The 57,671-nt window shown below is 64.9% G+C and carries 48 protein-coding genes (1 of these 48 running past the window's edge); 35 read left to right on the forward strand and 13 right to left on the reverse strand.

What is annotated here, in order from left to right; translation table 11 throughout:
* Positions 1–25: 25 nt before the first annotated feature.
* On the reverse strand, positions 26–943 hold the full coding sequence (locus tag U5782_RS29775) for a LysR family transcriptional regulator (protein ID WP_322047451.1): 918 nt from the start codon (positions 941–943) through the stop codon (positions 26–28).
* Between the two features lie 201 nt (positions 944–1,144).
* Between U5782_RS29775 and bla the strand changes: the two genes are divergently transcribed.
* Both bla and U5782_RS29785 read left to right on the forward strand, forming a co-directional pair.
* The gene (gene bla / locus U5782_RS29780) at positions 1,145–1,999 is read left to right on the forward strand and encodes a class A beta-lactamase (RefSeq protein ID WP_322047452.1); all 855 of its coding nucleotides are present in this window, start codon (positions 1,145–1,147) and stop codon (positions 1,997–1,999) included.
* 36 nt (positions 2,000–2,035) lie between these two features.
* Positions 2,036–3,526, forward strand: a complete 1,491-nt coding sequence (locus U5782_RS29785) for a hypothetical protein (protein WP_322047453.1) — start codon at positions 2,036–2,038, stop codon at positions 3,524–3,526.
* A 265-nt stretch (positions 3,527–3,791) separates the two neighbouring features.
* On the opposite strand, the gene U5782_RS29790 is transcribed toward U5782_RS29785, so the two are convergent.
* The 3 genes from U5782_RS29790 to U5782_RS29800 form a co-directional block, all read right to left on the reverse strand.
* On the reverse strand, positions 3,792–4,196 hold the full coding sequence (locus U5782_RS29790; protein ID WP_322047454.1) for a DUF934 domain-containing protein: 405 nt from the start codon (positions 4,194–4,196) through the stop codon (positions 3,792–3,794).
* Positions 4,193–5,983, reverse strand: a complete 1,791-nt coding sequence (locus U5782_RS29795) for a nitrite/sulfite reductase (RefSeq protein ID WP_322047455.1) — start codon at positions 5,981–5,983, stop codon at positions 4,193–4,195. The genes U5782_RS29790 and U5782_RS29795 overlap by 4 nt, the downstream gene beginning before the upstream one ends.
* A 146-nt stretch (positions 5,984–6,129) precedes the next feature.
* On the reverse strand, positions 6,130–7,182 hold the full coding sequence (locus tag U5782_RS29800; protein WP_322047456.1) for a LacI family DNA-binding transcriptional regulator: 1,053 nt from the start codon (positions 7,180–7,182) through the stop codon (positions 6,130–6,132).
* Between the two features lie 88 nt (positions 7,183–7,270).
* Here U5782_RS29800 and U5782_RS29805 point away from each other — a divergent pair, with 88 nt between their 5' ends.
* From U5782_RS29805 to U5782_RS29840, 8 genes are all read left to right on the forward strand, one after another.
* The gene (locus U5782_RS29805; RefSeq protein WP_322047457.1) at positions 7,271–8,467 is read left to right on the forward strand and encodes a phytanoyl-CoA dioxygenase family protein; all 1,197 of its coding nucleotides are present in this window, start codon (positions 7,271–7,273) and stop codon (positions 8,465–8,467) included.
* Positions 8,468–8,520: 53 nt separating this feature from the next.
* Positions 8,521–8,970: a MarR family winged helix-turn-helix transcriptional regulator gene (locus tag U5782_RS29810; protein ID WP_322047458.1), complete on the forward strand. Its 450-nt coding sequence runs from the start codon at positions 8,521–8,523 to the stop codon at positions 8,968–8,970.
* A gap of 28 nt (positions 8,971–8,998) precedes the next feature.
* A complete protein-coding gene (locus U5782_RS29815) occupies positions 8,999–9,316 on the forward strand; it encodes a hypothetical protein (protein ID WP_322047459.1) in 318 nt (105 codons plus the stop codon).
* A 172-nt stretch (positions 9,317–9,488) separates the two neighbouring features.
* Positions 9,489–10,547 carry a ligase-associated DNA damage response exonuclease gene (locus tag U5782_RS29820; RefSeq protein WP_322047460.1) on the forward strand — a complete coding sequence of 353 codons (1,059 nt, stop codon included), beginning with the start codon at positions 9,489–9,491 and terminating at the stop codon, positions 10,545–10,547.
* Positions 10,544–12,211, forward strand: a complete 1,668-nt coding sequence (locus U5782_RS29825; RefSeq protein WP_322047461.1) for an ATP-dependent DNA ligase — start codon at positions 10,544–10,546, stop codon at positions 12,209–12,211. The genes U5782_RS29820 and U5782_RS29825 overlap by 4 nt, the downstream gene beginning before the upstream one ends.
* Positions 12,208–14,802 (forward strand): ligase-associated DNA damage response DEXH box helicase, encoded by a 2,595-nt coding sequence (locus U5782_RS29830; RefSeq protein ID WP_322047462.1) that lies wholly within the window; start codon positions 12,208–12,210, stop codon positions 14,800–14,802. The genes U5782_RS29825 and U5782_RS29830 overlap by 4 nt, the downstream gene beginning before the upstream one ends.
* Positions 14,792–15,454 carry a ligase-associated DNA damage response endonuclease PdeM gene (gene pdeM / locus U5782_RS29835; RefSeq protein ID WP_322047463.1) on the forward strand — a complete coding sequence of 221 codons (663 nt, stop codon included), beginning with the start codon at positions 14,792–14,794 and terminating at the stop codon, positions 15,452–15,454. The genes U5782_RS29830 and pdeM overlap by 11 nt, the downstream gene beginning before the upstream one ends.
* A gap of 312 nt (positions 15,455–15,766) precedes the next feature.
* The gene (locus U5782_RS29840) at positions 15,767–17,266 is read left to right on the forward strand and encodes a tail fiber protein (protein WP_322047464.1); all 1,500 of its coding nucleotides are present in this window, start codon (positions 15,767–15,769) and stop codon (positions 17,264–17,266) included.
* A gap of 28 nt (positions 17,267–17,294) precedes the next feature.
* Here the strand turns inward: U5782_RS29840 and U5782_RS29845 are convergent, their stop codons facing one another.
* Positions 17,295–18,362 (reverse strand): glycosyltransferase family 2 protein, encoded by a 1,068-nt coding sequence (locus U5782_RS29845; RefSeq protein ID WP_322047465.1) that lies wholly within the window; start codon positions 18,360–18,362, stop codon positions 17,295–17,297.
* A 448-nt stretch (positions 18,363–18,810) separates the two neighbouring features.
* Here U5782_RS29845 and U5782_RS29850 point away from each other — a divergent pair, with 448 nt between their 5' ends.
* Positions 18,811–19,848, forward strand: coding sequence for a PHB depolymerase family esterase (locus U5782_RS29850; RefSeq protein WP_322047466.1), 1,038 nt, complete (start codon positions 18,811–18,813; stop codon positions 19,846–19,848).
* Positions 19,849–19,878: 30 nt separating this feature from the next.
* On the opposite strand, the gene U5782_RS29855 is transcribed toward U5782_RS29850, so the two are convergent.
* Positions 19,879–21,114: an NADH:flavin oxidoreductase/NADH oxidase family protein gene (locus U5782_RS29855; protein ID WP_322047467.1), complete on the reverse strand. Its 1,236-nt coding sequence runs from the start codon at positions 21,112–21,114 to the stop codon at positions 19,879–19,881.
* Between the two features lie 187 nt (positions 21,115–21,301).
* Here U5782_RS29855 and U5782_RS29860 point away from each other — a divergent pair, with 187 nt between their 5' ends.
* On the forward strand, positions 21,302–22,213 hold the full coding sequence (locus U5782_RS29860; protein ID WP_322047468.1) for an acetoacetate decarboxylase: 912 nt from the start codon (positions 21,302–21,304) through the stop codon (positions 22,211–22,213).
* Positions 22,214–22,318: 105 nt separating this feature from the next.
* Entirely contained in the window at positions 22,319–22,807 is a 489-nt protein-coding gene (locus U5782_RS29865; protein WP_322047469.1) for a MerR family transcriptional regulator, read from the forward strand.
* Positions 22,808–22,828: 21 nt separating this feature from the next.
* Here U5782_RS29865 and U5782_RS29870 read toward each other — a convergent pair whose 3' ends face one another.
* Positions 22,829–23,707, reverse strand: coding sequence for a LysR family transcriptional regulator (locus U5782_RS29870; protein WP_322047470.1), 879 nt, complete (start codon positions 23,705–23,707; stop codon positions 22,829–22,831).
* A gap of 307 nt (positions 23,708–24,014) precedes the next feature.
* On the opposite strand from U5782_RS29870, the gene U5782_RS29875 reads away from it, so the two are divergent.
* The 15 genes from U5782_RS29875 to U5782_RS29945 all read left to right on the forward strand — a co-directional run bounded on the left by U5782_RS29875 (position 24,015) and on the right by U5782_RS29945 (position 42,795).
* Entirely contained in the window at positions 24,015–24,992 is a 978-nt protein-coding gene (locus U5782_RS29875; RefSeq protein WP_322047471.1) for a PDR/VanB family oxidoreductase, read from the forward strand.
* 42 nt (positions 24,993–25,034) lie between these two features.
* On the forward strand, positions 25,035–26,210 hold the full coding sequence (locus U5782_RS29880) for an aromatic ring-hydroxylating dioxygenase subunit alpha (protein WP_322047472.1): 1,176 nt from the start codon (positions 25,035–25,037) through the stop codon (positions 26,208–26,210).
* A 67-nt stretch (positions 26,211–26,277) separates the two neighbouring features.
* Positions 26,278–27,666: an MFS transporter gene (locus U5782_RS29885; protein WP_322047473.1), complete on the forward strand. Its 1,389-nt coding sequence runs from the start codon at positions 26,278–26,280 to the stop codon at positions 27,664–27,666.
* Between the two features lie 13 nt (positions 27,667–27,679).
* Positions 27,680–28,978 carry a LysR family transcriptional regulator gene (locus U5782_RS29890; protein WP_322047474.1) on the forward strand — a complete coding sequence of 433 codons (1,299 nt, stop codon included), beginning with the start codon at positions 27,680–27,682 and terminating at the stop codon, positions 28,976–28,978.
* A 97-nt stretch (positions 28,979–29,075) separates the two neighbouring features.
* Complete coding sequence (locus U5782_RS29895; protein ID WP_322047475.1) at positions 29,076–30,299, forward strand: ROK family transcriptional regulator; 1,224 nt, start codon at positions 29,076–29,078, stop codon at positions 30,297–30,299.
* A 302-nt stretch (positions 30,300–30,601) separates the two neighbouring features.
* Positions 30,602–31,714: a porin gene (locus U5782_RS29900; protein ID WP_322047476.1), complete on the forward strand. Its 1,113-nt coding sequence runs from the start codon at positions 30,602–30,604 to the stop codon at positions 31,712–31,714.
* Between the two features lie 198 nt (positions 31,715–31,912).
* On the forward strand, positions 31,913–33,208 hold the full coding sequence (locus tag U5782_RS29905) for an MFS transporter (RefSeq protein ID WP_322047477.1): 1,296 nt from the start codon (positions 31,913–31,915) through the stop codon (positions 33,206–33,208).
* A gap of 36 nt (positions 33,209–33,244) precedes the next feature.
* Positions 33,245–33,706, forward strand: a complete 462-nt coding sequence (locus tag U5782_RS29910) for a C-glycoside deglycosidase beta subunit domain-containing protein (protein WP_322047478.1) — start codon at positions 33,245–33,247, stop codon at positions 33,704–33,706.
* A gap of 5 nt (positions 33,707–33,711) precedes the next feature.
* Complete coding sequence (locus tag U5782_RS29915; protein ID WP_322047479.1) at positions 33,712–34,836, forward strand: hypothetical protein; 1,125 nt, start codon at positions 33,712–33,714, stop codon at positions 34,834–34,836.
* The gene (locus U5782_RS29920) at positions 34,833–36,062 is read left to right on the forward strand and encodes a lactonase family protein (protein ID WP_322047480.1); all 1,230 of its coding nucleotides are present in this window, start codon (positions 34,833–34,835) and stop codon (positions 36,060–36,062) included. Before U5782_RS29915 ends, U5782_RS29920 begins: the two co-directional genes overlap by 4 nt.
* Positions 36,059–37,234, forward strand: a complete 1,176-nt coding sequence (locus U5782_RS29925) for a Gfo/Idh/MocA family oxidoreductase (protein ID WP_322047481.1) — start codon at positions 36,059–36,061, stop codon at positions 37,232–37,234. Before U5782_RS29920 ends, U5782_RS29925 begins: the two co-directional genes overlap by 4 nt.
* A gap of 17 nt (positions 37,235–37,251) precedes the next feature.
* Entirely contained in the window at positions 37,252–38,268 is a 1,017-nt protein-coding gene (locus U5782_RS29930) for a sugar phosphate isomerase/epimerase (protein WP_322047482.1), read from the forward strand.
* Positions 38,269–38,383: 115 nt separating this feature from the next.
* On the forward strand, positions 38,384–40,051 hold the full coding sequence (locus tag U5782_RS29935; RefSeq protein ID WP_322047483.1) for a GMC family oxidoreductase: 1,668 nt from the start codon (positions 38,384–38,386) through the stop codon (positions 40,049–40,051).
* An 83-nt stretch (positions 40,052–40,134) separates the two neighbouring features.
* Positions 40,135–41,538 (forward strand): MFS transporter, encoded by a 1,404-nt coding sequence (locus U5782_RS29940; RefSeq protein WP_322047484.1) that lies wholly within the window; start codon positions 40,135–40,137, stop codon positions 41,536–41,538.
* A gap of 165 nt (positions 41,539–41,703) precedes the next feature.
* Positions 41,704–42,795 (forward strand): porin, encoded by a 1,092-nt coding sequence (locus tag U5782_RS29945; RefSeq protein WP_322047485.1) that lies wholly within the window; start codon positions 41,704–41,706, stop codon positions 42,793–42,795.
* An 85-nt stretch (positions 42,796–42,880) separates the two neighbouring features.
* On the opposite strand, the gene glk is transcribed toward U5782_RS29945, so the two are convergent.
* Positions 42,881–43,855, reverse strand: a complete 975-nt coding sequence (gene glk, locus U5782_RS29950; protein WP_415914428.1) for a glucokinase — start codon at positions 43,853–43,855, stop codon at positions 42,881–42,883.
* Positions 43,856–44,179: 324 nt separating this feature from the next.
* On the opposite strand from glk, the gene U5782_RS29955 reads away from it, so the two are divergent.
* Both U5782_RS29955 and U5782_RS29960 read left to right on the forward strand, forming a co-directional pair.
* Positions 44,180–44,977 (forward strand): DeoR/GlpR family DNA-binding transcription regulator, encoded by a 798-nt coding sequence (locus tag U5782_RS29955; protein ID WP_322047486.1) that lies wholly within the window; start codon positions 44,180–44,182, stop codon positions 44,975–44,977.
* A 23-nt stretch (positions 44,978–45,000) separates the two neighbouring features.
* Positions 45,001–46,164, forward strand: a complete 1,164-nt coding sequence (locus U5782_RS29960) for an MFS transporter (protein WP_322047487.1) — start codon at positions 45,001–45,003, stop codon at positions 46,162–46,164.
* 24 nt (positions 46,165–46,188) lie between these two features.
* Here U5782_RS29960 and U5782_RS29965 read toward each other — a convergent pair whose 3' ends face one another.
* From U5782_RS29965 to U5782_RS29975, 3 genes are all read right to left on the reverse strand, one after another.
* Complete coding sequence (locus U5782_RS29965; protein WP_322047488.1) at positions 46,189–47,664, reverse strand: aldehyde dehydrogenase family protein; 1,476 nt, start codon at positions 47,662–47,664, stop codon at positions 46,189–46,191.
* 611 nt (positions 47,665–48,275) lie between these two features.
* Positions 48,276–49,226, reverse strand: coding sequence for an agmatinase (speB, locus tag U5782_RS29970; protein WP_322047489.1), 951 nt, complete (start codon positions 49,224–49,226; stop codon positions 48,276–48,278).
* A gap of 135 nt (positions 49,227–49,361) precedes the next feature.
* On the reverse strand, positions 49,362–50,201 hold the full coding sequence (locus U5782_RS29975; RefSeq protein WP_322047490.1) for a helix-turn-helix transcriptional regulator: 840 nt from the start codon (positions 50,199–50,201) through the stop codon (positions 49,362–49,364).
* Positions 50,202–50,469: 268 nt separating this feature from the next.
* Between U5782_RS29975 and U5782_RS29980 the strand changes: the two genes are divergently transcribed.
* The 4 genes from U5782_RS29980 (at position 50,470) to U5782_RS29995 (ending at position 55,238) form a co-directional block, all read left to right on the forward strand.
* Positions 50,470–50,817: a cupin domain-containing protein gene (locus U5782_RS29980; RefSeq protein WP_322047491.1), complete on the forward strand. Its 348-nt coding sequence runs from the start codon at positions 50,470–50,472 to the stop codon at positions 50,815–50,817.
* A gap of 101 nt (positions 50,818–50,918) precedes the next feature.
* The gene (locus U5782_RS29985; RefSeq protein ID WP_322047492.1) at positions 50,919–52,415 is read left to right on the forward strand and encodes an FAD-dependent oxidoreductase; all 1,497 of its coding nucleotides are present in this window, start codon (positions 50,919–50,921) and stop codon (positions 52,413–52,415) included.
* A gap of 72 nt (positions 52,416–52,487) precedes the next feature.
* Positions 52,488–53,417, forward strand: coding sequence for a LysR family transcriptional regulator (locus U5782_RS29990; protein ID WP_322047493.1), 930 nt, complete (start codon positions 52,488–52,490; stop codon positions 53,415–53,417).
* Positions 53,418–53,639: 222 nt separating this feature from the next.
* Positions 53,640–55,238, forward strand: a complete 1,599-nt coding sequence (locus tag U5782_RS29995; protein ID WP_322047494.1) for a purine-cytosine permease family protein — start codon at positions 53,640–53,642, stop codon at positions 55,236–55,238.
* A 75-nt stretch (positions 55,239–55,313) separates the two neighbouring features.
* Here the strand turns inward: U5782_RS29995 and U5782_RS30000 are convergent, their stop codons facing one another.
* The gene (locus U5782_RS30000) at positions 55,314–55,748 is read right to left on the reverse strand and encodes a hypothetical protein (RefSeq protein WP_322047495.1); all 435 of its coding nucleotides are present in this window, start codon (positions 55,746–55,748) and stop codon (positions 55,314–55,316) included.
* Between U5782_RS30000 and argG the strand changes: the two genes are divergently transcribed.
* A complete protein-coding gene (gene argG, locus U5782_RS30005) occupies positions 55,747–57,081 on the forward strand; it encodes an argininosuccinate synthase (protein WP_322047496.1) in 1,335 nt (444 codons plus the stop codon). The two genes, U5782_RS30000 and argG, sit on opposite strands and share 2 nt — an antisense overlap.
* Before the next feature lie 104 nt (positions 57,082–57,185).
* Here argG and U5782_RS30010 read toward each other — a convergent pair whose 3' ends face one another.
* Positions 57,186–57,671, reverse strand: partial view of an SMP-30/gluconolactonase/LRE family protein gene (locus U5782_RS30010; protein ID WP_322047497.1) — the final stretch only. The gene runs 657 nt beyond the window's last position; only the last 486 of its 1,143 coding nucleotides appear in the window; its start codon lies beyond the right edge, outside the window; it ends in the stop codon at positions 57,186–57,188.

Genomic DNA, 57,671 nt, shown 5'->3' on the forward strand with positions numbered 1-57,671 from the left:
CACAACAAGAACCACGAAAAAAAACTCAAATAGAAGTTTTATTATGAGTCCGAGAATACTCCCTGGCGACAACAAGAAAGTGCTGCACCATTTCAGGCAAAGCGAGACTTCGCCGCCAGGCGATCCCAATATCGACAGTAGGCATATCGCCAAGAATCTTTCGCACTTCGAGCCGATCCCCATCGAGCGACCACGGTCGATAAAGCACATCGGGCAGAATGGAAAGCCCAGCCCCAGTGGCAACAAGACTGCGCACAGCCTCGACGGAAGCGGTCCGCATAACCGTATTGGGCCGCAACCCAGCGGCCCGCCAGAACGCGGTGGTGTTGTCCTCCAGCTCATCCACCTTCAGCATGATCATGCCTTCATTGGCGATCTCCTGGAGCGAGATGCTGCCGAGCCCACGCAGCGCATGATTGGCGGGCAGCCATAGCCGCCACGCAGCCTGAATGAGCGATTCGGTCTCGATCGCCTGACTGTTCTCCACATTCGAGACGATCAAAACGGCCACATCCAGCTCGCCATTGACGAGCAGATGCTCGATGTAATCGCGCTGATCCTCGATCACCTGCACTTCGACCTTTGGATAAACACGCTTGTAGTGATCGAGCAGATAAGGCAAAAAGTAGCCCGTCATGAGGCTCGTGACGCCAACGTTCAGACGCCCGGTCCTGGCATCGGGCCGCGCGGACAGCGCCTGCTGCGCATTGCGCACCGCTGCGAGGATCTGATGGGCGTGACGCAGGAACTGATGCCCCGCATGCGTGAGCACCATGCCGCGCGCATGGCGCACGAAGAGCTGAGCGCCCAGCTCGCTCTCCAGTCCCTTGATGGCTTCGGTGATGACCGACTGCGAGATATTGAGCGTCTGCGTCGCGCCGGTGACCGATTCGGCTTCGGCGACGGCAATGAAGTAACGCACGCTCTTGACGGAAAGGCTCATGCGGGGCGAACTGGCGATCGGGTTTTGGGATGAGCGAAGTATAGCCCGCGCAGGCGATTGCCCATCGAGTTCAAATCCATGCGTTTTGGGTCCAGTCTTTCAGGCCGGCGGCTTTCGTGTGACCATATTCATCGCCTCGTTTGGCCCATCGAATAGAACCCGGACAATTCAGTGACTCATTCGCCTACCCGCCGTAGCTTGATGATTGGTTTATCCCTGCTTGCGGGCGCGGCCGTTACGCCCCGTGTCTTTGCAACCGAGGCTTCGCCGCTAGCCGATCTAGCCGATATCGAGCGTCTCCACGGCGGGCGTCTCGGCGTCTATGCCCTCAATACGGGCTCCGGCCGCACGCTCGAGCATCGCGCCGATGAGCGTTTCCTGATGTGCAGCACCTTCAAGGGCCTGCTCGCGGCGCAGGTGCTCGCGCGCGTCGATGCGGGCACCGAACAGCTCGATCGCCTCGTGCGTTACACGGCGCAGGACCTTATTTTCACGTCGCCGGTCACCAAGGCGAACGTCGCGCGCGGCGCGTTGCCGGTCAGCGCGCTCTGCCAGGCGATCGTCGAACAAAGCGATAACACCGCCGCGATCCTGCTGATGCGCAGCGTAGGCGGTCCCGCCGCCCTGACGCAATTCATGCGGAAAATCGGCGACAGCGTGACGCGCTCAGATCGCTATGAGCCGGATTCGAACCGGTACAGCGGCGTGCTCGATACCACGACGCCGCGCGCGATAACGTCGGCGGCGCGAGCCGTGCTGTTGGGCGATGTGCTGAGCGAGGCGTCGCGCTCGCAACTCGAGCGCTGGATGGTCGCCTGCAAGCCGGGCCTCAATCGCCTGCGCGCCGTCTTGCCCGCCGACTGGCAGGCCGGGGATCGACCCGGCACGAGCGTCGAGGAGGAGACCAACGATTACGCGCTCGTGCGTCCGCCCGGCCGCGCGCCTTTGCTGGTTGCCGCGTACTACGATGCGCCCGCCGTCAGCATGGATGCGCGCGAGGCGGTGTTGCGCGAAGCGGGCAAGGTGTTCGTGCAATGGGCCACGGCGCAGGTGTGATGCGCGTCGTTTCGCGCACGCCCGGTGGCGCGCGCAATGCCCCATTCGAAACCGTCATCAAGGGAGGCCAGTCTGGACATCACGCTCGCATCGAAACCGCGAACGCCGCTCGCCTGGTATCGCGCATCGTTTCCCTACGCCGAGGCGTTGGCGGTCGGCGCGCTCGTGCTGTTCGTGCCCGCGGTATTGAACGATCCCGATAGCTGGTGGCATGTGGCGGCGGGCACGTGGATGCTCGCGCACCTGAGTGTGCCGCCGGTCGATCCGTTCTCGTTCTCGATGGCCGGGCAGCCGTGGGTGGCGCACGAATGGCTGGCCGAAGTGCTGATGGCGCTCGCCTGGCGCGCGGGAGGCTGGAGCGGGGTGGTCGCGTTGTTCGGCGCGGCGGCAGCGCTGATGACCGGTTGCCTCGCGCGTTATCTCGCACGGCATTTGCGTCCGCTGGCTGCGACCGTGGTGCTGCTGATCGGCGTATCGTGCGTCGGGCCGAGCCTGCTCGCACGGCCGCATCTGCTCGCGCTGGCGCTTCTCGTGCCCTGGTTGACCTCGCTATTGAGTGCGCAGGAAAGACGCGAGCCGCCGCCCTGGTCGCTGCTTCTGCTGATGGTGGTCTGGGCGAATCTGCACGCCAGTTTTATCTTCGGCCTCGCGCTGATCGTGCCGATCGCGCTGGATGCGGTGGTTGATGCACTGCGCAGCGCGGATCAAAAAAGCGCGCACGCCTGGCGCGTTGCACGCGGCTGGGCGCTGTTTCTTGCTGCGGCGCTGGTGGCGGCGCTGATCACGCCGCACGGTATCGAGGGCTTTCGTTTCCCGTTTCAACTGGCTGGCATGAAGCATGTCGTGAGCATCGGCGAATGGCGGCCGCTCGATCTGCACAAGCTGCATCAGATCGAGATCGGGCTCGTGGCGCTTGCGTATGTCGTCGTCACGCGGCGCGTGCGGATAGCGTTGCCGCGTGGGCTGATCGTCGCGGGGCTGGCGTGGCTTGCGTTTGCGCATGGGCGTCACGAGATGCTGGCGGGCATCGTCGGGGCGGCGGTGCTGGCCGAGCCGCTGGGCCGTGCGTTCGGTAGCACGCCGCAGGATCCTGCGCGCCTGTCATGGCGCGCGGCGGCATGCTGGATCGTTTGCGCTGTCTTGCTGCTGACGCTGCGCTTCGCGAATCCGGTCGTGCGCGGCGACAGTCCCACTTCACCCGTTTCCGCGCTTGCGCACGTGCCGGCCAGCCTGCTCGACGAGCCCGTGTTCAACAGCTATGAATTCGGCGGCTATCTGATCTTCCAGCATGTCAGGCCGTTTATCGACGGGCGCGCCGATATGTATGGCGACGCATTCATGTTCGCGTATCTCGATGCGATGAGGTCCGACCGCGCGGCGTTCGAGCGTCTCGTGCAGCAGTACCGCATTCGCTGGGCGTTGCTCGATGCGCGCAGCGGTATCGCCGGGATGATCGCGACGCTGCCGGATTGGCGACGGCTTTATGCGGATGGGACGGCGCAAGTCTACGTTCGCACCTTGCCGTAGATATCGCTCGCAGCATCGGCGAATGCAAATGATCCGGATGATCGAGCCTATCGGCGACGAGATGCAGCGAGTCCTCCATCGCGAGCACGTCGCCTGGTCCACCCAGGCAGATTCGCACGGCGTTGGGCGGATCGCCGTCGGTGCTGATGCCGCGCCGATCACGAGGGGCTATCGCACTGGTGCTCGATCACACGTGCTTCGGACGGCAAGCGCATCGCCGATACCGTGACGCACAAGCGCTGGTCGCATGAGTGAGACGTGGTGCTCAGTCTCCGTTGTGCGGAGCCTTTCGCCACGGCGCGGTATTGAGCGCATCGGCCTGATAGAACGACTCGAAGCGTTCAAGCTGGCGCTGCGCTTCGTCTCGATCGACGCCTTCGGCCAGCACCGCGCTGGAGAAACCCGTGCGTTCCATCTGCAACAACTGGTCGGCGAGGACGTCGCCTGTTGCACGCAGGTCACCCTTGAAGCCGAGACGCCGCCGCACGAGATAGGCCTGGCTGAACGCGCGTCCATCGGTGAAGGCGGGAAAGTGCAGTTCCACACGCACGGCATTGGCGATGGCAAGCGCATGGGCGAGCGGATCGGCATCGTTCGGCAAGGCGAGGATAGCGTCGCCCGTATCGACGGCATGATCGCGCGCGCTCAATAGACGGATGCGTGGCTTCATGCGATGGCCTCCGCCGTTGCACGCGCCGTGTCGGCAGCCGCCTTGAACGGATCGAGCCCTACGCGCCGCACGGTTTCGATAAAGGTTTCGCAGCGCTCGCCGCATGGCTCGCGCAAAGCGAGATATTGCGTCAGCACGGCTTCCACCGCATCGCACACTTCATGCGCCGCGAACGACGGCCCGATCACCTTGCCGGGCCGCGCCTCGCCGCTGCGTGCAGAACCGTCCGCGCCGCCGAGCGTGATCTGATACCACTCCGCGCCATCCTTATCGACGCCGAGAATGCCGATATGGCCGCTGTGATGATGGCCGCACGAGTTGATGCAGCCGCTGATATGCAGGTCGATTTCGCCGATGTCGTTGAGCTCGTCGAGGTCCTGGTAGCGCTGCGTGATGCGCTCGGCGATGGGTAGCGAACGCGCATTGGCGAGCGCGCAAAAGTCGCCGCCGGGGCAGGCGATCATGTCGGTGAGCAGATGAACGTTGGCGCTCGCGAGTTGCTCTGCCACGGCCGCGCGCCAGAGCGCGAGCAGATCGTCGGCGTGGACCCACGGCAGCACGATGTTCTGCGTGTGCGTGACGCGCGCCTCGCCGCAGGAAAAGCGTTCGGCGAGATCGGCCACGCGTTCCAGTTGTTCGGCGGAGGCGTCGCCCGGCGCCTGCAAGAGACGCTTGAACGAGAGCGTAACGACCCGCAGTGAAGGCTCGCGATGCGGCGCGACGTTGCGTTCGAGCCAGCGCGCGAATTGCGGTGTGCGTGCGGCTTCGTCAACGAGCGCCTGCGCGGCCGCCGGGTCGACGTTGCGCCGCGCAGCCGCCTGGGCCGGTACTTCGAAATACGCGCTCACGCGTTCGAGTTCGGCGTCGGGAATCGTATGTGGGCCGCCATCGCATTCGACGATCTGGCGGAACTCCTCTTCCACTTCGTCGATAAAGCGTTGGCCCTCGGCCTTCACGAGTATCTTGATGCGCGCCTTGTATTTGTTGTCGCGGCGGCCAAACTGGTTGTACACGCGCACCACGGCTTCGAGGTAATTCATGATGTGCCGCCACGGCAGGCATTCGCGCAGCACCACGCCGATGAGCGGCGTGCGTCCCATGCCGCCACCCACCGCCACGCGAAAGCCTAACTCGCCTTGCGCGTTGCGCACGAGGCGCAGGCCCACGTCGTGCCAGTCGGTCGCGGCGCGGTCCTCGGTAGCGCCGCTGATGGCGATCTTGAACTTGCGCGGCAGATACGCGAACTCGGGATGCAGCGTGGTCCACTGGCGCATGATCTCGGCGAAGGGGCGCGGGTCCGCGATCTCGTCGGGCGCGACGCCGGCACGCTCGTCGCAGGAGATATTGCGGATGCAGTTGCCACTCGTCTGGATGCCGTGCATATCGACGGTGGCGAGCAGGTCCATCACGTCGGCGGCTTTGGCGAGCGGAATCCAGTTGAACTGCACGTTGGTGCGCGTCGTGAAGTGCGCATGGTGCGTGGGCAGATGCGTGGTGCCGAGCTTGCGCTGCGCGTCGAGCGCGCTGCGGTAGACCTCGGTTTCCGGCTCGTCGTACTCGCGCGCGACGCGCGCCAGCACGCGCAATTGCGCGCTCGACAGCTCGCCATACGGCACCGCGACGCGCAGCATCGGCGCATGGCGCTGCACGTACCAGCCGTTTTGCAGACGCAGGGGACGGAACGCATCTTCGCTGAGCGTGCCGCTTTGCCAGCGCCCGATCTGGTCGCGAAACTGCGCGGCGCGGTTCGCGACGAAGGCTTTGTCGAATTCGTTGTAGCGATACATGATGACTGCGGGAAGGCGCGGGTGCCGGCGTGGTGGGATCGCCAACGGTATCGCGGCCAGCCTCGCGCTCCAAGCAGCAGTCGTTGCAAAAACGGGCGCAGCAGAGCGTTTTTTTGCGTGCGCCGGTCAGGTTTGCGCCGGCCTGTCTAACTGGCGCTCATGCCGAAGCGCCGCTCCACATAGGGCGGAATATTGGCGGGCGTGACGACGACCACCGACGACGCATCGCCAATCGCGGAAGCCGGCAAGAGCTTGTGGAAATGCAGGATCTGGTGACAGGCGTTGCGCAAGTCCTGGCGCAGATCGTGATGCAGGACCGCGCTGATCCGGGCTTCGCGCAGCAGGCGCACGTTGTCGCGGTCCAGATCGTGGGCAATGAAGCAGCGCGGCGATTTGCCCGCGGCTTCGAGCGCACGCAGGATCGCGAGGTTGCCGCCGCCCATCGAATACACCGCCGCGATGGCGCGCTTTCTGCCGATGGCCTCGCGCACGCGCGCCTCGGTCTGCGCGTCGAGCCCGTGTCCGCCACTGGCGTCCACGAGCGTCAGCTTCGGACACTGCTGGCGCAACGCGTCGCGAAAGCGCTCGCGTCGATCTTCTTCGCCGCGAAAGCGGTCGTCGCTCATCGTGACGAGCACGTTGCCTTGCGGCGGCGTGAGCCATTGGCCGATGAGCCAGGCCGCCGTCGCGCCCGCCATGCGATTGTCCAGGCCCGCATACGCGATGCGCGCCGAGCGCGGAATGTCCGTGAAAATGGTCACGACGGGAATGCCGCGTTGCTGCAACGCGTCGATTGCTTGCGCGGTTTCGGGCACGTCGCGCGCCTTGAGCAGCACGCCGTGGCTGCCGCGCCGCGCGACGGCTTCGAGCGCCTCCACCACCTGGGCGGTGGTCATGGTCTCCTGCATCGCGAAGCGTGGCCTGAACACGGCCGGGCGCAGCGCGGGCAACTCCGATTCGAACGCTTCCCGAATCTCGTCGCCAAAGCGCGCGGGCGCTTCCACCAGCACATCGACGACCAGCTTGCGGCCCGTGATCGCCAGTTGAAACTGCTGTCGCTCCAGTTCCTTGATCGCGTGCTGAACCCGCTGGCGCGTGCGCTCGTGCACGTTGGCCCGGCCGTGCAGCACGCGGTCCACGGTGGCGAGGCCGACACCCGCTTGCAGGGCGATTTCCTTCATCGGAAAACGGTGCGTCATGGCCACGCCAGTTGAGGTGTTTTTGAGGTGTTCATGGTAACGCAGCGCAGGCGAACGGCGGTATCTTCGCTGTACAACAGGAGACGCCATGAACCCGCAACGCCCCCAACAGGAAGCGCACCGGCGCAGCCGCCACTATCGCGAAGAAGAGTGCTCGCTGAGCGATTTCATCGACGTGTTGCAGCGCGATCGCGAGGCGTTCCCGCCCTCGCATGCGGACAGCGTTTGCCAGCAGGTGCCGCTTTACGACTGTTCGGCATTGCGCAGCGTGCTGGACGACGCGGCGCGCCGCACGGCGTTGCAGGACGAATGGGCCGATGTGCTCGAACACGGCGCGGGCGTGCTCGTGCTCAAACGCGCCTACGCTGACACCACGCCCATCGACGAAGCCACGGCCGTATTCGAGGCGATCATCCACGACGAGCGCGCCGCGGGCAGCGCAGCCGCCGATCATTTCGCCAAGGCGGGCGCGAACGATCGCATCTGGAACGCGCAGCAGAAGCTTTGCCTGCGCGCGCCCGAGGTATTCGCGCGCTATTACGCGAATGCGTGGCTGCTGGCGGCCTCCGAGGCCTGGCTTGGGCCGTGCTATCAGATGACGGCGCAGGTCAACGTCGTGCGGCCGGGTGGTGCGGCGCAGCAGGCGCATCGCGACTATCACCTCGGGTTTCAGACGGCGGAGCAGGTGCAGCGCTATCCGTCGCAGGTGCATGCGATGTCGCCGTTTCTCACGCTGCAAGGCGCGGTCGCGCATAGCGATATGCCGGTCGAGAGCGGGCCAACGAAACTGCTGCCGTATTCGCAGCGCTACGCGCAGGGCTATCTGGCGTGGCGGCGTCAGGACTTCCGCAATTATTTCGAGGCGCAGCAGGTGCAATTGCCGCTGGAGAAGGGCGATGTGATCTTCTTCAGTCCCGCGTTATTTCACGCTGCGGGAGAGAACCGCACGGCCGACGTGCAGCGTATGGCGAATCTGTTGCAGGTTTCGTCGGCGTATGGGCGGGCGATGGAGTCGCTCGATCGCGCAGCGATGTGCGAAACGCTTTATCCCGTGCTGATGGAACAGGTCGCGCGCGGCGGTTTGACGGAGGCCGAAATCGACGCCGTGATTGCTTCGTGCGCCGAGGGCTATCCGTTCCCGACCAACCTCGACAGCGATCCGCCGCTAGGTGGACTCGCGCCCGAAAACCAGCAGGCGCTGTTCGCGCGCGCATTGCACGAAAGGTGGAATCACGACGCGTTTGTCGCGGCGATCCGGCAGCAGGCCGGGGGACGGGAGCCCTAGAATATCAACAGTTTATATGTACAGTTTAGCTGTAGATATGTTAGGGTTCGGCCATGAACCGTTCCTCGTCTTCCGAACCCGTCGATCTCGCCGCGCTCGCCGGCGAGTTACGTGTTTCCGTCGGCAAATTGCTGCGCCGCGTGCGCGAGCATTCGCAATCCGACGACCTGACATCCGCGCAAAAGTCCGTGCTCCTGCAACTGGAGCGTAGCGGCCCGGCCACTGTGTCGGCATTGGCTCGCGCGGAGGGCGTGAAACCGCAATCCATGCGCATCACGGTGGCGGCGCTCGAAGCCCTCGGCGCGGTCAAAGGCCGTGCCGACCCCGACGACGGCCGCAAAACCCTCATTGACCTCACGCCCCGCTTCCGCAAGACGCTGGCGGCGCGCCGTGCGGCCAAGGAGGACTGGCTCATTCGCGCCTTGCAGGCGCAGCTATCCGGCGAGGAGCAGGCGCAACTCGCCGCCACGGTGGGACTGCTGCAACGTCTCGCGGACTTCTGATCTCACCCTGAAAGGAGAAACGTCTGAGATGGACGGGTTGCATAGTGTTGCGTACTTCTTTGGTGGCGCTTTTCTCTCGAACGCCGTCCCGCATTTCGTTCGTGGCGTGACGGGGCAGCCGTTTCAGAGCCCCTTTGCGAGCCCGCCGGGCAAAGGCTTGTCTTCGTCGACGGTCAATGTCGTGTGGGGTTTTTTCAATCTGGTCGTGGCCTGGCTGCTGGTTTGCCATGTGGGCGATTTCACGCTCAAGGCGACGGGCGATGTCGCGCCGTTCGGCGTCGGCATGCTGGCGATGGGCCTGTTCATGGCCCGGCACTTTGGCAGCCTGCACGGCGGTAACCGCTAGCAAAAAATTACATTCATCGGACGATGCGCTGTGCCGCGCTTCGTCGCCTGCCGTGCCGCGAAGCGGGCACGGCTTTAGCTTCTGTGTTCCAGTTGACCCCTTCGAGTCCCAGGCAGCCGCATCGGCTAGACTCGATCCGCAGGGTCGCGCCGTCATCGACGAGTGGACACAGGTGGACAATTCCTCCGATCTGATCATCGCCCGCCCCGAAGGGCTCTACTGCCCGCCGGGCGGGTTTTATATCGACCCCTGGCGGCCGGTCGAGCGCGCCGTCATCACGCACGCGCACGCCGATCACGCGCGCTTTGGTCATACCCGTTATCTCACCGCGCAGGCGGGCCTGGGCGTGCTGCTCTCGCGCCTGCCCGGCATCGACGTGCAGGGCGTGGCGTACGGCGAAGCGATCGACATCAATGGCGTGCGCGTGTCGCTGCATCCGGCCGGGCATGTGCTGGGTTCTTCGCAGGTGCGGGTCGAGCATGCCGGGCGCGTGTGGGTGGCGTCGGGCGACTACAAGGTCGAGCCTGATCCGACCTGCGCGCCGTTCGAGCCCGTTCGCTGCGATACCTTCATCACGGAATCCACCTTCGGCTTGCCCATTTATCGCTGGGAGCCGTCGCAAACCGTTTTCGACGGCGTCGACGCCTGGTGGCAGCACAACGCCGCGCAAGGGCGTGCGTCGGTGCTGTTCTGCTATGCGTTCGGCAAGGCGCAACGTGTGCTGGCGGGCGTGAATCGCGGCATCGGCCCGATTTTTTGTCACGGCGCGGTCGAGCCCTTGAACCGCGCGTATCGTGAGGCCGGGATCGATTTGCCCGCGACGCGTCTCGTGAGCGAAATTCCCGCACGCGACAAGACTGCGTTCGGCCAGGCGCTCGTCATCGCGCCGCCCTCTGCGCAAGGCAGTCCATGGATGCGGCGCTTTGGCGACTACAGCGATGCCTTTGCTTCGGGCTGGATGCGCCTGCGCGGCGCGCGCCGCCGACGCGGCGTGGATCGCGGTTTCGTGCTCTCGGATCACGCCGACTGGCCCGGTTTGCAGTACGCCATCGGCGCAAGCGGGGCCCAGCGCGTGATCGTCACGCACGGCCAGATCGAGCCGATGGTGCGCTGGCTCACGGAACAGGGCCTCGATGCCGGTGCCTTCACGACCGAATACGGCGACGAGGCGATCGAAGCCGATGCCGATGCCGCAGCATCCGCGGCGCAGCCGGAAGGTGAGGCGCGATGAAACGCTTCGCGGCGCTCTATACGGCGCTGGACGCGACGACGTCCACCAACGACAAACTCGACGAATTAATCGCGTATTTTTCTAGCGCCGCGCCCGAGGACGCCGCCTGGGCCTCGTACTTCCTCGCGGGCGGCAAACCGCGCCAGTCGGTGCCCACGCGGCTGCTGGTGGAATGCGCGCGAGAGCGCGCCGGTTTGCCGGCGTGGCTCTTCGAGGAGTCGTATCAAGCCGTCGGCGATCTCGCCGAGACCATTGCGCATGTGCTGCCGCCTGCATCGCACGAAACGGAACTGGGCCTCGCGCAATGGATCGAGTCGCGCGTGCTGACTTTGCGCGGTGCCGATCCGCTCGCGCTGCGCGAGCGCCTGCTGGGCTACTGGGACGAGTTGAACTGGGGCGAGCGCTTCCTGCTCACGAAGCTCATCGGCGGCGGTTTTCGCGTGGGCGTGTCGCGGCAACTCGTCGTGCGCGCGCTCGCGCGCGTGGCGGGCGTCGATCACAAGCGCATTGCGCAGCGCATGGTCGGATGGACCGACTCGCGTCAGGCGCCCAGCGCCGCGCGCTATCTGCGGCTGATCGCGCCCGAGGCGCAAGGCGATGAGGTTGAGACGCCACATGAGAGCGATATCGGCTTGCCGTACCCGTTCTTCCTCGCGCATCCCTTGCAGGCGGACCCCGCGACGCTCGGGCCCACTACGGACTGGATCGCCGAATGGAAATGGGATGGCATTCGCGCGCAACTCGTCAAGCGCGCGGGGCGCGTCTGGGTCTGGTCGCGCGGCGAAGACCTCGTGACCGAGCGTTTCCCCGAACTCGTCGCGCTTGGCGAAGCCTTGCCCGACGGCACCGTGATCGACGGGGAAATCCTCGCGTGGGAGCGGGGCGCGGCCGCGCCGCTGCCGTTCGCGCGTTTGCAGCCGCGGATCACGCGCAAGTCGCTCACGAGGAAAGTGCTCAGTGACTCACCGGCTGCGCTGCTCGCCTACGATCTGCTCGAAGCGCAAGGGCGCGACCTGCGTACCGAGCCGTTAGAACAGCGGCGTGCCGGGCTCGATGCGCTGGCGCGGTCTTTGTCGCAGACGCTCGCGTCGGATATGTTGCGGATCTCGCCACGGGTCGATGCGCCCGACTGGCGCGCAATGGCCGCGCTGCGCGATCAAAGCCGGGCGCGCGGCGTCGAAGGGCTCATGCTCAAGGAGCGGACCTCGATGTACGGCGTTGGCCGTACCAAGGAGTCCGGAACATGGTGGAAGTGGAAGATCGATCCCTACTCGATCGACGCGGTGCTGCTCTACGCGCAACGTGGCCACGGTCGCCGTGCGAGTCTCTATACGGACTTCACCTTCGCGGTCTGGGACGAAGCGAATGGTGTGCGCACGCTCGTGCCGTTTGCCAAGGCCTATTCGGGCCTCACCGACGAGGAGATGCGCAAGGTCGATGCCGTCGTGCGCAAGACGACGATCGAGAAGTTCGGCCCGGTGCGCAGTGTGACGCCGACGCTCGTGTTCGAGATCGGCTTCGAAGGGATTCAGGCGAGCCCGCGCCATAAGTCGGGCATTGCGGTGCGCTTTCCGCGCATGCTGCGCTGGCGCACCGACAAGTCCATCGAGGACGCCGATACGCTCGATATGCTCAAAGGCTTTCTGAACGGGGCGCAGGCATGAGTACGCCGCGCGCGCGTCGCATCCCCCGCACGCGCGCAGCGCAAGCGAAACTCGACGCGGCGGCTGCTGAAGGGTTCAGGCCCGAGCCGTTCGACTGCGACCCCGCGAAGGCGGCCCTACCGATCGAGCAACGCATTGCGCAGTGGTTTGCTTCGCGAGGCTGGCTGCCGTTCGATTTTCAGCGGGACGTCTGGCGCGAAATCGCTCGCGGCGCGAGCGGGTTACTGCATGCCACCACCGGCGCGGGCAAAACGTGGGCCGTGTGGATCGGTGCGCTGGCGGCGTATGCGGACGAAGCTGGGAACGCGCGGCGCGCGCATTTGCCTGCACCGCTCACCGTACTCTGGATCACGCCGATGCGCGCCCTGGCCGCCGATAGCGCGCGTGCCTTGCAGGGCGCGGTGACGGAGATCGGCGCGCCTTGGACGGTCGGGCTGCGTACCGGCGACACGTCCTCCACGGAGCGCGCGCGGCAGAATCGCCTGATGCCCACGGCGCTCGTCACGACGCCCGAAAGCCTGTCGTTGATGCTCACGCGTGCGAACGCGCGCGAGGAACTGGCGCAGGTGCGACTGGTGGTGGTCGACGAATGGCATGAGTTGCTGGGCAACAAGCGCGGCACGCAGACGCAACTGGCGCTCGCGCGTCTCGCACATTGGCGGCCCGGCTTGCAGGTGTGGGGGCTCTCGGCGACGCTGGGCAATCTCGCGCTTGCGCATGATGCGCTGCTGCATTCGGTGCGCACGCCGCGCGTCGTTGTGCGCGGCGCGCAGCCCAAGACGCTCGTGGTCGACACGCTGATTCCCGAGACCATCGAGCGTTTTCCGTGGGGCGGCCATCTCGGCACGCGCCAGGTGGGCGCGGTTGCCGATGAAATCGATCAGGCGCAAAGCTCGCTCGTTTTTACCAACACGCGCTCGCAAGCTGAGATCTGGTATCGGGCGCTGCTGGAGCGGCGCCCGGAATGGGCGGGCCTGATCGCGCTCCATCACGGCTCGCTCGACAAGGAAGTGCGCGATTGGGTCGAACTGGGCTTGAAGAATGGCCGGCTAAAAGTGGTGGTGTGCACATCGAGCCTCGATCTGGGTGTCGATTTTTTGCCCGTTGAGCGCGTGTTCCAGATTGGCTCGCCCAAGGGCGTCGCGCGGCTGATGCAGCGCGCGGGCCGCTCGGGTCATGCACCGGGTCGGACTTCGCGCGTTACCATCGTGCCGACCCACGCGCTCGAACTGGTCGAAGCGGCGGCCGCGCGCTGGGCCATCGAAACCGGGCATATCGAAGGCCGCGACATGCCGCTCAAGCCGCTCGACGTGCTCGTGCAGCATCTCGTGACCGTGGCGATCGGCGGCGGCTTCACGCCCGCGGCGATCTATGACGAAGTGCGCACGGCCTACGCGTATCGCGATCTCGCGCAAGCTGAATTCGACTGGGCGCTGGCCTTCGTCGAGCGCGGCGGCGCATCGCTTGCGGCCTATCCCGACTATCACCGCGTGATCGCCGATGAGGACGGCGTCTACCGCGTCCCGCGCGACGATCTCGTGCGGCGGCATCGGAATAATGTCGGCACAATCGTTGCGAATGCAACCATCAACGTTTCATATCTGACGGGCGGTCGTATCGGGACGATGGAGGAGGCGTTCATCTCGCGCCTGAAGCCGGGCGATGTGTTCACCTTCGGCGGCCGCTCGCTCGAACTCGTGCGCGTGCGCGATATGACCGCCTGGGTGCGGCGCGCGACGTCCTCGCGGGGCGCCATGCCTCAATGGGCGGGCAGCAAGATGCCCTTGTCGTCCGAGCTTGCGGATGCCGCGCTCGTGATGCTCGCGCGCGCGAACGACGGCAATTACGACGAACCGGAAATGCGCGCGATCAAGCCGTTGCTGAATCTGCAGGCGCGATGGTCGGCATTGCCTGGTCCCGGCGTGCTGGTCGCGGAGAGCGTGCGTTCGCGCGAAGGGCATCATTTTTTCTGCTACCCGTTCGCGGGACGTATGGCGCATGTTGGGCTCGGCGCGTTGATCGCCTGGCGCGTCGCGCGCGATCAGCCTGGTACGTTCTCGATTTCGATGAACGACTATGGTTTCGAATTGTTGTCTGCGCAACCGTTCGACTGGCAGACGTTGATCGACAACGGCTTGTTTGCACCGGACGAGCTTGAGCATGACATTCTGGCGAGTCTGAACGCGTCCGAACTCTCCGCGCGCCGCTTCAGGGAGATTGCGCGAGTGTCGGGTCTGGTGTTCCAGGGTCATCCCGGGCAACAGAAAAGCGCGCGTCAATTGCAGGCGTCCAGCAGTCTGTTTTACGAAGTGTTCCGCAAGCATGACCGCGAGAACCTGCTGCTCGCGCAAGCCGATCGCGAGGTCATGTTCCAGGAGCTGGAACTGGCGCGTATTCATGCGGCGCTCGTGCGCATGAGCGAGAGCCGGCTGGTGTTGACGCAGCCGAAGAAGCCTACGCCGTTCGCTTTTCCGCTGATCGTCGGACGTCTGCGTGAAAAAGTGACGACCGAGAAACTGGCCGATCGCGTCGAGCGCATGCTCGCCGAACTCGAAAAGGCCGCCCAACGCCAGGACAGTCATGAGCGCTGAAACGCTGACGATCGACGTAAAGGGCCATGCGCTGTTGCTCTCGGCTGCGCGCGCGGCGTTCGACCCGGCGCTCGGGAGCCTGTTCGTCGCGGATCTGCATCTGGGCAAGGACGCGGTGTTCCGTGCACGCGGCATTCCCGTGCCCGTGGGTTCGACGGGCGAAACGCTTGCGCGTCTGGACGGTTTGATCGCCACGCATCGGCCCCAGTCGATCGTCTTTCTCGGCGATCTGCTGCACGCGCGCGAATCGCATGCCGAAGAGGTGATGAGCGCGTTGCGTCGATGGCGCTTGAAGCATCGCGGCCTGCGCCTCGTGCTCGTCGAGGGCAATCACGACCGGCACGCGGGCGCGCTGGCGGCGGAGTTCGATGTGGAGCGGGTGATCGAACCCTATGGCATGGGGCCGTGGGCGCTTTGTCATCATCCGCAGACAGTCGAAGGCGCTTATGTGCTCGCGGGGCACGAACATCCGGTATTCCGCCTGGCGAGCGGCGTCGATCGCGTGCGACTGCCGTGCTTTCGGTTCGGGCGACGCACGGGCGTGTTGCCGGCTTTCGGGGCGTTTACCGGCGGCTTCGACGTGGGTGCGCGCGCAACGGATGTCGACGTCTATGTGGTGGCGGGGGAGCGGGTATGGCGCATCCCCAATTGATTAAAGCAAAGGCCATTCTCGAATCGGCAATACTTACCGCACAGGAAAGATTGGGTAAGTAAAGAAAAGTTTGTAATTTGCCGTAAACGGGGTGAATGGTCAGGGATCGCTTCAGATTCGCGCCGCAAACATTCTCCTCGCGTCCGCGGGATTCCCTTCAGACGGTTCGTACCTTTCCCTTTGGACGTGTCGTTGTCACGTCGACGACGCTACGTCCACACGGAGAGGAGGCGCTTTGCGTCTTCGAGAAACCTGACCATGTATTCGGCAAACCATTGCCGTTATCTAACGTGTTTGGGGACAAAAAAGAAAATGAAAAAGAGAATATCCGCCGTACTGATACCCGTTGCCGTCATGACGTTGTTTGCTGGCTGTGGTGGTGGCGGTTCGGGTTCCGGGACCGTTGCGCCCGCGACGATTAAAGGCGTCGCGGCGACGGGGGCGCCGATTGCCAACGCCGAAATCGATCTGAAATGCGCGAATGGAGAGGCATCGACCACGACGGCTGCCGATGGCTCGTGGTCCATCAGCACGGCTGGCCTCGTGTTGCCTTGTGTGGCGCGCGTCACGACGTCGACCGGCGTGGTGCTGCATTCCTATATCACGGGGCCTGGCACGACCAACGTCACGCCGTTTACCGAGCTTGTCACCGCGGGGATCGCGGGCACCGCCGACACGGATACGTTCTACCAGGACTTTTCCGCTGCCAGTGTGAATACGGCGAATGCGCAGGTTTCGACGGCGCTCTCCAATACGCGTCAATTGCTCGCCAATCTGGGCGTCGATACGAGTTCGCTCGATTTGATGAACCAGTCGTTCCAGCCGACCTCGGGCAATGCCTATGACGACGCGCTGGAATTGTTGAAGGCGCAACTTGCGGCGAAGTCCACCAACCTGACTACGGTGTCGCAGCAGTTGGTGAAAGGCAATACCGGGCCGACGGGCGCAACGGGCGCGACCGGCACGACGGGGCCGACCGGTTCGACGGGCTCGACGGGCTCGACGGGCTCGACGGGCTCGACGGGTGCCGCAGGGCCGACGGGAGCAACCGGCACGGCGGGCCTCGATGGCTCCGACGGTGCAACGGGGGCGACAGGTGCGACGGGGCCGCAGGGCATCCAGGGCGTGGTAGGGGCAACGGGCGCGACTGGCACGACCGGAGTTGCAGGGGCCACGGGCGCAACCGGCGCGCAGGGCATCCAGGGCGTGACGGGAGCCACGGGAGCCACGGGCGTGACCGGTGTGACCGGCGCAACGGGCCCGCAAGGGGCAACGGGCGCACAAGGCGTTCAGGGCACGACCGGCACCACCGGCACGACGGGAGCCACTGGTCCGCAGGGCATTCAGGGCAATGTGGGCGTAACAGGTGCAACGGGCGCAACGGGCCCCCAGGGTATCCAGGGCGTTCAAGGCGTCACGGGCGTCACGGGCGTCACGGGTGCAACGGGCGCGACGGGCGCAACCGGTTTTACAGGCGCAACGGGGCCGACTGGAGCAACGGGTGCAGTAGGTGCCACGGGCGCAACGGGGACGGTTTCCGGATTGGGCACGCCCGGCAGCGCGGCGGCGGGACAGGGCAGCGAGTGCACGTTGGGCACGGTCTGGCTGGTGGCCGGAACCGTGGGCGTCGGCGTGCCGGCAAATGGGCAATTGCTGCCAATCAGCCAATACGCGGCGCTTTTTAGTCTGCTAGGCACCATCTATGGCGGCGATGGCATTACGACGTTCGCGTTGCCGAATCTGGCCACGGTGACGCCGAACGGCTTGACCTACATGATTTGCGTGGAGGGCATCTATCCCTCGCGCAGCTAGCCGGCGGGGGCGTGAGGCGCCCCCTTCCTCACAGCCCGAAGAACGCCTTGTTCGCCACGATGCGACCAGCCTCTTCGGGCGGGAAAAAATTCTCCTCCAGCAGACGGCGCAACGCAACGCGCCCCTCTTCCACGGCCCCCGCATACCAGGCGGAGACGGCGAGTTCGTCCAGCATGCGCCAGCGATAAACGGACTCGTCGACGAACAGCGCATCCGCCGGCCGTGGCAGGGCGACGCCGCGTGACGCGAACAGATGGGCGAGCACATATTCGCCGCGTTGCCGGTGATAACGCGCGAGATGATAGAGCGGCTCCGCGCGGGTCGGTCGTGCCTGGAAAGCGTCCAGATAGGCGTCGATGATCTCACTGCGTGGAGCACCGTTCATCTCGATGAGTGAAGCGATCTGATACAGGCTGTACCACCGTTCTTCGTCCCATCCGTCCATCGCATGTCGTTCGCGATACGCGCGAATGCTGTCGGCAATACGCCCGGCGTCGCGGTAGCTCTGAGCGAGATAGAAGCGATAGCGCGTGTCGCCAGGGTTGTCGCGCACGGCCTGCTCGAGCACCTGGATGTCGCGCTCATAGGTTTGCGCGTCGCGCGCACGTGCGCCGTCGCGCGACACGACGATGGTCGCGTCCGGCAAATAGTCCCAGACGTGCGGCTCATTCTGAGTGAGGTATTCATGCAGGACCCCTTCCCAACGCCAGGGATCGCGGGTGGTCACGAGCGCGTTGCGCTGATAGTTCCAGTCGCCCAGGCTGCATGAAAAGCGATAGCCCGCTGCGCCGAGCGAGGGCCACGCGAATCCAGGCGGGACGGCGAGCGTTTCGTCGGCGTCGATAAAGAGCAGATAGTCCGCGTGCGGCTTAGCAAGGCTCATCGCCTCATTGCGATTGTGTGCGAAGTTTTTCCAGGGGCGTTCGTGGAGTTCGCCCGGAATGCCTGCCATGCATTCACGGATGATGTCCTGTGTGCCGTCGCCTGAACCCGTGTCGACGATCACCCAGTGATCGATCCAGGGCTTCACGGTGTCGAGGCATCGCCGGATGACCGGCGCCTCGTTCTTCACAATCATGTTCAGGCAGATTTTCATGGGGCTCGGGAATGGGCAAACGAATACGCGCTGACGCGTACTCTATATCGGAAAGCAAGGGCCAAAACTTTATCCCGTTGGCATTATTTTTTGAGCAAATGGCGCGAGTGCAAAGCGTCGATCGAGTGAATGCCGCATTGAATATGCGAACTGCGTCATGCGTATTGGGATGTCCTGCTAATTGCCTTGAATGACAACCATGCGACAGCGTTGTATCGGTCTCACGAAGAAATAAAAAAGAGGTTTGACGGCTTTTTTTCTCGTCGAAATACTTCACTATCCGAACGCCCGAAGACGGCGCGAGGACCGCCTGTTTGTCGACGCCTCACCGTGGTCGACCTCTATCCATTAAAACGCATTAGCCGCCGCTTTGGGAAAGCGTTGTATTCGCACCAGCGTAATTCGTTCGATGTCCGTTGCCACTCGCAGTGCTACAGGAGATGTCACGATGAAATCGCTTCGCAGCGTTGCCCTTTGTGCCCTTGCCCTTTCCGTTGCCTTCTCGTTCACGCAGGTGGCGCAAGCCGCCGATGCATTGCCGTCCTACCATGCTGATCCTTCGGAGACTTCGGTGTCCGGTTTGTCGTCGGGCGCCTTCATGGCGGTCCAGTATCAGGTTGCATACTCGGCGTCGGTCATCGGCGCGGGTGTCGTAGCGGGCGGCCCGTATTATTGCGCGGCCGGGATTCTCGTCAACACGACCATCTGCATGGGGCAGGTGCCGTTCATGCCGCCCAACCCGGCGTTGATGGTCACCGCGGCCGCGACCTTTGCGTCGACGAACCAGATCGACTCCTTGTCGAACCTCCAGAAGGCGCGGATCTATGTATTCAGTGGTACCAAGGATACGGTGGTCCACCAGCAGGCCGTCGATGCGACGGTGTCATTCTTCGAGCAGGCCGGCGTGCCGAAGTCGAACCTGCTTTACGTGAACAACGTTCCCGCTGGCCATGCGTTCATTGCACCGTCGTTCGGCAATGTGTGCGCCGACAATGCGCCGCCTTATATCAATCACTGCGCGATCGGCAAGAAGAAGTACGACCAGGCCGGCGCATTGCTGCAGCAGATCTATGGCGCCTTGAATCCGCCCGCACATAGTTTGAGCGGGAAAATCCTGCCGTTCGATCAGCGCGAATTTGCCGGCGCGGCGACCGGCATGGCGGATACCGGCTTTGTCTACGTGCCGAAATCGTGCGATGAAGGCACGGCATGCAAGGTGCACGTCGCTTTCCACGGATGCAAGCAATCGGCGGCCGTGGTTGGCGACGACTTCTACGCCAACACGGGCTACAACTACTGGGCTGACACCAACAACATCATCGTGTTGTATCCGCAGGTGAACGCATCGACGGTGCCGTTCAATCCTGACGGCTGCTGGGACTGGTTCGGCTATACCGGCGCGAACTATGCGCTGAAATCGGCCTCGCAGCTCACCGCGGTTCACGCGATGGTCGGGCGTCTGCTGGATAAATCGCAGACGCAGTGAAGACCGGCATGACGCGGCGCGATCGAATCGCTAGGCGTTCGCGCGCTGCGTCATCCAGCGGCGGTACTGGCGGGTGCGCGCCATCTCGGCAAGCTGTTGCAGGAGGAGTGCGCGCAACGGCGAGACGTTCGGTCTGGTTTTTTTCCCCTCGCTCAAGCGGCGCAACTGGAACTTGACGCTCGCCATGTTGGCGAGCGAGGCGAGCGGCTTGTTCTTCCATGTGATAGGCGAGAGTGCCGGGGCGCGGTCGTTTCCGGTGCGCCATTCACGCGGCAGGTTCGGGTCGATGGCGAGCGCTGTGCCGATCCCGACCATATCCACGCCGCTCGCGACAACTTGCTCGGCAATCGCGCGGCGGCGGATGCCGCCCGTGACCATCACGGGCATCGTGGCGATGGTGCGGATGTCGCGCGCGAAGTCGACGAAATAAGCTTCGCGCGCCAGCGTGCGGCCATCGCGCGCGTCGCCCTGCATAGCGGGCGCTTCGTAGCTTCCTCCCGACAGTTCGACCAGATCGACGCGCATGTCGTTGAGCCATTTCACGACGTCGCGGGCGTCGTCCGCGCTAAAGCCGCCGCGCTGGAAATCGGCGGAATTCAATTTGACCGCCACCGCGAAGCGCGGAGAAACGACCGCGCGCACGGCCTTGACGATTTCCAGCAGCAGGCGCGCACGGTTCTCCAGTGGGCCCCCCCATTCATCGGTTCGCTGGTTGGTGAGCGGCGAAAGAAACTGGCTCAGCAGATAGCCATGCGCCGCGTGAATTTCGACGCCCGTGAAACCGGCCAGTTCGCCCAGCCGCGCCGTGCGGGCAAAGCGCTGGATCACCTCTTCGATGACTTCGCGCGTCATCGCATAAGGCGTGCTGAAATGCTTCGACATTCTGCCCAGCGCGAGCGGGACGGCCGAAGGCGCCCATGTCGGCTGGCCGAGATTGGCCCGCATCTGGCGACCCGGATGATTGATTTGCAGCCAGAATTGCGCGCGTTTCGAGCGGCCGATACGCGCCCATCGCCTGAACGCTTCCAGATGCGTGTCGTCTTCCAGCACCACGCCGCCGGGACCGGTCATGGCGCGGCTGTCGACCATCACGTTGCCGGTGATGAGCAAGCCGGCGCCGCCATCGGCCCACGCCTGATAGAGACGCATCAGTTGCTCCGATGGAGCGTGACTGGCGTCGGCCATGTTTTCTTCCATCGCGGCTTTGGCGATGCGGTTCGGGATCGTCGAACCGTTGGGCAAGGCCAGCTTGTCGAACACATTCATGGGTTCACCTCGTTTGATCGTGGTTCGACTCTAAGGTTAAAGTCAACTTGAATGTCAATCCCTTTATGACTCCCTTTGTGACCGATGAGCGATCCGCATTTCGACGCTTGACCTTCAAGTTCGCTTCAACCTTAAAGTGCCTCCATGACGGCGGCGTGCCGGGTAAATCATCGGGAAGGGGACGGAGATGGACAGGCGGATCACTCAGGTCGAATTTGGACCGCACAAGGTCGAGGTGCCGGAAGGGGGCTACTACGACCGCTTCCGGATGAATCCGGATCTGGATGAAGTGGCGCGCGATCCGGTCGTGGGGAATATCGATTTTTTTCGCAGGATTCCGAAGCAAAAGATCGAGTCGCGGGTCGGCCCGACGTGGGCGCCGAACTTCTACTATCGAACCAGCAATATTCAGGTGCTGTTTGTCGCCCCCTTGTCGCGGCTTCGGGCGATGTTGCCGACGCCGCTCGAACCGCTGCGCGCGTTCCCGGGTTATGGACTGGTGGCGCTGACTTTCTTTTCGTATGCCGTTTGCGATAACGATCCGTATGACGAAGTGTCCGTCGCGGTGGTGATACGTCGACCGGGGGCGCGAGGGTCTCATGCGCTGGAATTGCTCGACGCCATGCGGCGTCGCAGTTTCTTCGCCCATGTGCTGGCGCTGCCCGTGACCACGGAAATCGCGCGGGTGCGGGGCGTCTATGGCTATCAGTTGCCCAAGTGGCGCGCCGATATTGATGTGAGCATCGGCGCCGATGTGCGCGCGACGATTGCCGGGCCAGGCGGCGCGCCTGATTTGAGCTTGAGCGCGCCGCTACCGGCCATGCGCGAAGTCGCGCCGCAATCGCATATGGGCACGACGACGATGATCAACCGGGTCGACGGGCAATGGCATCAGGCCACCGTGCAGACCAACACACTCGCGTTCGCCCAGCGCCTGTTCCCGCGTAACGTGACGTTGATGCGCAAGGGCGGACCGCTCAGTCAGCTCCTTGACGGCCTGGGGGCGTCGACCGTGATGCGGCTGGACGTGGTCAAGGATGCGCAATTGGTGCTGAATCTGCCGACGCCGCTGAAGGCATTCGATCGCGGCGGGGCGTGAGCGGTGAGGCGTGGCGGGGGGAATCGGCAATAAAATAGCGCAGACAGGGTGAGCCCGACGCTGCGACGAGGCTCAGGTTCGGGTTGGCGAGGGAGTATGGGAAACATGAAGATTGGTGAACTTGCCGAGCGCACCGGGCTTGCCGCTTCGCGCATTCGCTTCTACGAGGACATCGGCTTGTTGAAGGCCGAACGCCTGCCTAACGGCTACCGGACCTACACGCCGCAAACGGTGCTGGTGCTCGACCTGATCGCGGCCGCGCAGCAGGCAGGCTTCAGCCTCGACGAAATTCGTACCTTGCTGCCGCCCGATCTTGGGCAATGGCAGCACGGCTCGTTGGTCGATACGCTGCGCGCCAAGGTGCAGGACATCGAGGCGCTGGAAAAGCGGCTGGCGCACAGCAAGGCGCAACTCGTCGGCTTGCTGGCGGAGATCGAGGCCAAACCCGAGGACATGGACTGCGCGGCCAACGCGAAGCGTGTGCTTTCCCGCATGCGCTCAGGGGAGCTTAAAACGTCGGCACTCCCAGCCGACGATTTGACGCCGCTTCGCAACGCCAGGCGGCGCGCGGCGCTCAAGCGCGGCCAGGGATGACCGCAGCGTCCGGGCCGGCTCTCATGCAGGCCACTCCTTCTCCAGCCACGCCACCAACGCCTTCACCCGCGCCACGTTCATGCGCCTGCGCGGCACGTAGGCCTTGAACCAGTTCTCCTGCGGCGCAAAGCTGGGCAGCAACGACACCAGCTCGCCGCGCTCCAGGCTCGCGGCGGCCACGTAGAGCGGCAGCAACGTGATGCCGAGTCCAGCCGACGCAGCCGTGAGCAGCGTCAGGTTGTCGTCCGCACGCATGCGCGCGTTGACGTCGACAGACACAATCCCGCGGCTCGACTGGAAATTCCAGTGCGTGCCGGTCGGCGTGAACACGAGGCACGGATGCGCGGCGAGGTCGCGCGGATGCACGAGCGGCCGCGCGCCGCGCAGATACCCGGGCGAAGCGCAAAGCACCGGGCGCACCGGCCGTAGCGGAATGTCGACCACGCCTTCGTAGCTCGACAACCGGCCGCTGATCGCGAGATCGAAGCCGCGCTCGGCCGGGCTCGCCGACTGATCGACCAGCGAGATTTCGAGCGTGATGCGCGGGTGCTCGTTCAGGAAGCCGCTGAACACGGGCGCAAGCTCGCGGATCGTCAGCGTAGTTGGCGCCATCACGCGCAAATGCCCTTCCAGCTTGCCGCTGTCGCGCTCGACCGCGCCCACCAGGTCCTCGAATTCCTCGACCAGTTCCCCCGCGCGTGCGTAGAAGCGCTCGCCGGCCTCGGTCAGGCTCACCTTGCGGGTGCTGCGCTCGAACAGGCGCGTGTTCAGCCTCGCCTCCAGCTGCGCGATCCGCCGCGCGACCACCGACGGCACGACCTCCAGTTGCCGCGCCGCATCGGTGAAGCTGCCGCAGCGCGCGACGGTGGCGAAGGTCTTCACGTGCATGATCAGGTCCACATTCCGTCTCCACCTTGTCGTCGGATTGATGCAAAAAATCGATTACAGATACGTCAGATTAACTTAAATGTGACGTGATTGACATCAATACACTATCTCGAAACATGAGAGCACGCGATGTCCGCGTCGCCCGCCGTCCCCAAAAGTCCGATACCGCGCAGCCTCAGCCCGTCGCGGTTGCCGCCCGGCGAGCCGCGCCCGTGCGCTCATGTGATCCCGCAATTCCGCGCCGGTGCTGGCGGCCGGCGCGATGCAGCCGTCCGGCAACGCGAGCCGGGCCGGCGCCCATGCAGCACGAGGAGACGAGATGGCAAGAAGCAACTTCAGCGTCGAGGTGACGCGCGTGAGAGAGCTCACCGGGCGCGTGCGCGAATACCTGCTGACGTCGGTCGACGGCAAGCCGCTGCCGGAATACGGCCCGGGCGCGCATATCGCGGTGCATACCGTGTCGCCGGAGCGTGGCCTGATCGTGCGCCACTATTCGCTGATCGGCGGCGATGCCGAGAGCGACGATCCCCGCCACACGGTGCGCATCGCCGTGCAGCGCGAAAGCGCGACGCGCGGCTCGGCCCACATTCACCGCACCTTCGAGCGCGGCGTGCGCCTGGAGATCGGGCCGCCGAACAACAACTTTCCGCTCGACCGCACCGCCGCGCCCGTGCTGCTGCTGGCGGGCGGCATCGGCATTACGCCGATCCTGTCGATGGCGCGCAGTCTCGCACGTCGGCATCGGCCGTTCCGCGTGATCTATGCGGGCCGATCGCGCGCAGAGATGGCGTATCACGACGAACTCGCGCGCATCGCGGGCGACGCGGTGCGCTTCCACTACAGCGACGAGGCGGGCGTGCTCGATCTGGTCGACGTCATGCGCGCGCAGCCGGATAGCACCGTGGCCTACGTCTGCGGCCCCGCGCCGATGGTGCGGGCGACCCACGACGCCGGCCGCACGCTCGGCTGGGACGACGCGCGCGTGCGCAGCGAGTTGTTCGGCGCGGCGCAGGCGGGCGAGACCCACGCGTTCGACGTGAAGCTGCTGCAAAGCGGCAGAACGATCCACGTCAGCGAGGACGCGAGCATTCTCGACGCGCTCAACGCTGCGGGCGTTCCGGTGCTGTGGGACTGCCGCCGTGGCGAATGCGGGCTGTGCCCGCTGCGCGTGGTCTCGAGCGACGGCGCGTTGCAGCATCACGACCGCTATCTGACCGACGACGAAAGAGCCGCTGGCGACACGATGTGCATCTGCGTGTCCCGTACCTGCGGACAGGAACTCATTCTGGATGCCTAAGCAGTTGCCAGGGCATCACGAAACCAGCATCACGAAAACGCTATGAACGACATGAGCCAACTCTCCCACGCCGAAGCCGGTCACGATTACGACGTGCCGGGCTTCACTCCCGGCGGTTTTGCCGATCACGCCACGCCGCTCGTGCGCAACTGCTGGTACGTGGCCGCGACGAGCAACGAAGTGAGCCGCGACATCATCAGCCGACGTCTGCTTGGCGTGGACGTCGCGCTGTACCGCACGCTCGCGGGCGAGGTCTGCGCGGTGCGCAACCGCTGCCCGCACCGCTCGTTTCCGCTCGCGAAGGGCAAGCTGGTCGGCGACATCCTGATGTGTGGCTATCACGGCATGCAGTTCGATCCGGCGGGCCGCTGCGTGAACATGCCCGCCATGCCGATCGTGCCGACCAACGCCAACGTGCGCAGCTTCCCGACGGCCGAGCGCGGGCCGCTGGTGTGGATCTGGATGGGCAACCCCGATCTCGCCGACGAAACGCTCGTGCCGGATACGAGCTGGCTGGCGGACCCGCAATGGAAGAGCGTGAGCGATACGTTCCATATGAAATCCGACTACGTGTCGATGCACGAGAATCTGCTCGACCAGACGCATTTCCCGTTTCTGCATCCCGGTGCGATCGGCACGCCGGAATATGCACGCTCGCGGCTGAAAGTGCGCGTCGAAGGCAACGCCGTGGTGATCGACCGCGAACTGCGCAACTCGCCGCCGCCGGGCGTCTATGGCGTGCCGACCGGGCTGACCGGCAAGCCGGTGGACCGCTTCTCGGACGCGCGTTTCGTGTCGCCGGCGCTGCACACGGCCTACGCGCGCATCGTCGATAACCACGATCCGAGCGGCACGCCGCGCACCTATCGCTTCAACATCACGCACATCTTCACGCCCGAGACGAACGGCAGCATCCACTACTGGTGGTTCAACAGCCGCAATTTCAATCTCGACGATGCCGACGCGGACAAGTGGCTCTACGAGGCATCGGCGAAGGCGTATCAGGAAGACGTCGATGCGCTTGAGTGGATTCTGGAAGCGGTCACCCAGGACACCGAGCCGCAATTCGACCTGAACTTCGCGCCGGACAAACCGGGCCTGCTGATGCGGCAGATCCTGCACCGCCTCGCCGCCCAGGAGGCTAGCGCCGAAGGCGCGGCGCTGACGACGGCCGGCGCGTGCGACGCCGCCGGGAAGCCCGCCTGCGCGGGCCGCTAGCGGCAAAGCCAAGCAAAACGCAACGCAAAACGCGCCGCGCTAGACGGCGTCAATCAGGAGACAACACATGGGCGCCACTGGCAAAGGCAAGGGCATCGGCACAACGGCGGGCGGCGTCATCGACGTCCAGTCCTTTATCGACGAACGGCGCATGTCGTCTTACCAGCTCGGCGTGATGGCGATCTGCGTCACGGTGCTGGTGCTCGACGGCTTCGACGCGGTGATGATCGCCTATGTCGCGCCGTCGCTCGCGGCCATCCTGCATCTTGCGCCGAAGGCGCTCGGCTCGCTGTTTGCGGCCGGTCTCGGCGGTCTGACGGTCGGCGCGTTTCTGTGCGGGCCGCTGGCCGACCGGCTCGGCCGCAAGCGCGTGCTGGTCGCGTCGGTGCTGATCTTCGGCGGCTTCACGCTGGTCTCTGCCTTTGCGCACACGCTGTCGTGGCTCGTGGCGCTGCGCTTCGTCGCCGGGCTGGGTCTGGGCGGCGCGGGGCCATGCGCCATGGCGCTGATCGCCGAGATGTGCCCGCGCGAGCGGCGCTCGACGCAGCTTGCGTGGCTCGGCTGCGGCATTCCGCTGGGTGGCGGCATTGCCGGGTTCGTCGCCGCTCAACTGATACCCGCGTTCGGCTGGACCGCGATGTTCGTGGTGGGCGGCGTGCTGCCGCTCCTGCTGGTCGTGGCGATCGCGTTGCGCGTGCCGGATTCGGTGCGCTTCCTGCTGCTGCGCCATACGGGCCAGGATGCCGTGCGCGCGATCATGCAGCGACTCGCGCCCAGCGAGGACTTCAGCGGCGTGACCTTTGTCTCGCATCAGGAAACGGCGCAGCGCGCGCTGGTCGCCGATCTGTTTCGCGAGGGCCTCGCCGTGCGCACGGCGCTGCTGTGGCTCGCCTCGTTCTGCACGCTGATGGTGGTCTACTTCCTGACCAACTGGCTGCCGATCCTGCTGCATTCGACTCGCCACTCGCCCGCGCAGACTTCGTTGCTGCTGAGTCTGTTCCTGATCGGCTCGCCGTTTGGCAGCCTGAGCGTGGGCTTTCTGATGGACCGCCTGAACCGCCAGGCGTGCATGGTGGCGAGCGCGCTGGTCGCGGCGGTCTGCCTGATCGTGATCGGCAACGTCGTGACGCAACTGCTCCCGGCCGCGCTCGTCGTGATGGCGGTGGGCGCGTCGTGCGGGGCGTGCGTGACCGGGTCCAGCATTCTCGCGAGCTTCCTGTACCCGACCGCCGCGCGGGCAACCGGCATCGGCTGGACGGCCGGATGCGGGCGGCTGGGATCGGTGTTCGGCACGTTGAGCGGCGCCGTGCTGCTCGGCAGCGGAATGGGCGTGCCCGCGCTCCTGAAGCTTGCCTCCGTGCCGTGCTTCGTTGCTTGTGCGGCGTTCGCCGGCCTGATGATGACCGCGCATCGACGCGATACGGCGCAGCCGGTCGCCGTCGGTACGGGTGTGTGAGGCGTAGGCCGCCATGGTGAACCTCCTGTCGCTCAATACGCTGCTGGCGGTCGTGGACTCCGGCAGCATGATGGAAGCCGGCCGTACCGTGTGCCGGGCGCAGTCTGCCGTGTCGCGCGCGATCCGCCTGCTCGAAGATGAGTTCGGCACGCCGCTCTTGAGCCGCTCGTCGCGCGGCACGGTGCTCAGTCCGGCCGGCGAGGCGATGATGCCGCGCGTGCGCGCCGTGATGGAGCGCCTGGCGGTCTGGAACGTCGAGCGTCGCCGGATCGGGGCGCGCGGCATTCCGCAGGTGGTGCTCAACGCGCGGCGGCTGGAGATGTACGGGCGGCTGATCCGTTGCCGGCAGATGTCGGTCGTCTCGCGGCAGATGGGCATCAGCCAGCCGGCCGTGAGCTTCGCGCTGGCGACGCTGGAGAACCAGGCCGGACGGCCGCTGTTCGAGCGGCGCACAAGCGGGCTCGAGCCGACGGATCTTGCCTACCGTCTGGGCGAGGCGAGTTGCGCAGCGTTGAACGAAGCCGCTCAACTCGCGGACGATCTCTCCGCGCAACGGCTGCCGCTCGACGGCCGCTTGATCGTCGGCGCGCTGCCGGGCGCGGGTGCGCTCGTGCTCGAACGGGCGATGGCGGTATTGCGCCGCGTGCATCCCGGGCTCGACGTCGATCTGATCGAACTGGAAGGGCGATCCACTGCGGGTCTCACGTCGACGCTGCAAAGCCGCGAGGTCGATCTGGTCGTGGGCGCGCTGCGCGATTTCCGTCACGAGGACGGTCTCGCGGTCGAGCCCTTGTTCGGCACGCCGCTCACGCTCGTGGCGCGACGCGGCCATCCGCTCCTGTCGTGCGCGTCGGTCAGCGATGGCGCGCGCGATCTCACGTCGATCCGCTGGTTCGTCGATCGGCATGAAGCGCAGGCCTTGCCGATGCTGTTGCGCATGCTCGCGGAGGCCGGCGTGACCGAGCCGTGGATCGCCATCGAACGCGACACCGCGCAGCTTGCCGCACGCGTGGCCGACGATGCCGCCGCATGCGGCGTGGTGAGGAGCGCGTGGGCGGCAGACCCGGCCGCAACGGCTACGCTCGTGCGCGTGCCCGTGGCGTTGCCGGGCACCTGGCGCGATCTGGGCGTGGCGACGCGGGCCGATCGCGCGCCGTGCGCGGCGGCAGCTGCGCTGGCGCGGATCGTGCGCGCGCTGCATGCGGGCGATGACGGGGCGAACACGCAGGCGAACGCGGGAGCCCTGGCCTGTGCCGACTCTGTACGTGAACCGCCCACAGCGATGGCTAGCCACGGCCGCCTGATCGTGTAGTCCACATCGCGTACGGTCCTCGCGTTACCGTCAGCTTGATCGTTCACTTTGGAAACAGTACCATCGCCGGATGCCGTCCCACACGCCCGCTCCCCCTATGTCCGCGTCGTCTCCGCGTCGCGCCACCCGTGCCCGCCGCAATCTGAACGTCGAGTCCGTCATCGACCTGCTGCGCACCTCCGGCCCGCAGTCGCAGGCCGCCATTGCGCGCCGCACCGAGCTATCGCCCGCGGCGATCAACAAGATCGTGCAGGTGCTCAAGGACGAGGGCGTCGTCGAAATCCAGTGGATCAACGGCCGCGAGGCGCTCGTCGAACTGGTGCCCAAGCGCGGCACGATCGTCTCGGTCAACGTCGGGCCGCAGGCGGTCAGCGGGGCGATTTTCGCGTTCGGCGCCAACCGGCGCATCGATCTGGAAATCACCGACCCGGCGCGGATCGGCGGTCCCGATCCGGTGGTCACCCTGGTGCGTGAGCTGGCGGCGCGCGCCGGCGTGGCGGTCGGCGATCTGGCGGGCGTATCGGTCGCGATCCAGGCGCCGATCGACCGCGCGAACGGCGGGATCATCGCGCCGTGGGCCGCGTTGCGCTTGCCGCGCTGGAAGGACGTGCCGATCGCGACGATGCTGGGCGAAGCGCTCGGCGTGCCGGTTGCGGTTGACAACGACGCGAACCTTGGCGCGCTCGCCGAGTGGACCTGGGGCGCCGGGCGGCGCTCCGACTGTTTTCTCTATGTGGCGTGCTCGGTCGGGATTGGCGGCGGTCTTGTCGTCGATGGCAAGCTTCACCGCGGCGCGAATGGCATGGCGTTCGAGATCGGTCACGTCGTGCTCGATTCGACCGGCCCAGTCTGCTTTTGCGGCAGCCGGGGATGCCTGTCGACGGTCGCGTCGGAGCGCTCGATCCTGCTCGCGCTACAGGGCTCGGAGAGCCAGAAGGATTCGCTCGCCGAAGTCATCGCCGCCGCACAGACCGGCGACCCGATCTGCGCTCGCGTGCTTTACGAGGCAGGGCGGCAGTTGGGCCGGGCGCTCGCCAATATGGCGAAGATCCTCGCGCCCAGCGTGATCGCGGTTGGCGGCACGCTCGCGACGGCCGGCGAGCTGGTGTTCGGCGGCATCCAGACGGCGATCGAGGAAAACAACGTACCGGCGTTCTCGTCGTCCGTGCAACTGCGGCCGGCGCAGCTTGGCGGCGACGCGACGCTGCTGGGCGGCCTCGCGACCGTCATGGGCGACCTCGGGCAAGGCCTCAGCGAACTGCCGTCGTGGATGCTCGACGCGCGGCGTGAGCCCTTGCAGGCGCTCGACGCCACGGTTTGAGGGCGGGCCGCTCCGCCTGTCCTTAGCCCTCGTTCCTGTCGCCGGATAACGCAATCCGGCGCAGGGCACACGCGTTAGTTCTCCGGGCCAGACGGCTCGACCCTTTCCCCACGCTCCATGAATCCCCTGCTGTAGCGGCGCCACCGCACGACACAGCGATGACAATTCGCACCTCCAAATCATTCAATAAAGAAATGATATGGCTGGATGAATTGAGTTAATGATTCACATCGTGTTACTTTCGGAGCCATCGCAGGACATAAAAACGATGCGCCGCACGGCGGCGCGGTCATGGAGACAGTATGAAAACCCGTATGACAACTGGTGCGCTCGCAGGCGCACTGCTGATGGGCGCGCTGCCGTTGGCCGCGCAGGCGCAAGGGTCCATTACCTTGTACGGCCGCATTGACGCCGGCATCGAGTACGCCAGCGGCATGCCAACCGGCTCGGGCAAGACCACCGGCAGCAGCAGCCGCTTTTCGGTGGAGAGCGGCGACGGCGGCGTCAGCATGCTCGGCCTGATGGGCACCGAAGACATCGGCAACGGCACCACAGTCCAGTTCCACCTCGAAAACCAGTTCCTCGCCACCAACGGCGAACTCGCAGGCGAAGGCATCTTCAACCGCTTCTCGACCATCGCCGTCGCGAACGACCGCTTCGGTACGCTGACGGTCGGCCACCAGTTGTTCATTTCCAACGCGGTCTGGGATTTCGATCCGTTCGGTCAGTCGCCGTGGGCATCGGCGTCGCTGGTGCGCGGGCGCAACTGGCCGGAGGCGAATAACGCGGTCAATTACGCGTCGCCGCGCTGGAATGGCTTCGATTTCGCGGCGCAATATTCGCTCTCGAATGCAACGCACTGGAACGGCGACGGCACGACCTCGCAAGGGCGCGGCGACGGCCTGTACGCGACCTACACGAACTCGCTGGTCGAGGTGCGCGCGATGTTCGACGAGACGCGCGATGCGAACGGCCAGATGAGCGACGTGTTCGCCTATTCGCGCGAATACACGCTGGCGGCGAACCTGTTCGTCGGGCCGGTCAAGTTGCAGGCCGCCTACCAGGCGTCGCGCACCTCGGGCGCGAGCAGCGCGGGCGGCACGCCGACCTCGACCGATTACTTCTGGGGCGGCGCAGTGTGGCAGGTGTCGACGGCGCTGCAACTGATGAGCGGCGTGTACCACGTCAACGCGAACAACCAGGGCGGCAATGCGACGATGTACGGCATCGGCGGCATCTATTCGCTTTCGAAGCGCACGTCGCTGCGCGCGCAGTTCGCGACCGTGCATAACAGCGCGACCGCCAACTTCTCCATCTTTGCCACCAGTACCGAGGGCACGACGGTCGCCTCGGGCAATCCGCCGACCGGGCACAGTCAGACCGGCGCGTTCATCGGCATCATGCATTCGTTTTAAAGGCGGCTGCGGCGTCGCGCTGTCGCGAAAACGTCCTGGCGTTTACCCCGAAAATCGGCCGAATCGAGCGTAAAAATAATTCACAAAATAAACGATCAATCTTTTGTCGTTGCGTTGATGATTCGAATAGTGCATATTTTGTGAAAACGAGCGGCGTTCGATCCAGCCGTACAGATAGTCTGTGGAGACACAACCCAAATGGTTCATTCAAGCAGTCAGGGCAGCGGAACGCTGTCGAGCGACACGCTTCAGGGACATCAGGCCGACGCAAGCGGCAGCCGCGGCATGTTCGCGCGGCTGAGCCTCATGATGCTGCTGGAATTCATCGTGTTCGGTTCGTGGTTTGCGACGCTCGGCCTCGTGCTCGCGACCAACCATCTGCCGACCATCATCGGCACCGCCTATTCGCTCGGCGCGTTCGCCGCGATCATTTCGCCGATCTTCCTCGGTGCGATCGGCGACCGTTTCTTCGCCTCGCAGAAGGTGCTGGGCGTGGCGCATCTGCTCGGCGGCGCGCTGATGTTCCTGCTGCCCGACGTGATCCACGCCGGGCACGGCACGCTCACGCTGGTGCTGATCTTCGTGTACATGCTGTGCTTCCAGCCGACCCTTGGCCTGAGCAACGCGATCACCTTCCGTCATATGCCGAAGGCGTTTCCGTACACGCGCGTGTTCGCGACGCTCGGCTGGGTGATCGCCGGGCTCGCCGTCGGCTCGATGGGCTTGTCGGCGTCGACCGGTGTGTTCACCGTTGCGGGCGTCGTGAGCCTCGTGCTCGGCGTGTACTCGTTCACGCTGCCTTCGACGCCGCCGCCGGCGCGCGGCCTGGCCTTCTCGATCGGCGATCTGTTCGGCGTGAAGTCGCTCGTGCTGTTCCGCAACCGCAATTTCGCCATCCTCATTACCTGCGCATTCCTGACCTCGATCTCGCTGGGCGTCTACAACTCGTTCGCGTCGCCGTATCTGAGCGTGCTGGGCATCGGCAACGTCGCTGGGGTGCTGGCGATCGGTCAGGCATCCGAAGTGATCTTCATCGCGAGCGTGCCGTTCGTGCTCGACGCGATCGGCATGAAATGGGCCTTGCTGGTCGGCATGGCGATGTGGGGCGTGCGCTTCGTGATGTTCGTGATCGCCGCGAAGCATCTTGTGTGGGTGGCGATTTTCGGCGTGGCGCTGCACGGCATCTGCAACGACTTCTTCCTGATCCTGAGCGCGATCTATATCGACCGCGTCGCCCCCGCGCGCATGAAGGCGCAGGCGCAGAGCTGGCTGATCATTGCGATCTCTGGCTTTGGCGCGGCCGCCGGTTCGCTGATCTCGGGCGCGATTTACGGCGTCACGGTCGCGCAACATCCGGAAGCGGGTGCGGCGGGCTGGGCGCCTGTGTGGCTCGTGCCGATCATCGCCGCCGTCATCACCGCGACGCTGTGGATCACCTGCTTCCGTGACACCCGTGGTGACACGCGCGGCGAAGCCGCGACGCCTGCCGGCTGAGCGTCGCGTTTCCTTCTCAACTCCTGGTTCATCGCCATGTTCGAAAATTTTCTGATTCGACCGGACGGCCTGCGCAACGTGACGCGCGACGGCCAGATCGTCGGCTTCTCGCTGGCGGTTCGTCATGCGAATTATCGCGGCTGCTTTCTGTCGCTGCACAACGGCTATTTCATCGAGGTCGACGGCGTCGAGTATCCGGTCGATGCGCAGACCTTCGAGATCAACGGCAAGCCGCCGCGCTCGTTCGACACGATTCGCGGCGCGGTCTACGAGCACTGGCATTACGACGACGAAGCGATCCTGCACGTCGCGGCGCCGGGCGGCCTGAAGCCGGGCGAGCACGCGGTGCGCTTCCAGCAGTCGGTGCTCGCTGCCTATGGCTATCTGCCGACCGACGAAGCGTGGGTGAAACAGCCGCCGAAACCGGGCACCGGCGCAGGCTCCGACAAGGCGCCGCAGATCATTACCTATCACCTGAAACTGGCCGCGGAGGCATGACGCACATGGCGATCAAACGAGGCGTTTCCCTTTACAGCTACCAGCAATCGCAGTTCATGAAGGATCTCGACCTGGAAGCGCAACTGCGCGAAGTGGGCGAGAACCTGCCGGGCGCCGACGGCATCGAACTGATCGACGAGATGTCGCTGCACTACCCGAATCCGGGCGGCCAGTTCGTGCGCACCTGGTTCGACTGGATGGAGCAATACGGCCTGACGCCGGTGACGCTCGACGTTGGCATGGACGTGCTGCAGTTCCGCGATCACGTGATGACGCACGACGAATGCGCCGAGCGGCTGCGCCACGATATCCATCTGGCGAAGTTCCTCGGCTTCAGCAATGTGCGCGTGCTGTCGGTCACGCCGCTCGACGTGATGTTGAAGGCGCTGCCGCTGGCGGAAGCGCTCGATATTCGTCTGGGCAAGGAAGTGCATCAGCCGATGCGCCTCGAAGGCGAGCAGGTGAGCGAAATCGTCGAATTCGCCGAACGCACCGGTACGCGGCATCTGGGCATCGTGCCGGATCTCGGCATCTTCCAGACCCGCCCGACCGAAGTGCTGATCGCGGCCTACGAACGGCGCGGCGCGCAGCCGAGCGCTGGGGCGACGGCGATCGAATTGTCGCTGTTGCTCGAAACCGGCGACGCGCCGTTTAGCGCGGCTGGTGCGGCGAAGCACACGGCCGGCAATGTGCGCTCGGCGTTCACGCGCTATCTGACGACCGGCGATTGCGAGGCCGATCTCAAGACGCTGTTCGACGGCGTGCGCCGCTTTGCCGACGAGCGGATCGATCATGCGCAGCCGCTCGATTACACGGTGGTCGCGGAAGCGCTGAACATGTCGCGTACCTCCGGCGAGACGCTGCGGCAGCTTGCGAAACACGTGGTGGGCGTGCACGGCAAGTTCTACAACATGTCGCCGGTGCCGGGCGCGGACGGGCAGTTCCAGGACATCTCGATCGACTATCCCACGGCGATCCATGCGCTGAAGGCGGGCGGGTTCGATGGCTACATCAATTCGGAATACGAAGGACAGCGTTACTTCCAGGATGGCCGGCGCGAGGATCTGATGAGCGAGGTCGAGCAGGTGCGCCGGCATCAGGAGATGCTGCAACGGCTCGTCGGCGCATGAGCGGCGCCGCGAACCCGGGCCGCGCAGGCGGCCGGCTGATCGCCTACGTTGGCGCGTATGGCAACACCACGCGTTACGAGGGCGGTGGCATCCACGTATTCGACGTGGCCGCCGATGGCACGGCGCTGACTGAGACGAGCCACGCGCGCGAGGTGCTGGAGGCGGGTTATCTGGCGTGGTCGCCGCGTCGCGCGATGCTGTACGCGGTCGATGAACGCAAGACCGACGGCCGTGGCCCGGTCGAGCCGCAAGCGCGCGTGCATGCGTTCGCGGTGGACCCGCGCGATGGCCGCCTGACGTGGCGCAATTCGCGCGTCGCGCCCGGCCCGCGCCCGACCTTCCTCGATCTCGACGACGAGGCGGGGCGGCTGGTGAGCGCGAATCACGGCGATTTTCAGCACGTCGAGCGCGTGGTGCGCGGCGCCGATGGCGAGTGGACCAGCGAATTCGTCTACGACGACTCGACCGTGATCCTGTACGGCATCGAAGCGGACGGCGCGCTCGGCAAGATCCTTGACTTGAAGGTCCTGACCGGCCACGGCATGGACCCGAACCGTTCGCCGCAGAACGGCGGCCACGCGCAGGCGAGCCCGCACGCGCATTGCGCGGTGATCGATCCGTCGCGCCGCTACGTGATCGTCTGCGACAAGGGCACCGACACGATCCTCGTGTACCGGCTCGGCGATACGCTGGAACTGGCGCAGACCTTCGTCATGTCGCCGGAAACCGGCCCGCGCCATATCGCGTTCGATGCGAGCGGCGCGCGTGCGTATGTGACGCTCGAATTCGCTTCGGAACTCGCGTCGTTCGATTTCGATCCGCAAACCGGCGCGCTGACGCTGCTCGATCGCTGCCGCACGACCGCCGCCACGCACGCGGGCCTGAACGAGCCCGCCGAGGTGCGCGTGCATCCGCAAGGGCGCTTTGTCTACGCGAACAATCGCGGCGAAGACTCGCTCGCGTGGTTCTCGGTCGATGCGGCCGGGCGGCTCACGCGCGAAGGCAGCGTGCCGCTCGCGAAGTCGATTCACCCGGGTCTCGCCGCGCGTAATTTCACGTTTGCACCGGGTGGCGCGTTCCTGCTGCTGGCCGACCGCCCGGCCAACGTCGTGCGCGCGTATGCCGTCGACGCCGACAACGGCAGCCTGCGCGTGCTGACCGAGGCCAGTGTGCGCGATCCGGCGTTCGTTGCGTTCGCAACGCTCGATGACACGATTGAACCATGACAGATACGAACGCTTCCTCTCTTCCGATCGGTGATGGCCGCGATGCTCCGCGCGTGGTGATTCTGGGCGCGGGCATGATCGCCGAAGTCCATCGTCGTGCGGCCCTGCTCGCGGGCGCGCGCGTGGTCGGCGTGATGGCGTCGAGCCCCGCGCGCTCGGCGGAAGTAGCCGCGCGCTGGCGCACCGCGCCGTTCGACTCGTTCGCCGCGTTGCGCGAACTCGCGCCGGATGTCGTGCACGTTTGCAGCCCGAACGGCTTGCATGCCGAGCATACGATCGCCGCGCTCGATGCCGGCGCGCATGTGATCTGCGAAAAGCCGCTGGCGGTATCGAGCGGGATCGCGCGCGAGTTGACCGACTACGCGGCGCAGCTCGATCGCATTGCGACGGTGCCGTTCGTCTATCGCTATCACCCGCTCGTGCGCGAGATTCGTGCGCGCGCCCAGGCGGGAGAATTCGGCCGCTGGCAACTGCTGCACGGCAGCTATCTGCAGGACTGGCTGCTGAGCCCGACGGCGACCAGCTGGCGCGTGGACGCGTCCAAAGGCGGCCCGTCGCGCACCTTCGCCGATATCGGCTCGCACTGGTGCGACCTGATGGAATTCGTGACCGGCGAGCGCATCGCGTCGCTGAGCGCCGCGACGACCATCACCGTGCCCGAGCGGCCCGCGCAATCGAGCGCGTCGTTCGGTGGTGCGCATGGCGTTGGGCCGCTTCAACGCGTCGATACGGAGGATGCGGCAAGCGTGATGTTCCGTACCGCGTCGGGCGTGCTCGGCACGGTGACGGTGTCGCAGGTGTCCGCCGGACGCAAGAACCGGCTGTGGTTCGAGTTCGACGGCGCGCACCGCTCGGCCGTGTTCGATCAGGAGCATCCGGAGACGGTGTGGCTCGGCAGCCAGGGTTCGGCCGAAGTGCTGTCGCGCGATCCGTCCGCAGGCGCGGCAGACGCGCGCCGGCTCTCGCATCTGCCGGCCGGCCACGCGCAGGGCTACGCGCAGTGCTTTGAGAATTTTGTTGCCGACACGTACGCGCGCGTTGCGGGCCAGGCGGTCGACGGCGTGCCGACTTTCGCCGATGGGCTGCGTTCGTCGCGCATCGTCGACGCGGTGATCCGCTCGGCGCAGACCGGCCAGTGGGTCGATGTGAACGACGCGGCCGACGTGACCTGATCCAGACAAGGAATGCCATGAACACACAAACGAATCCGGTCACGCTCTTCACCGGCCAGTGGTGCGATCTGCCGTTCGAGGAAGTCGCACGGCTGGCGGCGTCGTGGGGCTATGACGGCCTGGAGATCGCCTGCTCGGGCGACCATCTCGACGTCTGGCGCGCGGCCGAGGACGACGCGTATCTGGCGAGCCGCCGCGAGATTCTCGATCGCCACGGCCTGAAGCTTTACGCGATCTCGAACCATCTGGCCGGGCAGGCCGTCTGCGACGATCCGATCGACTTTCGTCATCAGGGCATCGTGCGCGCGAAGGTGTGGGGCGATGGCGAGGCGGAAGGTGTACGCCAGCGCGCCGCCGAAGAGCTGAAGCTGACCGCGCGAGTCGCGCGCAAGCTCGGCGTGGATACGGTGGTTGGCTTTACCGGCTCGAAGATCTGGCAATACGTCGCGATGTTTCCGCCCGTTCCCGATCATGTGATCGACGCGGGCTACGAAGATTTCGCCGCGCGCTGGAACCCCATCCTCGACGTGTTCGATAGCGAAGGCGTGCGTTTCGCGCACGAGGTGCATCCGGGCGAGATCGCCTACGACTACTGGACGAGCGTGCGCTCGCTCGACGCGATTGGCCGCCGGTCCGCGTTCGGCTTCAACTGGGACCCGTCGCACATGATGTGGCAGAACGTCGATCCGGTCGGCTTTCTGTGGGACTTTCGCGACCGCATCTATCACGTCGATTGCAAGGACACGCGTGTGCGCCCGGCCAATGGCCGCGCGGGCGTGCTCGGCTCGCATCTCGCGTGGGGCGACCCGCGGCGCGGCTGGGATTTCGTCAGCACGGGGCAGGGCGATGTGCCCTGGGAAGACGCCTTTCGCACGCTGCGCGCGATTGGCTACGCGGGACCGATTTCGATCGAATGGGAAGACGCGGGCATGGAGCGCACCGAAGGCGCCGCGCGCGCGGTGAAGTTCGTGCGCTCGCTGCTGTGGCCGCTGCCGGGCCAGCGTTTCGACGCGGCCTTCGCGCAGAACCGCTAAGGCGTGCTTCGGCATGCCCGGATCATTTGCAAAATAAACGATGTTTGATGGTCGAATGCAATGATGATACGAAAAGTATCGTTTTTGCTGGCCTAGTACAGGATGGAAGGAAGCGATGGCAACCAGGCAATATGACGTCGTGGTGGTGGGCTCGGGCGCGGCAGGCAGTATCGCGGCGAAGGAACTCACCGAACGCGGGCTCGATGTGATCGTGCTCGAAGCGGGACGCGCGATCAGCACCGACGACTTCAAGACGGATTTCAAGGGACCGCGCGAGAAGGGCATCCAGTTGTGGGCGCGCATCCGCGCGGCCGCTTCAGGGCAGCCGATCCAGTCGCGCGTGGCGTTCTACGGCAAGCAACTCAAGCATCTGTTCGTCAACGACCGCGAGCATCCGTATAGCTCGCCGAAGGACGCGCCGTTCCTGTGGATTCGCGGCAAGCAGCTAGGCGGGCGTCTGCACACGTTCGGCCGCGTGCTGATGCGCTGGTCCGACGTCGACTTCAAGGCGGCGTCGCGCGACGGCTACGGCGAAGACTGGCCGATCTCGTACGCGGATCTCGCGCCGTATTACGACCGTGTCGAGCAGTTCCTCGGCGTGCGCGGCTGTAACGATGACGTGCCGAACCTGCCGAACGGCAAGTTTGCGGGCCCGTCGAAGCTCACGGCCGCCGAGCGCGACTTCAAGGAGAAGACCGAGACGCACTGGCCCGAGCGTCATGCCGTCGCGTGGCGTTATATGCCGCCCAATGCGCGGCGCGTGCCGGCCGGCATGCTGGCAGCGAAGGAAACCGGCCGTCTGACGCTGCGCACCGACGCGATCGTCACGCGCGTGATCACCGATCCGTCGACGAAAAAGGCCACCGGCGTCGAGTTCATCGACCGCAAGACGCGTGAGCGCCACACGGTGTCGGGCAAGGCAGTGCTGCTGTGCGCCTCGACCATCGAATCGGTGCGTCTGCTGCTGAATTCGGCCGCGCCGCATGCGCCGGGCGGTGTTGCGAACGGCTCGGGCACGCTCGGGCGTTACTTCATGGATCAGGTGCCGAACCTGATCATCGGCACGGTGCCGGGCCGCACCGGGTTTGAGGTGGACGACACCTTGCCGCCGGACCCGTTTTACGGGGCGTCGGGCGGCGTGTACATTCCGCGCTTCGAGAACCTGAACGGGCACGCGAATCCGGGCTTCGTGCGCGGCTTCGCGTTCCAGGGCACGATCGGCCGGCTGTTCTCGCGCGACGGGCAACCGGCCAAGTTCGGCATCATGGGCTTTGGCGAAATGCTGCCGAGCGTCACCAACACCATCACGCTCAATCACCAGCAACGCGACGCCTGGGGCCAACCGATCCCGCACATCACCTGCGCGATGTCGGCCAACGAGCTGGCGATGCTGCGCGAGCAGTCGCGCGCGATTCGCGAGATGGTCGAAGCGGCCGGGCTCGAAGTCGAGTTCTCGGGCTCCGCGCTCGGGCTCCAGGAAAGCGGGCGCGGCGCGTTTCCGGAAGCCGACTGGTTCAGCCGGATGCTGTTCCGCCGTTACTTCAAGCAAAGCATGACGATGGGCGCGGCGATTCACGAGACGGGCGGCGCACGCATGGGCTCGGACCCGCAGAAGTCGGTGCTCAATGGCCACAACCAGGCGTGGGACGTGCCGAACCTGTTCGTGACGGACGGCAGCTGTTTCCCGACTGGCGGCTGTAGCGGCGCGACGCTCACGATCATGGCGCTGACCGCGCGCGCGTGCGAGTTCATCGCGGCGGAACACGCGGCCGGCCGGCTCTAATCGCGCCGCGCAGCGTTGCGCCAATTCGGGCCGGACGGGAACGTCCGGCTGGCACCCATAATAAAAGACTGGAGACATCAACCATGAGTTTGCGAGATTCGCATTCCCCGGGCGCCGTGACTGCGCGGACCCTCGATGTGCAGACTTTCATCGACGAGCGGTCGATGTCGTGGTTTCAGCGCGCCGTCGTTGCGATCTGCGTCGCGGTGCTGGTGCTCGACGGTTTCGACTCGGGCATGATCGCCTATGTCGCGCCGGCCCTGGCCGGCGAGCTGCATATGGCCGCAAAGGACATCGGGCCGCTGTTCGCTTCGGGTCTCGCCGGGCTCACGATAGGCGCGTTCCTGTGCGTGTCGCTGGCGGACCGGCTCGGCCGCAAGACCATCCTCATCGTGACCGTCGTGCTGTTCGGCGGCTTCACGCTCGTATCGGCCGCGATCCGCGATTTCCATCTGCTCGTGGTGTTGCGCTTCCTGGTCGGGCTGGGTCTCGGCGGCGCGGGGCCGACCGCGATGGCGCTGATCGCCGAGATGTGTCCGCGTGGCCGCCGCTCGACGCAGCTTGCTTATCTCGGCTGCGGCGTGCCGATCGGCGGGATCGTAGCTGGCGCAGTCGCCAGCACGGTGATTCCCGAGGCGGGCTGGTCGACGATGTTCCTGATCGGCGGGATGCTGCCGGTCGCGCTGCTCGTGGCGATCGTGCTGTGGGTGCCGGAATCGGTGCGCTTCCTGCTCGGCCGCGCCAACGGCCAGCGCCGCGCGCTGCGCGTCGTGCAGCGCATCGATCCGGCCATCGACACGCGCGGCCTGACGCTCACGGCACCGGAGACGCGACGCCAGTCCGTCGCCGCGTTCGACCTGTTCCGCGCCGGGCTGGCGGGCAGCACGCTGGTGCTCTGGCTCGCCTCGTTCTTCAGCATGATCGTCGTCAGCTTCGTGACGAACTGGCTGCCGATCCTGCTGCACGCCGGCGCGCATTCGATGCGCGAAATCTCGCTGCTGCTGAGCCTCTATCTGTTCGGCTCGCCATGCGGCAGTCTCGTGATCGGCCGCTTGATGGATCGCTACAACCGCTACCTTTGCCTGATCGGCGCGGCGCTCGTTGGTGCGCTCGGGCTGATCGTGATCGGCAACGTCGCCGATCACATGGTGGCCGCCGCGGTGGTGATCGTGTTCGTCGGCGCGGCCTGCGGCGCGTGTGTGACCGGCGTCAGCATTCTCGCGAGCTATCTGTACCCGACCTCCGCGCGCGCGACCGGCATCGGCTGGACCGTGGGCTGCGGCCGGCTCGGCTCGGTGTTTGGCTCGATGAGCGGCAGCTTCCTGCTGGCGCTCGGGCTGTCGCTGCCGGCGCTGCTCAAGGTCGCGTCGATTCCTTGCTTCGTTGCGTTCGCGTGTTTCGCAGGCCTCTATGCGTTGAATCACCGCCGCGCGCCAGCGGACATCGCCGCGCCCGGGACCCAGGACGCGCTGGAAGCCGGCCACTGAGTCGGTCTGTCTCGCCGTACACAACGGCGGTTCTTCATTGGTTAATGTAAGTAGTTCGAAGTAATTCGGTGGCGCGAAAAGCCGTGACCGATTCCCCAATGCAGGCACTTCGATGCTTGCATGACGACACACAATCGACTTGCAAAAGGTCTGGAGACTTTGAGGATGGAAAAGACAGTTATCGGCACGCTGGCCACGGCGGCGTTACTGACGTGTGCGAGCGCGCACGCGCAGAGCAGCGTCACGCTGTTCGGCATGATCGACGCAGGCGTGTCCTACGTCAGCAACAGCGGTGGCAAGAGTCTGGTGTCGGCGAGCGACGGCATCAACGGGCCGAATCTGTGGGGCCTGACGGGCACCGAGGATCTCGGCGGCGGCCTGAAAGCGATTTTCAACCTGACCAACCAGTTCTTCCTGTACTCGGGCAAGATCGTCGGCACGCAGAGCCTTTTCACGCGGACCTCGTATGTCGGTTTGCAGAGCGACCACTACGGCACGCTCACGCTCGGCAATCAGTACGACTTCATCAATGACGCGATGTACGCGACCGGCAACGATCCGGCGCTCTACGTCGGGCACCTCTACGGCCAGTTCAGTGGCCCGTTCCAGAACCTGACGCTGCCGTCGAACTCGAACGCCGATAGCGACTGGTATCGCGCTTCCGGGCGCATCGCGAATTCGGTCAAGTATCTGTCACCGACCTTCGCGGGCCTCTCGGTTGGCGCGATGTACGGTTTCGGCAACGTGGCCGGTTCGGCGGGTACGGGCAACGGCACGAGTTTCTCGCTGAATTATCTGGCGGGCGGCTTCGGCGCGAATGCCGCGTATTCGATGATCAAGTATCCGGTCACGGCGGGCAGTGCGGGGCCGCAGGTCGATCTCGACAAGTGGGGTATCGGCGCGCGCTATCAACTGGGTACGGTACGCGTGAGCAGCATGTACGAAGCGATCCGCAACGCGACGACGGGCGGGATGATCTACGAACTGACCGGCGGCGTGAACTGGCTCGTGCGGCCGGATTTCAGCCTGAGCGGCAGTTACGCGTACACCAAGGGCAATCGCGTAGTGGGCACGCAGCACGGCCACCAGTTCGCGGCGATTGCGGAGTACTTCCTCTCGAAGCGCACCAGCGTGTATGTGATGGGCGTGTATCAGCGCGCGAGCGGCGATTCACTGGCGTCGATCACGGGCACGGGTGCGGTGTCCGATGGGCAGAACCAGCTCGTCGCGCGCATTGGGATGCACACCAAGTTCTGACGACACCGATTTGACTGGAAGGAAAAATAGCTCAGCGGTCCTGGTTTAACGATCAGGACCGCGAATTATTTCGATGCGCGGGTTGTCAATGGCCCGGACCGAGATGCTCGGCGAGCAGATTGGCGACGCCGATGAACGCGGGATTGGCGGCGGTGATGCGATAGGTGGGGATCGTCGTGAGCAGCGATTCGAATCGGCCCTTCTGTTCGAAGCGTTCGCGGAACAGTTTCGCGTCGAACGCTGCACCGCACTTCTCGATCACGCCACCGCCCAGGAACACGCCGCCGCGCGCGCCGAGTGCCAGCGCGAGATTGCCGGCCAGCGTGCCCAGGATGCCGGAGAAGCACGAGAGCGTATTGATTGCGGCTTCGTCGCCGTGGCGCGCGAGCGTCGTGATCTCGCTGGGCGACAGCCTGGGCAAGTCTGCGCCGCGCGCTTCGGCCAGCGCGTCGTGGATCAGGCTCAGCGCGGGCCCGGCGGCGACCCGCTCGAACGACACATGCGCCCACTGGCGGCGCGCGTAGGCCAGCACGGCGTCGTCGCGCGCGTCAATCGGGCTGAAGCTCATGTGGCCGCCTTCGCTTGCCAGCGCAATCCAGCGGTCGGGTCCGCGCACGAGGCCCGACACGCCCAGCCCCGTGCCCGGCCCGAGCAGGCCGATCGGCGCGTCCTTGCGCGGCGCGCCGCCGCCGATCGGGACCCAGTGGTCGCCGGTGAGCGCGGGCAGCGCCATCGCCAGCGCGGTGAAATCGTTGACGACCAGCAGCGTGTCGAAGCCGAGCGAACGGCGTGTCGCCTCGATGGAGAACGCCCAGGGATGATTCGTCATCCTGATCTGATCGCCGTCGACCGGATTCGCGATCGCGATGGCCGCGTGCTGGATACCCGTGATGCCGGTGTCGCGCAGGTAGAGGCGGATCGTATCCTCGACGCCCGCATGGTCGGCGCACAGATACACGCGCACCGATTCAATCGAGCCGGGGCGCGACGTCAGCGCGAAGCGCGCATGCGTGCCGCCGATGTCGGCGAGCAGGCGCGGCGCAGTGGCGGATGGGTTCATCGTTGTGACTCCAGTTTGAGTAGCGGGCGGCGAGCGCCGCTGCGCCACGTCAGCGCAAAAAGAACGGTACGCCCGCCCAGCGCTAGTTGTCGATATCGGCTTTCAGCGCGACGAGGTTTTCAGTGCGGCTAGATTCGGGCGGTACGCGTCATGGCGCATTCGCGTACCAAAGTTCGTGGAGGAAACGAAATGTACGCGTTTGAATCGGGTGTCGAATACGCGTAAACCCTGGGTATAAGGGCTTTGTATGACGACCGATCGTGCAAGGTTTGTGTGCACGTTTGTGCACGTTTACATTCTCGTTTATGCACGTTATCATGGGCTATGACTGATGACATTCCCATCGCGCGCCGCGAACTGATCGCGAGCCGCCTGGCCGCTGGCCAGTCGGTCGTTGCCGCTACGCTTGCTGCCGAATTCGCCGTATCCGAGGACGCGATTCGCCGCGATCTGCGTGCGCTCGCGGCCGAGGGGCGCTGCCGGCGCGTCTATGGCGGCGCGCTGCCTGTTTCGCCTGCATCGGCGCCCATGACCGTGCGCATGGACGAGGCGCGCGAGCGCAAGCAGGCGCTCGCGTGGGCCGCCGCGGCGCAGGTTCAACGCGGCGAACTGCTGTTTCTCGATACCGGCAGCACCAACCTCGCGCTGGTCGAGGCGCTGCCCGAAGACCACGAACTGACCGTCGCGACCAACTCCATCGACATTGCGGCCGCGTTGCTGCGGCGCGCCGATATCCGCCTGATCATGGTGGGCGGCTCAGTCGATCCGGTGGTGGGCGGCAGCGTCGATGCGATGGCGGTGGCGAGCGTGCAGAACCTGCATATCGATCGCTGTTTCCTGGGCGCGTGCGCGGTGTCGGCGCAAGAGGGCGTGAGCGCCTACGAATTCGCGGACGCCGTGTTCAAGCGCGCCGTCCTGGCGAGCAGCCGCCATTCGCTTATTCTCAGTACGACTGACAAACTCGATGCGCGCGCATCGCATCGCGTCGCCGCTTTGGACGCTATCGCGTGCGTGGTCGTCGAGCATGACATGCCGCACGCGCAGATCGCGGCGCTCGAGCAGGCGGGCACCGCCGTGCTGCAAGCGCAGCGTCCCGCAGGCCATTCAAGCGCGTCTGACTAACCCTCTCTCTGGAGTACCCGCCGATGGAGTTCGCCGATCGTCCCGCCACGCGCCTCGCCACCCGACTCGCTTTCTTCGTGGGCGGCTTCGGCATCGCCTGCTGGGCGCCGCTGGTGCCGTTCGCCAAGCAACGTCTCGCCGTGGATGACGGCACGCTCGGGATGTTGCTGCTGTGCATCGGCATGGGCTCGGTGGTGGCCATGCTGGCGACGGGCGCGCTCAGCGCGCGCTACGGCAGCAAGCCGATCATCGTCACGAGCGGCATCGCGCTCGCGCTGCTTTTGCCGCTGCTCACGGTCGCGTCCACGCCGATTTCGCTTGGGCTTGCGCTGCTCGTGTTCGGCGCGTCGCTCGGTTCGCTCGATGTGGCGATGAACGTCCACGCCGTCGAAGTGGAACGCGCCGCAAAGAAGCCGCTGATGTCGGGCTTTCATGCGCTCTTTAGTGTCGGTGGCTTTGCGGGCTCCACGTTCATGACGTTCCTGCTCTCGCTGCATCTTGGCGCGCTCGAAAGTACGGTGCTGTGCTCGGTGCTGATGTTGATCGCCATGCTGATCGCCCGGCCGCGCCTGTTGCGTGCCGTGCAGGCCGCGAGCGGGCCGCTCTTTGTCGTGCCGCGCGGCATCGTGCTGCTGATCGCGGCGCTCACCGGCATCACGTTTTTGGCCGAAGGCGCATTGCTCGACTGGAGCGCGCTGCTGATCACGGGCAAAGGGCTGGTTACCGCGACACAGGGCGGGTTCGGCTACATGTTGTTCGCCATCGCCATGACGTTCGGGCGGCTGACGGGCGACGCGGTGACGGCGCGCATCGGCGATCGTGCGACGTTGATCTGGGGTGGCCTGGTGGCCGTGGCCGGTTTCACGGTGCTGCTGGTTGCGCCGGTCACCGTACTGGCGATGGCGGGTTTTCTGTTGATCGGCCTGGGTGCCTCGAACATCGTGCCGGTGCTGTTCCGCCGCGCGGGAGCGCAGCAGACGATGCCCGCTGCGCTCGCCATTGCGGCGATCACGACGACCGGCTACGCGGGCGTGCTGGTAGGCCCGGCCGCCGTGGGCTTCGTTGCGAAGGCCGTGGGCCTCGAAACATCGTTCTGGATGCTAATGGGCCTGCTGTGCATCGTGCCGTGTTGCGCAATGCTCGTGACTCCCGCGCCAGAGCGCCAGACGGGTCTGGCGCGGGATTGAGACGAAAGCGCCAATGCGTGCGCGTTAGTTGGCGTCGGCGATTGCGTGGCGCAGTTCCTGATAACTCCGCAGACCCGCAAGACCCAGTTCGCGGCCGATGCCGCTCAGGCCCAGGCCGCCCCAGCACACCTGCGGGAAGATCAGTTGCGGCGTGTTGATCCATACGAGGCCCGCGCGCAGTTGCGACTTGTAGCGGCGCGCTGCTTCCTTGTCGGCGGTTACGACGGTCGCGACCAGACCATAGCGCGTGTCGTTGGCGAGTGCGATGGCTTCCTCGTCGGTGCGGAACGACTTCACGCAGGCGACGGGGCCGAACACTTCGTCGGTCCAGAGCACATTGTCCGCCGCTGGCTCCGCGATCACGACGGGCGCCATGAAGAAGCCGTTGGCGCAGGCGCTGTCGAGCTGACCCGAGAACGCCACGGATGCGCCTGCGTCCACGCCTTGCGCGAGCAGCGTCTGGACGCGATCGCGTTGCGCGGCCGAGACGAGCGGCCCCATCGTCACGTCCGCGCCCGTAGGCGGCCCGACGACGATCGAGCGCACTGCCGTCTCGAAGGTGGCCATGAACTTGCGGTACACGTCGTCGTGCACGAGGATGCGTGCCGTGGCCGAGCACATTTGCCCGGCATTCGCGAATGCGCCGCCGACGGCGAGCGTGACTGCGCCCTCGATATCGGCATCGGCGCGCACGATCAGCGCCGACTTGCCGCCCAGTTCCAGCGTGACGCGCTTCATGTCCTGTGCGGCGGCCTGCATGACCTTTTGACCCGAGGCGGTGCTGCCCGTGAACGAAATCTTGTCGATGAGCGGATGGGTGGTGAGTTGCGCGCCCACTGCGCCGCCGCCATTGACGAGATTCACGACGCCATCCGGCACGCCCGCTTCGGCGATGATTGCAGCCAGCAGGTGCTCGACCGGCGAGGTGAATTCCGAAGGCTTGAGCACGACGGTGCAGCCTGCGGCCAGCGCGGGGGCCATTTTCCATGCTGTCGTGACCATCGGGAAATTCCACGGCACGATCAGGGCGGCTACGCCGACGGATTCGTAGAAGCGCTCGCCGGTGATGGTGTGGTCGGGGAGGTCGATCGCTTCAGGCGCGAATAGGGCCGCGTCGCGGCACAGGCCTGCGTAGTAGTCGAAGGTGGCCGCTGCGTCGCTCACGTCGAGGCCCGCCTCGAAGGGCGGTTTGCCGCTGACCTGCATTTGCATTTCCGCCAGACGGTCTCGGTTTGATTCGATCAGTTCTGCGATTTTTTTCAGCAGATCGCCACGGGTGGCGGCGGCAGTCGCGCGCCAGGCGGGCAGCGCTGCGTGTGCTGCGCGCACGGCGGCGTCAATTTGCGCTGCGCTGGCTTGTTGTTGCCAGCCGATTGTTGCGCCTGTTGATGCGTTGTGGATTGGCGTTGATGTGTCCGCGTGTGCGCTCTGGTGCGCGTGGCCCGCGATTGTCGCCGCAGGTAGCGTGAACAGTTTCTCTTCTGCCAGCAGGGTGAGCATGACTCTGTCTCCGGTTTGCTTCATGGTCTGTCTTTGTGGTTCGCTTCCTTTTTCGCGTTTCCTTGTTTTCGTGTCGGTCTATTAGCGTCGCCCCTGTGCGGGGCAGCACCTACTTTTCTTTGCCGCGGCAAAGAAAAGTAGGCAAAAGAAAGCCGCTCAAACCGCTAGTGTGACGAAGTCGGCAAACCGCCGTTTAGGGGGAAAGGTATAGGGGCGTCTGTTCCTTCGCACCACATAACAAAGTGACAAAGCCGTCATACATCCGGGGGCGCTGCGCGCCCCGTGGGGCATAACGGCAAACCGAAGGTTTGCCAGAATTCGCGAAAATGCCATTAGAACAGGGGTTTCCCTTGCAGACCCGACCGCTGCGCGCAGAGCGAGCAGCGGGATGAATGAGCCCTTTGTCACTTCGTTGGAAGGTGCGAGGTGACAGACGCTCCTATACCTTTCCCCCTAAACGGCGGTTTGTGAACTGCGTCACACTGGCGGTGTGAGCGGCTTTCTTTTGCCTACTTTTCTTTGCCGCGGCAAAGAAAAGTAGGTGCCGCCCCGCACAGGGGCGACGCAAATAGACCGACAAGAAAACAAGGAAATGCCAAAAAAAAGGCAGCTTACCGATAATTAACGCCCGGCAAAACGCAGAGCATTTCAAAAGCGAGATTAGCGCCAACGAGCGCGGTAGTACCGGCCTGATCGTAAGGAGGAGAAACCTCAACGAGATCGGCGCCGACGATATTAAGCCCCTTCATACCGCGAATAATTTCGAGCCCTTGCTGCACGGTGAGCCCACCGACTTCAGGCGTTCCAGTGCCCGGCGCAAAAGCCGGATCAAGCCCATCGATATCGAAGCTGAGATAAACGGGCGTATCGCCCACACGTTCACGCACCTGCGCCATAAGAGGAGCGAGCGACTTGTTCCAGCATTCTTCGGCCTGCACGACGGTGAAGCCCTGCTGCCGACACCAGTCGAAGTCGTCGGCGTGATAACCCGTGCCACGCAGGCCGATCTGGGTAACCTTATCGCACTGAAGCAGGCCATCTTCCACAGCACGCCGGAAAGGCGTCCCATGCGCGATCTTCTCGCCAAACATGGTGTCGTTCACATCAGCGTGAGCATCGATATGCACGACGGCGACCTTGCCGTACTTCTTGTGCAACGCACGCAAAATAGGCCAGGCAATCGTATGGTCGCCACCCAGCGTAATCGGCCGGCACCCATTAGCAACGATCGCATCATAGGCCTCCTCGATCAAACGAACCGAATCCTTCAGATCGTACGGATTCGTTGCGACATCACCAATATCGGCGACCTGCAGCGAATCGAACGGCGCCGCGCGCGTAGCCATGTTGTAGGGGCGCAGCAGCACCGATTCCGAGCGGATCTGGCGCGGTCCGAAACGCGCGCCCGAACGGTTCGAGGTGCCCAGGTCCAGTGGCACGCCCACGAAGCAGGCGTCGAGTCCTTCGGTGGTCTGCGCCTGCGGCAGGCGCATCATCGTGGCAATGCCGCCAAAGCGCGGCATGTCGTTGCCGCCGAGCGGCTGGTTAAGTTCGCGTTGCATGGGGATGTCTCCGATCGTTAGCGGCTATCAAATGAAATGCAATTGAAGCGATCGGCAGATGGTAGGCGACGCGCGCGCCGCGCAAATCACGAAGTTGAGATGTTCACATCGACGCCAATCGATGCGAGCGGGCCGTTACAGCGCCGCGAGACGTGGGCAAGCCGGCCCCCAGCCGATCAGTTCGCGCTTGGTCCGCACGCCCAGCTTCGCAAACGCCCGCTTCACGTAGGACTCGGCCGTGGCGGGGCGCACGCCGAGTATCTCGGCGGACTCGGGCACGGTCTTGCCGGTGATGAGGTGCGCGCAAATTTCGTATTCGCGCTTGGACAACTTCACGCCTTCCGCCGCGATGCGCGCATCGAATTGCGCAAGCGGATGCAGATACGAGGTGGGATGAGCCACGCGCCGGGCCGCGCTCGTCGAGGCGTGCAGTTCGAGCAGCGGGAACAGGAAGTCGCTCACGTGGCGAAAGCGGTTCATCTCCGCCAGTGAGAAGGGCGGCGCATGCAGCGCGCGTTCGAGCGCAATCGAGTGCTGGGCGTGGCGCGTGCCGCGTGCGAGCACGCATTCATGGGCGATGAGCGCTTCGTCGAAGAGCCGCTGGCGGAATTCGCCCGGCGGGATCGCGCCGATGTCGCGCACCACCAGCATCGTGCCGATCTTGCCGCGAATGCCCGCAAACAGCGGATCGCTCTCGTAGAAGCGATCGTAGTAGAGGGTCATCACTTCCGAAATGGTGCCGGAGTCCATGCCCACGCCGCCGCTGCCTACCCATTCGCAGCGAAAGCCCGTGGGCAGGCTGGTGTCGGCGCGCGAGCGTTCGATATGGACGACGTTCAGCGGCACGACCTCGTTGAGCAGGAGCGTGAGGCGCGGCACGAAGTCAGGCGTGCCAACGGCTTCGATCACATGGCCGAGCGTCTTGAACGACAGCGGGAAGTTCGTTTGTTCTTGCGGGGGTACGGGAATCAGCATGGCGTGCCCCAGATTGAAGGCCAGTCGATTATAGCCGAACGGCTGCGCGCCCCGTTAGACGGGGTTTTCAGAGGATCCGCGCGACGTGGCCGTGCTTCGCGCGCGGGCCCAGGGTGTTCCCCAAAAAGCGCCAGAACGAATCGGCGAAATCACGCGAAACGCATCTTGCCCCCCCTCGGGGGGGGCATACCGGGGCAGCGCGACCCGGCAACATGGCCGCACCGATTCAATGAACACGTCGGCATCGACGTCAGACACAGGAACCAACATGAGCAAGCTGATTCACGACATCAAGGAACTGGGCGCAGGTCTGGGCGAGTACACCAAGCTGGAATACGGCATGGACGAAGGCGATTGGCGCGCAGCCGAAGGCGCGAGCGGCAATTACGTCGTCGGCTTCTGGGAAGGTAAGGTTGGCTCGGTCGAGTTCCCTGAGACGGGCGCCGACGAAGCTTGCTGGCTCGTCGAAGGCAAGATCGCGCTGACCGATGTGAACGGCGGCCGCAAGGAATTCTCGGCAGGCCAGGGCTATCTGCTGCCGAAGGGTTTCGCAGGCAGCTGGGAAACGATCGCAGACGCGAAGAAGTTCTACGTCCTGCTCGAACCGCAGCAATAAATACAGCAAACCCCCCAGCGATTCCTCAATCGCAAGCCGCGCTCTTCGCCTCGGGCGAAAACGCGCGGCGCCGTCCCCCCGCTTTATGCAGTGAAGCCATCATGAGCGATAGCGCGCAACTCTACGAAGCCGGCATGGGTGCCTCCGCACCGGCCGCCAAACGCGAAACAACGCGCGAAACGACGCGCGAATCAACGCGTCCTCCCGCTGCCTTGGGCGTGGAAGAAGCGCTTTCGCGCACGAAACTTTCGCCTTACTGGCTCGACAATCCGGCGCAACCGCCTGCCGAGCCGAAACTCACGCAAGACACCCGCGCCGATCTGCTGATCGTGGGCGGCGGCTTCACGGGCCTCTGGGCCGCCGTGCAAGCCAAGGAGCAGATGCCTGAACTCGACGTCGTGCTGATCGAGGCGGGGCGCGTTGCGCACGGCGCATCGGGTCGCGCGGGCGGCATCATCTCGACTTCGGTGATGCATGGCCTGCCCAACGCAGTGCGCGTGTTCCCGAACGACATCGCGCAACTGGAAGAATTCGGCCATCGCAATCTGGATGGCTTCGAGGAAACGCTCAAGCGCTACAGCATCGACGCCGATATCGAATGGAACGGCGAGATGACGGTGGCGGTGGACCCGGACCACGTCGAGCATCTGCAAGCGGACTACGATCTGCACACCGAATATGGCCACAACGTCGAATTGCTCGACGCAAAGGCCACGCGCGAGCAGCTGGATTCGCCGCTTTTCGCAGGCGCGCTCTGGTCGCGTAATCGCAGCGGTATCGTGCATCCGGCCAAGCTTGCCTGGGGTCTCAAGCGCGCGGCGCTTTCGCTGGGCGTGCGGCTCTATGAACACAGCCCGCTCGTGACCGTCACCGACGAAGGCGAAACCGTCTTCGTGAAGACGCCCGAGGGCAGCGTGCGCGCGCCGCGCGTGGTGTTCGGCAGCGGTACGGCGAAGGTCGGCATTGCCGACATCAACCGCCGCGTTTTGCAGGTGCGCGATCACGTGCTTGCCACCGAGCCGCTCACCGAAGAGCAACTCGCGCGCATCGGCTGGAAGAATCGCCAGGGCATTTACGACACGCGCACGCAGCTCAACTATTTCCGCCTCACGAAGAACAACAACATCATCTTCGGCGGGCTGGTGAGCTATCACTTCGACGGCGATCCGAATCCGCGTCAGGACGAGCAGCGCGAAACCTATTACCGGCTCGCGCAGGCGTTCTACAACACCTTCCCGCAGCTCGCGGATGTGCGTTTCTCGCACGCCTGGGGCGGCCCGATCGATTACTGCTCGCGCGGCTCCGTGTTCGCGAAGCGTTATCTGGGCGAGAAGGCCGTGTTCGTCGCGGGCTATACGGGCTTTGGCGTGGCAGCGAGCCGATTCGGCGCCTTCATGGGCCTGAACCTGCTGTTCGATCGCAACAGCCCCGAACGTGAACTCGATATCGCGAAGCTGAGCCCGACCTATATCCCGCCCGAGCCGGTGCGCTGGCTGGCGGCCAAGGTCACCTTCCACGCGTTCGACGGCGCGGACGCCGAAGGCGGCTGGAAGCGGGCCTGGATCAAGGGCATCAAGGCCCTGGGTTTCCCGATGTGATGATATGAGCACCGTGCGCAGCCGGGGCGATGCGAGCATCGTTGCGGCTGCGCCGCAGTCATTCGAAGCGGCATGTTTTCCAATACTTCCGATCTCGACCTGCGCCTCGTGCGGGTCTTCCTCGCCGTGGTGGACGCGCGCGGCATCACCGCCGCCGAAGCGACGCTCGGCGTGCGCCAGTCCACCATCAGCTCGCAGCTTTCCGCGCTGGAAGCGCGCGTGGGCTTCACGCTGTGCGAGCGTGGGCGCGGCGGCTTTCGCCTGACTTCGAAGGGCGAGCGTTTCGTCAGTTCGGCGCGTGCGCTGATTTCGGCGACGTCGCAGTTCGTCGCCCAGGTGCGCGACATCGACCGCAAGCTCGTCGGCACGCTCTCCATCGGTTTGATCGGCCAGGCTTCGCATGTGGAAAACGTGCGGCTGGCGGAAGCGATCGGCGCCTTTCGCAAGCGCGATCAGGCGGTGCGTTTCGCCATGCGCGTGGCGCCGCCGCAAGAGCTTGAGGAAAGCCTCGTGAACCAGCAGCTCGATCTCGCGATTGGTTATTTCTGGCATCGCGTGGCGGGGCTCAGCTACACCGAGCTATTCAGCGAGCGCCAGGTGATCTGCTGTGGGCGCGGTCATCCGCTCTTTCACGAAGGGCCGGACGTGACGCTCGACGAGCTGCGCGTGCACGACTGGATCTGGCGCAGTTATCCCGTGCCCGAGGAACTGGCAAGCATCGGCGAGCGCCAGGTGACCGCGATCGCGGACAGCATCGACGCGGCCACGGTGCTGATTCTCTCCGGCAGCCATATCGGCTATTTGCCCGAACACCATGCGCAACCGTTCGAACAGCGTGGCTTGATTCGCGTGCTCGGGCGTAGCGCCTTCGGTTTCGATGTGCCGCTGCATCTGGCCGTCAAGCGCGGCGCTGCAGATCGACCCATCGTGCAGGCCTTCTGCGAAGACCTGCTCAACGTGTATGGCGCGTACGACATGGAGGACGAGCGCGCGTGTGCGTGACGCCCTGATCGGCATGCATCGATCTGGATGCGCACACAACAAAAAGAAGAGGGCGGCGAAACATTGGCCGTGCGTGAAGTGAACGTTTGAAATACGCAATATGGCGCGCATTCGAGTGCTTTAGAGTGACCGCCAGAGATGAGGATAGTGCGCGGATTTCACCGCGCGACGGGATAAAGGCAACGCCGCTAGCCGAGCCGAAGCCCCAAGGAGTGAGACAACATGGCAGACAACACCAGCATCACGCAAGTCGAGACATTCGGTTTCGAGCGCATTCCCGACGTGTCGCGCTATGCGCGACCCATCGACCTTTTCCGCCTGCTGTTCGGCGGTTGCAATACGTTTTCCACTTCGGTGCTGGGCGCCTTTCCGGTGCTCGTCGGCCTGTCGTTCAAGGCGAGCCTGTGGTCGATCGTGATCGGCGTGCTCGCCGGCACCTTCATCCTCGCGCCGATGAGTTCGTTCGGTCCGCGCAACGGCACCAGCGACCCGGTTTCGTCGGGCGCGCACTTCGGCATTCATGGCCGGATCGTCGGTTCGTTCCTCGCGATTCTGACCTCCGTCGCCTTCTTCTCGCTGGCCGTGTGGAGTTCGGGTGACGCGCTCGTGGGCGGCGCGCACAACATGGTGGGCCTGCCGCAGAACGGCTGGACGCTCGGCGTGGCCTATATGGTGTTCGCCGTGCTCGTGCTGGTCGTGTGCATCTATGGCTTCCGCTTCATGCTGTGGGTCAACAAGATCGCCGTGTGGGCCGCGAGCCTGATGTTCATTCTCGGTGCGTTCGCGTTTGCCAGTACCTTCGACATCAACTACGCGGGCACGCTGCAGCAAGGCAGCGCGGGCTTCTGGGCCGCCTTTATCGGCGCGGTGCTGGTGGCGCTGAGCAACCCGGTGTCGTTCGCTTCGACGCTGGGCGACTGGGCGCGCTACATTCCGCAGACGACGCCGCGCTATCGCGTCATGGGCGCCGTGTACGCCGCACAGATCGCGACCTTCGTGCCGTTCTTCTTCGGCCTGGCTACCGCGACCATCATCGCCACCCACGCGCCGAGCTTCATCCAGTCGAACGACTATGTGGGCGGCCTGCTCGCGGTGTCGCCGCGCTGGTTCCTGTTGCCGATGTGCCTGATCGCGATCATCGGCGGGATGTCGACGGGCACGACCGCGCTGTACGGCACGGGCCTCGATATGTCGAGCATGTTCCCCAAGTACCTGAACCGCGTGCGCGCCACGTTGCTGATCGGTACGCTGGCGATCGCCTTCATCTTCATCGGCCGCTTCGCGTTCAACCTCGTGGAGAGCGTGTCGACGTTCTCGACGCTGATCTGCACGTTCAGCTGCCCGTGGATGGCGATCATGGTGATCGGCTATATGCAGCGCCGCGGCTTTTATCTGGGCGACGACCTTCAGGTGTTCAACCGCGGCGGTCGTGGCGGTCACTACTGGTTCACGCACGGCTGGAACCTGCGCGCGATGGGTGCGTGGCTGCCGGCGGCTTTCCTCGGTCTGTCGTTCGTGAATCTGCCGGGCCAGTTTGTTGGGCCGCTGGGTAACCTCGCGGGAGGTTGCGATCTGAGCGTGCCGGTGTCCTTCCTGGTGGGCGGTTTGATTTATCTGGTGCTGCTGTCGATCTTCCCGGAACCCGATGCGGTTTATGGCCCGCAAGGACGCCGATTCGTGCGGGGTGGCCGCGCGGCGGCGACCGCCAAGGTGACGCCGGTTACGGCGCGTGTGGCAGCGTCGGCAAAGTCCGCAAAGCCCGCGCAGGCTCGCAAGCGCCAGGAGCGTGAAACCGTCGGCTTGCGGGAAACTGTTGAATAAGCGGGTTGAATAAGCGTTGAAGCAGCGTCGACCGACGGCCGGCTGAGCGCTGGCTAGCCGTCGAGCAGTTGGAATTCACCGGCCGATGCGTCTAGCCTCGGCCGTTTTTTTTTGTTCACCGATCGCGCCCTTTCTCGAATCCTCCTGGATCGGTTCCTTCTCATCCATTTTTTTGCCGCGCCAGGCGCTCAAAACGCCCTCTGACCCGCTCGATTTGCCCAAAAACCGCTGAAATGGTTCGGGAAAAATCAGAAAGGCCTTAAAATCTCCTGTTCCTCGACGGATCGCCACGCTGATGCCGGCCTTTTTTCGCCGCCTGCCGTGGCTCGCAATGTCCGATGGGGACGCATCGAGGGCGATATCGACGCCGCCGCCGGACCCGCAGCGCAGCGGGTGTCGGTGAGCCGGGCGCGATCGGCTAAACTGTATGCCCTGCGCGGCCCCGCCTCTTTTCAAACCCGTCGCGGCATCGCGGCGTCGGGTCAATGCATAGACTGGATGAACAATCATGAGCACGATTCTCGAATCTCTTCCGACCGGCCAGAAAGTCGGCATCGCGTTTTCCGGCGGCCTTGACACCAGCGCCGCGCTGGTCTGGATGCGCAAGAAGGGCGCCGTGCCCTACGCCTACACCGCGAACCTCGGCCAGCCCGACGAAGAAGATTACGACGCGATCCCGCGCCGCGCGACCGAATACGGCGCAGAAGGCGCACGCCTGATCGACTGCCGCGCGCAGCTCGTCGCCGAAGGCATCGCTGCGCTGCAAAGCGGCGCGTTCCACGTTTCGACCGCTGGCGTCACCTACTTCAACACGACGCCGCTGGGCCGCGCCGTGACCGGCACGATGCTCGTCGCCGCGATGAAGGACGACGGCGTGAACATCTGGGGCGACGGTTCGACCTACAAGGGCAACGACATCGAGCGTTTCTACCGCTACGGTCTGCTCGTCAATCCGGATCTGAAGATCTACAAGCCGTGGCTCGACCAGACGTTCATCGACGAACTCGGCGGCCGTTCGGAAATGTCGGAGTTCATGAACCAGCAAGGCTTCGCGTACAAGATGTCGGCTGAAAAGGCCTACTCGACGGACTCGAACCTGCTCGGCGCGACGCACGAAGCCAAGGATCTGGAAAGCCTGGAATCGGGCATCAAGATCGTCAACCCGATCATGGGCGTGGCGTTCTGGCGCGACGACGTCAAGGTCGACCGCGAAGAAGTGACGATCCGCTTCGAGGAAGGCCAGCCGGTCGCCCTGAACGGCAAGACTTTCCCGAACGCTGTCGAACTGCTGCTCGAAGCGAACCGTATCGGTGGCCGTCACGGTCTGGGCATGAGCGACCAGATCGAAAACCGCATCATCGAAGCGAAGTCGCGCGGTATCTACGAAGCCCCGGGCCTGGCACTGCTGTACATCGCTTACGAGCGTCTCGTCACGGGCATCCACAACGAAGACACCATCGAGCAATACCGCGAAAACGGCCGCAAGCTGGGCCGTCTGCTGTATCAAGGCCGCTGGTTCGACCCGCAAGCCATCATGCTGCGCGAATCGGCGCAACGCTGGGTCGCACGCGCGATCACGGGCGAAGTGACGATCGAACTGCGCCGCGGCAACGACTACTCGCTGCTGAGCACGAAGTCGCCGAACCTGACGTACCAGCCGGAACGCCTGTCGATGGAGAAGGTCGCTTCGACGTTCTCGCCGCGCGACCGTATCGGCCAGCTGACGATGCGCAACCTCGACATCACCGACACGCGCGACAAGCTGCGCGTCTACTCGCAAGCCGGTCTGCTCTCCGGCGGCGATAACTCGGGCGTGCCGCTGCTGAAGACCGACAAGGAATAAGTCCGGTCTGAAACGCGTCTGTTACGCGAAACAGCCCGCTCCGGTTTGACCGGAGCGGGCTGTTTGTTTTTTGGGCGCTGCCTTTTCCGTGCGAGCCGCGCCGATCAGCGATGGTCGATCGGCGAGGGCGCCATGCCGATCTTCATCTTGTACAGATGCACCGGATACTGCACGGTCGAGGCCTGGCCGCCCGTCGTTGCGGGCGTGCGGTTGATCTGCGCGGCGGGCATCCACAGATAGCCGTCCTCCACCCACATCGCGTCCACCCAGACGAGGCGCGGATCGGCGATCAGCGTCGTTACCTTGCCGTCGGGCGCGATGCGCTTGACGCTGCGCGTGTTCACGTCGGACGCGTAGATATTGCCCGCCGCGTCGATGGCGGTGCCGCCCGTGCTCCACGTGTCGATCCAGCGCTCGGCGTGCGCGGCCACGGTATCGGCGCTCAGATCGGGCTGATCGAGGTAGCGCGTTTCGATACGCGCCATCGGCCCCGGAATCGCCTGGTAGTACAGGTAACTGCCGTCGGGCGACACTTCCAGTTGATCCAGCCCGACGCGCTTGGTGTTGCCGTTGGCGAGGAACAGTTCGCG

Source organism: Paraburkholderia sp. J67, assembly GCF_905220265.1.
Lineage (GTDB): Bacteria > Pseudomonadota > Gammaproteobacteria > Burkholderiales > Burkholderiaceae > Paraburkholderia.

What these genes read in the sequence shown, in the direction of transcription:
- U5782_RS29885 (WP_322047473.1), top strand. Translation starts at nt 26,278, where the DNA reads ATGGGCGCCACTGGCAAAGGCAAGGGCATCGGCACAACGGCGGGCGGC.
- pdeM (WP_322047463.1), top strand. Translation starts at nt 14,792, where the DNA reads ATGAGCGCTGAAACGCTGACGATCGACGTAAAGGGCCATGCGCTGTTG.
- glk (WP_415914428.1), bottom strand. Translation starts at nt 43,855, where the DNA reads ATGAACCCATCCGCCACTGCGCCGCGCCTGCTCGCCGACATCGGCGGC.
- U5782_RS29855 (WP_322047467.1), bottom strand. Translation starts at nt 21,114, where the DNA reads ATGAATGTGTTCGACAAGCTGGCCTTGCCCAACGGTTCGACGATCCCG.
- U5782_RS29975 (WP_322047490.1), bottom strand. Translation starts at nt 50,201, where the DNA reads ATGCTGATTCCCGTACCCCCGCAAGAACAAACGAACTTCCCGCTGTCG.
- U5782_RS29790 (WP_322047454.1), bottom strand. Translation starts at nt 4,196, where the DNA reads ATGAAGCCACGCATCCGTCTATTGAGCGCGCGCGATCATGCCGTCGAT.
- U5782_RS29775 (WP_322047451.1), bottom strand. Translation starts at nt 943, where the DNA reads ATGAGCCTTTCCGTCAAGAGCGTGCGTTACTTCATTGCCGTCGCCGAA.
- U5782_RS29900 (WP_322047476.1), top strand. Translation starts at nt 30,602, where the DNA reads ATGAAAACCCGTATGACAACTGGTGCGCTCGCAGGCGCACTGCTGATG.
- U5782_RS29785 (WP_322047453.1), top strand. Translation starts at nt 2,036, where the DNA reads ATGCCCCATTCGAAACCGTCATCAAGGGAGGCCAGTCTGGACATCACG.
- U5782_RS29895 (WP_322047475.1), top strand. Translation starts at nt 29,076, where the DNA reads ATGTCCGCGTCGTCTCCGCGTCGCGCCACCCGTGCCCGCCGCAATCTG.
- U5782_RS30000 (WP_322047495.1), bottom strand. Translation starts at nt 55,748, where the DNA reads ATGATTGTTCATCCAGTCTATGCATTGACCCGACGCCGCGATGCCGCG.
- U5782_RS29890 (WP_322047474.1), top strand. Translation starts at nt 27,680, where the DNA reads ATGGTGAACCTCCTGTCGCTCAATACGCTGCTGGCGGTCGTGGACTCC.
- U5782_RS29935 (WP_322047483.1), top strand. Translation starts at nt 38,384, where the DNA reads ATGGCAACCAGGCAATATGACGTCGTGGTGGTGGGCTCGGGCGCGGCA.
- U5782_RS29915 (WP_322047479.1), top strand. Translation starts at nt 33,712, where the DNA reads ATGGCGATCAAACGAGGCGTTTCCCTTTACAGCTACCAGCAATCGCAG.
- U5782_RS29865 (WP_322047469.1), top strand. Translation starts at nt 22,319, where the DNA reads ATGAAGATTGGTGAACTTGCCGAGCGCACCGGGCTTGCCGCTTCGCGC.
- U5782_RS29805 (WP_322047457.1), top strand. Translation starts at nt 7,271, where the DNA reads ATGAACCCGCAACGCCCCCAACAGGAAGCGCACCGGCGCAGCCGCCAC.
- U5782_RS29955 (WP_322047486.1), top strand. Translation starts at nt 44,180, where the DNA reads ATGACTGATGACATTCCCATCGCGCGCCGCGAACTGATCGCGAGCCGC.
- U5782_RS29990 (WP_322047493.1), top strand. Translation starts at nt 52,488, where the DNA reads ATGTTTTCCAATACTTCCGATCTCGACCTGCGCCTCGTGCGGGTCTTC.
- U5782_RS29850 (WP_322047466.1), top strand. Translation starts at nt 18,811, where the DNA reads ATGAAATCGCTTCGCAGCGTTGCCCTTTGTGCCCTTGCCCTTTCCGTT.
- U5782_RS29945 (WP_322047485.1), top strand. Translation starts at nt 41,704, where the DNA reads ATGGAAAAGACAGTTATCGGCACGCTGGCCACGGCGGCGTTACTGACG.
- U5782_RS29930 (WP_322047482.1), top strand. Translation starts at nt 37,252, where the DNA reads ATGAACACACAAACGAATCCGGTCACGCTCTTCACCGGCCAGTGGTGC.
- U5782_RS29845 (WP_322047465.1), bottom strand. Translation starts at nt 18,362, where the DNA reads ATGAAAATCTGCCTGAACATGATTGTGAAGAACGAGGCGCCGGTCATC.
- U5782_RS29875 (WP_322047471.1), top strand. Translation starts at nt 24,015, where the DNA reads ATGGCAAGAAGCAACTTCAGCGTCGAGGTGACGCGCGTGAGAGAGCTC.
- U5782_RS29985 (WP_322047492.1), top strand. Translation starts at nt 50,919, where the DNA reads ATGAGCGATAGCGCGCAACTCTACGAAGCCGGCATGGGTGCCTCCGCA.
- U5782_RS29910 (WP_322047478.1), top strand. Translation starts at nt 33,245, where the DNA reads ATGTTCGAAAATTTTCTGATTCGACCGGACGGCCTGCGCAACGTGACG.
- U5782_RS29940 (WP_322047484.1), top strand. Translation starts at nt 40,135, where the DNA reads ATGAGTTTGCGAGATTCGCATTCCCCGGGCGCCGTGACTGCGCGGACC.
- speB (WP_322047489.1), bottom strand. Translation starts at nt 49,226, where the DNA reads ATGCAACGCGAACTTAACCAGCCGCTCGGCGGCAACGACATGCCGCGC.
- U5782_RS29795 (WP_322047455.1), bottom strand. Translation starts at nt 5,983, where the DNA reads ATGTATCGCTACAACGAATTCGACAAAGCCTTCGTCGCGAACCGCGCC.
- U5782_RS29980 (WP_322047491.1), top strand. Translation starts at nt 50,470, where the DNA reads ATGAGCAAGCTGATTCACGACATCAAGGAACTGGGCGCAGGTCTGGGC.
- U5782_RS29960 (WP_322047487.1), top strand. Translation starts at nt 45,001, where the DNA reads ATGGAGTTCGCCGATCGTCCCGCCACGCGCCTCGCCACCCGACTCGCT.
- bla (WP_322047452.1), top strand. Translation starts at nt 1,145, where the DNA reads ATGATTGGTTTATCCCTGCTTGCGGGCGCGGCCGTTACGCCCCGTGTC.
- U5782_RS29815 (WP_322047459.1), top strand. Translation starts at nt 8,999, where the DNA reads ATGGACGGGTTGCATAGTGTTGCGTACTTCTTTGGTGGCGCTTTTCTC.
- U5782_RS29860 (WP_322047468.1), top strand. Translation starts at nt 21,302, where the DNA reads ATGGACAGGCGGATCACTCAGGTCGAATTTGGACCGCACAAGGTCGAG.
- U5782_RS29965 (WP_322047488.1), bottom strand. Translation starts at nt 47,664, where the DNA reads ATGCTCACCCTGCTGGCAGAAGAGAAACTGTTCACGCTACCTGCGGCG.
- U5782_RS29840 (WP_322047464.1), top strand. Translation starts at nt 15,767, where the DNA reads ATGAAAAAGAGAATATCCGCCGTACTGATACCCGTTGCCGTCATGACG.
- U5782_RS29925 (WP_322047481.1), top strand. Translation starts at nt 36,059, where the DNA reads ATGACAGATACGAACGCTTCCTCTCTTCCGATCGGTGATGGCCGCGAT.
- U5782_RS29800 (WP_322047456.1), bottom strand. Translation starts at nt 7,182, where the DNA reads ATGACGCACCGTTTTCCGATGAAGGAAATCGCCCTGCAAGCGGGTGTC.
- U5782_RS29920 (WP_322047480.1), top strand. Translation starts at nt 34,833, where the DNA reads ATGAGCGGCGCCGCGAACCCGGGCCGCGCAGGCGGCCGGCTGATCGCC.
- U5782_RS29905 (WP_322047477.1), top strand. Translation starts at nt 31,913, where the DNA reads ATGGTTCATTCAAGCAGTCAGGGCAGCGGAACGCTGTCGAGCGACACG.
- U5782_RS29880 (WP_322047472.1), top strand. Translation starts at nt 25,035, where the DNA reads ATGAACGACATGAGCCAACTCTCCCACGCCGAAGCCGGTCACGATTAC.
- U5782_RS29825 (WP_322047461.1), top strand. Translation starts at nt 10,544, where the DNA reads ATGAAACGCTTCGCGGCGCTCTATACGGCGCTGGACGCGACGACGTCC.
- U5782_RS29830 (WP_322047462.1), top strand. Translation starts at nt 12,208, where the DNA reads ATGAGTACGCCGCGCGCGCGTCGCATCCCCCGCACGCGCGCAGCGCAA.
- U5782_RS29995 (WP_322047494.1), top strand. Translation starts at nt 53,640, where the DNA reads ATGGCAGACAACACCAGCATCACGCAAGTCGAGACATTCGGTTTCGAG.
- U5782_RS29810 (WP_322047458.1), top strand. Translation starts at nt 8,521, where the DNA reads ATGAACCGTTCCTCGTCTTCCGAACCCGTCGATCTCGCCGCGCTCGCC.
- argG (WP_322047496.1), top strand. Translation starts at nt 55,747, where the DNA reads ATGAGCACGATTCTCGAATCTCTTCCGACCGGCCAGAAAGTCGGCATC.